Origin of the sequence: Xylanibacter oryzae DSM 17970, assembly GCF_000585355.1 — a bacterium.
Taxonomy (GTDB): Bacteria; Bacteroidota; Bacteroidia; order Bacteroidales; family Bacteroidaceae; genus Prevotella; species Prevotella oryzae.
This window is the reverse complement of record NZ_KK073873.1, coordinates 57,672-115,342: the sequence shown is the minus strand read 5'-3', so window position 1 is coordinate 115,342 and position 57,671 is coordinate 57,672. Positions and strand designations below refer to the sequence as shown.

The 57,671-nt window shown below is 35.7% G+C and carries 45 protein-coding genes and 1 tRNA gene (2 of these 46 cut by a window edge); 34 read left to right on the top strand and 12 right to left on the bottom strand.

Translation table 11 applies throughout. The annotated features are described in order from the left end of the window. The 7 genes from XYLOR_RS00440 to XYLOR_RS00410 all read right to left on the bottom strand — a co-directional run. Positions 1-1,353: the 5' portion of a peptidase domain-containing ABC transporter gene (locus XYLOR_RS00440; protein WP_036875995.1), read on the bottom strand. The gene continues 828 nt to the left of window position 1, outside the view; the window shows 1,353 of its 2,181 coding nt (coding positions 1-1,353); its start codon is at positions 1,351-1,353; its stop codon lies beyond the left edge, outside the window. 8 nt (positions 1,354-1,361) lie between these two features. Beyond that, on the bottom strand, positions 1,362-1,859 hold the full coding sequence (locus tag XYLOR_RS00435; protein WP_036875992.1) for a peroxiredoxin family protein: 498 nt from the start codon (positions 1,857-1,859) through the stop codon (positions 1,362-1,364). A gap of 63 nt (positions 1,860-1,922) precedes the next feature. Further along, on the bottom strand, positions 1,923-2,105 hold the full coding sequence (locus XYLOR_RS00430; RefSeq protein ID WP_036875989.1) for a hypothetical protein: 183 nt from the start codon (positions 2,103-2,105) through the stop codon (positions 1,923-1,925). Between the two features lie 9 nt (positions 2,106-2,114). Continuing rightward, positions 2,115-2,804, bottom strand: coding sequence for a hypothetical protein (locus XYLOR_RS00425; protein ID WP_154655635.1), 690 nt, complete (start codon positions 2,802-2,804; stop codon positions 2,115-2,117). Positions 2,805-2,812: 8 nt separating this feature from the next. Then, entirely contained in the window at positions 2,813-3,430 is a 618-nt protein-coding gene (locus XYLOR_RS00420; RefSeq protein WP_036875985.1) for a hypothetical protein, read from the bottom strand. Next, positions 3,427-3,930 (bottom strand): hypothetical protein, encoded by a 504-nt coding sequence (locus XYLOR_RS00415; protein ID WP_154655634.1) that lies wholly within the window; start codon positions 3,928-3,930, stop codon positions 3,427-3,429. Before XYLOR_RS00415 ends, XYLOR_RS00420 begins: the two co-directional genes overlap by 4 nt. Before the next feature lie 433 nt (positions 3,931-4,363). Next, a tRNA-Gln gene (locus XYLOR_RS00410) sits at positions 4,364-4,434 on the bottom strand. Positions 4,435-4,605: 171 nt separating this feature from the next. Between XYLOR_RS00410 and rsfS the strand changes: the two genes are divergently transcribed. The 3 genes from rsfS to XYLOR_RS00395 are packed head-to-tail and all read left to right on the top strand — an operon-like array spanning position 4,606 to position 7,964. Next, positions 4,606-4,965 carry a ribosome silencing factor gene (rsfS, locus tag XYLOR_RS00405; RefSeq protein ID WP_036875980.1) on the top strand — a complete coding sequence of 120 codons (360 nt, stop codon included), beginning with the start codon at positions 4,606-4,608 and terminating at the stop codon, positions 4,963-4,965. A gap of 12 nt (positions 4,966-4,977) precedes the next feature. After that, positions 4,978-7,068 carry an ATP-dependent zinc metalloprotease FtsH gene (ftsH, locus tag XYLOR_RS00400; RefSeq protein ID WP_036875977.1) on the top strand — a complete coding sequence of 697 codons (2,091 nt, stop codon included), beginning with the start codon at positions 4,978-4,980 and terminating at the stop codon, positions 7,066-7,068. Between the two features lie 47 nt (positions 7,069-7,115). Next, complete coding sequence (locus XYLOR_RS00395) at positions 7,116-7,964, top strand: phosphatidate cytidylyltransferase (protein WP_036875974.1); 849 nt, start codon at positions 7,116-7,118, stop codon at positions 7,962-7,964. Positions 7,965-8,043: 79 nt separating this feature from the next. Here XYLOR_RS00395 and lpxB read toward each other — a convergent pair whose 3' ends face one another. Both lpxB and surE read right to left on the bottom strand, forming a co-directional pair. After that, complete coding sequence (gene lpxB, locus XYLOR_RS00390) at positions 8,044-9,183, bottom strand: lipid-A-disaccharide synthase (protein WP_036875971.1); 1,140 nt, start codon at positions 9,181-9,183, stop codon at positions 8,044-8,046. Positions 9,184-9,193: 10 nt separating this feature from the next. Next, complete coding sequence (surE, locus tag XYLOR_RS00385; RefSeq protein WP_036875969.1) at positions 9,194-9,961, bottom strand: 5'/3'-nucleotidase SurE; 768 nt, start codon at positions 9,959-9,961, stop codon at positions 9,194-9,196. Positions 9,962-10,080: 119 nt separating this feature from the next. Between surE and XYLOR_RS00380 the strand changes: the two genes are divergently transcribed. The 8 genes from XYLOR_RS00380 (at position 10,081) to XYLOR_RS00345 (ending at position 23,052) form a co-directional block, all read left to right on the top strand. Next, positions 10,081-10,845: a ParA family protein gene (locus XYLOR_RS00380; RefSeq protein ID WP_036875966.1), complete on the top strand. Its 765-nt coding sequence runs from the start codon at positions 10,081-10,083 to the stop codon at positions 10,843-10,845. A 1-nt stretch (position 10,846) separates the two neighbouring features. Next, positions 10,847-11,746 carry a ParB/RepB/Spo0J family partition protein gene (locus tag XYLOR_RS00375; protein ID WP_036875963.1) on the top strand — a complete coding sequence of 300 codons (900 nt, stop codon included), beginning with the start codon at positions 10,847-10,849 and terminating at the stop codon, positions 11,744-11,746. Positions 11,747-11,877: 131 nt separating this feature from the next. Then, the gene (locus XYLOR_RS00370) at positions 11,878-12,513 is read left to right on the top strand and encodes a DUF5683 domain-containing protein (protein ID WP_374057292.1); all 636 of its coding nucleotides are present in this window, start codon (positions 11,878-11,880) and stop codon (positions 12,511-12,513) included. Between the two features lie 27 nt (positions 12,514-12,540). Beyond that, positions 12,541-13,893, top strand: coding sequence for a lytic transglycosylase domain-containing protein (locus tag XYLOR_RS00365; RefSeq protein WP_036875956.1), 1,353 nt, complete (start codon positions 12,541-12,543; stop codon positions 13,891-13,893). A gap of 129 nt (positions 13,894-14,022) precedes the next feature. Next, positions 14,023-16,302 (top strand): RelA/SpoT family protein, encoded by a 2,280-nt coding sequence (locus XYLOR_RS00360; protein ID WP_036875954.1) that lies wholly within the window; start codon positions 14,023-14,025, stop codon positions 16,300-16,302. Positions 16,303-16,335: 33 nt separating this feature from the next. Continuing rightward, positions 16,336-17,322 (top strand): pectinesterase family protein, encoded by a 987-nt coding sequence (locus XYLOR_RS00355; protein ID WP_036875952.1) that lies wholly within the window; start codon positions 16,336-16,338, stop codon positions 17,320-17,322. A 274-nt stretch (positions 17,323-17,596) separates the two neighbouring features. Further along, on the top strand, positions 17,597-20,905 hold the full coding sequence (locus tag XYLOR_RS00350; RefSeq protein ID WP_036875949.1) for a SusC/RagA family TonB-linked outer membrane protein: 3,309 nt from the start codon (positions 17,597-17,599) through the stop codon (positions 20,903-20,905). A gap of 23 nt (positions 20,906-20,928) precedes the next feature. Beyond that, on the top strand, positions 20,929-23,052 hold the full coding sequence (locus XYLOR_RS00345) for a RagB/SusD family nutrient uptake outer membrane protein (protein WP_036875947.1): 2,124 nt from the start codon (positions 20,929-20,931) through the stop codon (positions 23,050-23,052). Positions 23,053-23,231: 179 nt separating this feature from the next. Here XYLOR_RS00345 and XYLOR_RS00340 read toward each other — a convergent pair whose 3' ends face one another. Beyond that, entirely contained in the window at positions 23,232-23,606 is a 375-nt protein-coding gene (locus XYLOR_RS00340) for a MerR family transcriptional regulator (RefSeq protein WP_374057281.1), read from the bottom strand. Between the two features lie 85 nt (positions 23,607-23,691). Between XYLOR_RS00340 and alaS the strand changes: the two genes are divergently transcribed. Beyond that, positions 23,692-26,313 (top strand): alanine--tRNA ligase, encoded by a 2,622-nt coding sequence (gene alaS / locus XYLOR_RS00335; RefSeq protein WP_036875943.1) that lies wholly within the window; start codon positions 23,692-23,694, stop codon positions 26,311-26,313. A 56-nt stretch (positions 26,314-26,369) separates the two neighbouring features. Here the strand turns inward: alaS and XYLOR_RS00330 are convergent, their stop codons facing one another. Further along, a complete protein-coding gene (locus XYLOR_RS00330; RefSeq protein ID WP_036875941.1) occupies positions 26,370-27,284 on the bottom strand; it encodes a DMT family transporter in 915 nt (304 codons plus the stop codon). Between the two features lie 94 nt (positions 27,285-27,378). On the opposite strand from XYLOR_RS00330, the gene XYLOR_RS00325 reads away from it, so the two are divergent. The 4 genes from XYLOR_RS00325 to cysK all read left to right on the top strand — a co-directional run bounded on the left by XYLOR_RS00325 (position 27,379) and on the right by cysK (position 31,647). Then, on the top strand, positions 27,379-28,215 hold the full coding sequence (locus tag XYLOR_RS00325; RefSeq protein ID WP_036875939.1) for an AAA family ATPase: 837 nt from the start codon (positions 27,379-27,381) through the stop codon (positions 28,213-28,215). Then, entirely contained in the window at positions 28,212-29,219 is a 1,008-nt protein-coding gene (locus XYLOR_RS00320; protein ID WP_036875934.1) for a DUF4435 domain-containing protein, read from the top strand. The genes XYLOR_RS00325 and XYLOR_RS00320 overlap by 4 nt, the downstream gene beginning before the upstream one ends. A gap of 163 nt (positions 29,220-29,382) precedes the next feature. Beyond that, on the top strand, positions 29,383-30,675 hold the full coding sequence (locus XYLOR_RS00315) for an O-acetylhomoserine aminocarboxypropyltransferase/cysteine synthase family protein (RefSeq protein ID WP_036875931.1): 1,293 nt from the start codon (positions 29,383-29,385) through the stop codon (positions 30,673-30,675). A 24-nt stretch (positions 30,676-30,699) separates the two neighbouring features. Next, a complete protein-coding gene (gene cysK / locus XYLOR_RS00310; protein ID WP_036875929.1) occupies positions 30,700-31,647 on the top strand; it encodes a cysteine synthase A in 948 nt (315 codons plus the stop codon). Positions 31,648-31,702: 55 nt separating this feature from the next. Here the strand turns inward: cysK and XYLOR_RS00305 are convergent, their stop codons facing one another. Continuing rightward, entirely contained in the window at positions 31,703-32,419 is a 717-nt protein-coding gene (locus tag XYLOR_RS00305; RefSeq protein ID WP_036875926.1) for a nucleoside-specific channel-forming Tsx family protein, read from the bottom strand. Positions 32,420-32,567: 148 nt separating this feature from the next. On the opposite strand from XYLOR_RS00305, the gene phoB reads away from it, so the two are divergent. The 18 genes from phoB to XYLOR_RS00215 all read left to right on the top strand — a co-directional run. Continuing rightward, on the top strand, positions 32,568-33,260 hold the full coding sequence (phoB, locus tag XYLOR_RS00300; RefSeq protein WP_036875924.1) for a two-component system response regulator PhoB: 693 nt from the start codon (positions 32,568-32,570) through the stop codon (positions 33,258-33,260). Between the two features lie 9 nt (positions 33,261-33,269). Further along, a complete protein-coding gene (locus tag XYLOR_RS00295) occupies positions 33,270-34,679 on the top strand; it encodes a sensor histidine kinase (RefSeq protein WP_036875921.1) in 1,410 nt (469 codons plus the stop codon). 5 nt (positions 34,680-34,684) lie between these two features. Further along, positions 34,685-35,245, top strand: a complete 561-nt coding sequence (locus XYLOR_RS00290) for a GNAT family N-acetyltransferase (RefSeq protein WP_036875917.1) — start codon at positions 34,685-34,687, stop codon at positions 35,243-35,245. Positions 35,246-35,368: 123 nt separating this feature from the next. Beyond that, positions 35,369-38,128, top strand: coding sequence for an ATP-binding protein (locus XYLOR_RS00285; protein WP_036875916.1), 2,760 nt, complete (start codon positions 35,369-35,371; stop codon positions 38,126-38,128). Beyond that, a complete protein-coding gene (locus tag XYLOR_RS13180) occupies positions 38,125-40,836 on the top strand; it encodes an ATP-binding protein (protein WP_051508801.1) in 2,712 nt (903 codons plus the stop codon). Before XYLOR_RS00285 ends, XYLOR_RS13180 begins: the two co-directional genes overlap by 4 nt. After that, the gene (locus tag XYLOR_RS00275) at positions 40,820-41,689 is read left to right on the top strand and encodes an AraC family transcriptional regulator (RefSeq protein WP_036875915.1); all 870 of its coding nucleotides are present in this window, start codon (positions 40,820-40,822) and stop codon (positions 41,687-41,689) included. Before XYLOR_RS13180 ends, XYLOR_RS00275 begins: the two co-directional genes overlap by 17 nt. 111 nt (positions 41,690-41,800) lie before the next feature. Beyond that, on the top strand, positions 41,801-43,300 hold the full coding sequence (rhaB, locus tag XYLOR_RS00270) for a rhamnulokinase (protein ID WP_036875912.1): 1,500 nt from the start codon (positions 41,801-41,803) through the stop codon (positions 43,298-43,300). 19 nt (positions 43,301-43,319) lie between these two features. After that, on the top strand, positions 43,320-44,576 hold the full coding sequence (locus tag XYLOR_RS00265; RefSeq protein WP_036880398.1) for an L-rhamnose isomerase: 1,257 nt from the start codon (positions 43,320-43,322) through the stop codon (positions 44,574-44,576). A gap of 12 nt (positions 44,577-44,588) precedes the next feature. Further along, entirely contained in the window at positions 44,589-45,608 is a 1,020-nt protein-coding gene (rhaT, locus tag XYLOR_RS00260; RefSeq protein WP_036875911.1) for an L-rhamnose/proton symporter RhaT, read from the top strand. A 902-nt stretch (positions 45,609-46,510) separates the two neighbouring features. Next, on the top strand, positions 46,511-47,761 hold the full coding sequence (locus XYLOR_RS00255; RefSeq protein WP_036875910.1) for an efflux RND transporter periplasmic adaptor subunit: 1,251 nt from the start codon (positions 46,511-46,513) through the stop codon (positions 47,759-47,761). 85 nt (positions 47,762-47,846) lie between these two features. Beyond that, on the top strand, positions 47,847-48,512 hold the full coding sequence (locus XYLOR_RS00250) for an ABC transporter ATP-binding protein (RefSeq protein ID WP_036875908.1): 666 nt from the start codon (positions 47,847-47,849) through the stop codon (positions 48,510-48,512). Between the two features lie 18 nt (positions 48,513-48,530). Then, positions 48,531-49,775 carry an ABC transporter permease gene (locus XYLOR_RS00245; protein WP_084608489.1) on the top strand — a complete coding sequence of 415 codons (1,245 nt, stop codon included), beginning with the start codon at positions 48,531-48,533 and terminating at the stop codon, positions 49,773-49,775. Between the two features lie 3 nt (positions 49,776-49,778). Then, positions 49,779-51,044 carry an FtsX-like permease family protein gene (locus tag XYLOR_RS00240; protein WP_036875906.1) on the top strand — a complete coding sequence of 422 codons (1,266 nt, stop codon included), beginning with the start codon at positions 49,779-49,781 and terminating at the stop codon, positions 51,042-51,044. Positions 51,045-51,066: 22 nt separating this feature from the next. Beyond that, positions 51,067-52,350, top strand: coding sequence for an ABC transporter permease (locus tag XYLOR_RS00235; RefSeq protein ID WP_036875905.1), 1,284 nt, complete (start codon positions 51,067-51,069; stop codon positions 52,348-52,350). 4 nt (positions 52,351-52,354) lie between these two features. After that, entirely contained in the window at positions 52,355-53,602 is a 1,248-nt protein-coding gene (locus XYLOR_RS00230; protein ID WP_036880390.1) for an ABC transporter permease, read from the top strand. Between the two features lie 16 nt (positions 53,603-53,618). Then, positions 53,619-55,094 carry a TolC family protein gene (locus XYLOR_RS00225; RefSeq protein WP_036875903.1) on the top strand — a complete coding sequence of 492 codons (1,476 nt, stop codon included), beginning with the start codon at positions 53,619-53,621 and terminating at the stop codon, positions 55,092-55,094. Between the two features lie 62 nt (positions 55,095-55,156). Next, a complete protein-coding gene (locus XYLOR_RS00220) occupies positions 55,157-56,557 on the top strand; it encodes a sigma-54-dependent transcriptional regulator (protein ID WP_036875901.1) in 1,401 nt (466 codons plus the stop codon). Next, on the top strand, positions 56,554-57,671 hold the 5' portion of the coding sequence (locus XYLOR_RS00215) for a sensor histidine kinase (protein WP_036875899.1). 193 nt of this gene lie beyond the right edge of the window; 1,118 of the gene's 1,311 nt are visible here — the first part of the coding sequence; it begins with the start codon at positions 56,554-56,556; the stop codon falls past the right edge of the window. Before XYLOR_RS00220 ends, XYLOR_RS00215 begins: the two co-directional genes overlap by 4 nt.

Genomic DNA, 57,671 nt, shown 5'->3' with positions numbered 1-57,671 from the left:
AACATCAACAGCATAGGCAACTATCTTTATTGAAGACTGTATTATCATTGTAACGATAGTAACTATTGCAAACAGTGCTCCCAAATGAATTCGGCCTATTATTACATAATAAGCGCCAAGCAATATTGCAATAAATGAAAAGAAATTACTAATAAGTCCTACAAACAATTCATAGTTGGCATTGGTATGTTTAAGTATTTTACTTGTTATCTGAACATTCTTATAAAGGCAAAGCAACCTTTTAAAAAATATTGTTTCCTTTTGAAAAGAACGAATGTTCATAATACCAGAAAATATATCTATAGAATATGTATCCAGTGTAGCATATTCTCTCATTAACGTTCCATTTTGTTCAGCTATTTTTGCACAATATCTATACGTCAAAAATACTAATAATGGTATACTGAGGAGCGTAACAAAAGCTATGCTCCAATCATACCAGAAGAGGACAAACATGGAAAAAGACATCATTAAGAGTTCAATCACTATAGTATTTACTAACTGTATTATAGAACTTTGAATTCTTTCCGCATAACCTAGTCTTGAGATGATGTCACCCGTTTTTACAGCTATGAAAAAGGAAATCGGCAACTGGAATATTTTATGTAACAAACTCTTTATTATTCTAATATTAAAAAATAGATTTTGAGTGATTATAAAGTTAGTATTTATATAAGACGCGATTTGTGATATAATAATAATAGCCATATAACAAATCAAATAAGACAATAAAATCTTAATATTTTTTTGTGGTAAGATTATATCTACAAGAGTCTGAAGAAATACTGCTGACACGACTCCAAGTAAAGAGGTAAAGATACTTAAAATAAATGTTATCATCAATAATCTAGAATCAGAATTAACTAATGGGATCAAATACTTTTTTATATAATTTTCTCTATGCTTTGCATTTTTCGAGCTACTCTTCTTATTTGATTCAAATAAAAGTAAAGCCTTAGATTTCCAAATACTATTTAACTTTTCTTTGGTATAGCACATTGGACCTAAAGCAGGGTCTATAACCAAGAAACGATTATGCTTAAATCCATATAGTACTATGAAATGGGTATACCCATCCGAATTAACGACATGTAAAACCGCTGGATTATTATTTTTTTCAATATCTTCTATACTACCAATATATCCCTCAGCATTTAGACCAATATATTTAGCTATTTTTTTCAATTCTGATAGATCATTCCCATGGAAATTGCCACCTCTCAAATTTATCAAATCAGTCGATTCAAAATCGATATTATAAAACTTTGCAATAGAACACAGGCAAGCTATTCCACAAGAATTTTCTGTTTCTTGCGGAGCATATAATTTTTTAAAATTAGAATTATTTTTCATAACACCAGTCAACGAATAAACATTTTCAATGTATTTATAGCAGCACCATTATGTGACATAATAATTTTCCCCTTTGTAGAAAACAAAAAGAGAGTCGGAAATCCTTTAACTTTGTATTTATCCATTAACTCACATTTTTCATCAGATACAATAAAAAAATCATTTAGTTTATTTTTACTTGCGAACTCTTTTAATACATCTGTAGTTTCAAATGAAACAAATATCAAATTATATCGATTTTCAAATTTGTATGCGTGATTTTCTATATATGAAATTTCATTCTGGCAATAATCACAATCTGAGTTTCCAAAAAACAGTAGCGTTTTCTTACTATATTTAATATATTTCTTTAATTCTCTGGCATTAATATCTTTTATTTTTGAATTCAAACATTTTTCATTAACTGATGAATAAAGATCATGTTGCCTGTGAACTAAAACATAGATCACAAGAGAAATAGTAAAAGTCAAAATAGAAAGAAATATCCCCACGTAAACTTTCCTCATATATTTTAAAATTTAATACGTTAAAGAGAGATAGACGTATGATTGTCCATCTCTCTCTCTTAATTACAAGTCCTTGCAATACCAAGCTTCTGCAGGTTGCCAAGGAGAATACGATTTTGTCCAGAACTGATAATATACAGTTCTACACCAACATTGATTTTCAGACCGTTTTTCACATTGGGTCTTTTTACCCCAAAACTTTCCACCAGAAAATTTTGAAAGTTTTTCATCTGAAATTTTTTTCATAAAAACAAATTAAGTTAATATATAGCCTGCAAAGACAGACACTATTCCGTATATAGTTAAACCAATAGTATAAATAATGGTTGTATCAATAACAGATTTTGAAAATTTGATTTGCATTCTTTGGCTTAAAGCCACTGATAGAAACAATATAAATATAATTTCCGTAATATTTATTTGCCGTAATATTGAATATTCCCAAATAGGAATATTAGATGCGTTAAATATAGACACGACAGACTGATATGCATACTCATCATCAATATTGTACTCATTGTAAGAAACGATATTAACAATTTTTAATATGACTGAAACCAAATAATTGACCGGAAAGACAAAGGAGCAGGCCATTACCAACCTAAAACTATCCTTAAGTTGTAATCTTAAGTTTATTATGTTGAAGCCTAAGAAAATGCATATTCCTATAAGCAAACAGGTCAATAAAACGTGGACTGGAATCCAAAGATAATTATATATGTCCATTCCTTTTTGAGCAGCAATTTCCTGTAATATTTTTTGGGGGGAACTTAATTTTCCAACTAAAATTTTATAATAATAAGAATTAGAATATAAGTAATTTAATTCAACGTACAATGCAACTATATAAATTATAACATTTATACAGAATAGAGGAATCAAATCTAATCTGAAAAGTCTCTCAAATATTTTATATATCTTAGTATTCCAAATGTTCATACTCATAAAATTAACTATTTTAAATACCATATAGAAGATAATCCAAATGAATTTTGCCACTTAGATGTAGCAACGTTTAAGTATCTTTTGAATTGGGGCTCTATATACCAAAAATTATTGATTTTAAACCTAAGATAAGCATAATAATTGCTATTATCATAATCATACGCCAATAGACTTCTTTTTTTAGAAGAATACGACCCACCAATACCTAATGAAAACCAATCACTTACCTTAAAATTCAATTTAGCATCAAATATGAATGCATTTTTGTTCATCAATAGTTTCCGGTAATTGCCTGTTAAAATTAGATTTCTACTTATATAATGGCCTATATTTTTATAAGGATCACAATTTACGAGATTTGTGGAGTCACGCATTTTTAGAGAAAAATCAGTTTGATGAAATTGCCAATTGTTAAAACATTGATTCCAAAGATAGTCTTCGCCATTCATATAAACAGGATCTTTAATCTGCTTATTTTGAAGCCATTCTTCATATTTCAAGTCTAACTTTTTATTATCCACGACCTCTTTTTCAATTTTTCTCAAGCCTATATGCATTTCATTTTGAGCTATACAATTGGATGCAATAACAAGTTCAAAGCCAATCAATATGAAAATCTTCTTCATTTGTAAGTCAATCTAAAATAAAATCCAAACTCATCAGGGAACATACTGTTGACTTTTTGCTTGTCTATTTTAAGCCAAACGACTTTATCACTATCCGGAGTTGAAACATTGAAATCCACCATCTGTTGAAGTTCATATTTTGTTTTACCAAAGGTAAGAGTATCAGTTGCTATGTACATAGCACTACTTGGAAATTGAACATTATATCTTTCTGAAGGCACAATAGTATAATACCATGTACCATTGATATGCAATATATCCTCATAGTCGAATGGACGCTCTTGTGTTGCTCCTCTCATATCGTTTATTTTGTTCTTAAAACCAACAAGTTTTGATATAGTCGCGCTGTCATTTACAAGATTTCCTCTTGAGTCCTGCAAACTAATATAGACAGACATTTTACTAATTTGTTTAATATAGTAATGATCTTCATCCTTGTTACATGCCACAAGAACTGTGGTTGCCATAGAAAGGCAGAATAGCTTAAAAATGTATTTCATCTTTAATTTAATATATTTCTATCTATATGACTTAGATATTAATAAAAACCCCTATAGAAGAAAACACTTTTTTGAAAAATAATTTCATTTTTTGTTTTCATGTATATCACATCACTCATTTCTTTATAGGTTTTTAATACACAAAAGTATATGTTTATTATCTGTTTTAATCCATGCTATAAGATCCAAAATTATTCATACCTTATTTATAAAGAACAAACTAATTATAAATATAAATAGCATTGTGTGGCAAAGATAGTAAAAATATATTAAAATTAGTCACATTTTCCTCAAAAGTCTTTATTTTAAGAACTGAACAAATTGTATAGACTCTACATGTACAATTTTATAAAGAAGTTCTAGCTCGCAAATGCTGAGCATGTTGGGAAATAAAAAAAGCTAGATTGTTAATAAACAATTTAGCTCTTTTTTGTTGGGATACCCGGACTCGAACCAGGAACGACAGGACCAGAATCTGCTGTGTTACCATTACACCATATCCCAAAATGCATTTGCAATGCCTCATTTTTAGAATTGCGATGCAAAGGTAATGCTTTTTTCCGAAATGGCAAACGTTAATCACACTTTTTTTCTAAAAAAAATCAAAATAACTCACCATTTTAGTGTTTTTCCGATTATTCAATGTACCTTTGTAGCAATATATAATTTAAATGAATGGACGATACAAAAAATTTAGTTAAAACCATAACAAAAGGTATACAGGAAAAGAAAGGTTGCAATATTGTTATTGCTGATCTAACTCAAATTGAGGATACTATATGCCGTTATCTAGTTATCTGTCAGGGCAATTCAAGCTCACAGGTTGAAGCTATAACAGAATCTGTTGGTGATTATGTACGCATAAATTCAGGTGAGAAACCAACACATGTTGTAGGACTTGGAAGTTCACAATGGGTAGCTATGGACTATAGTGATGTACTAGTTCACGTATTTTTGCCTGATACAAGAGAATTCTATGATCTTGAACACCTATGGGCTGATGCGAAACTTACAAAGATTCCTAATTTAGACTAATACAGTAATAATATGGAAACAAAAAATAATCCTAAGATGAATATGCCACGGTTCAATATGAGCTGGATATATTTATTAATACTTGTTGTACTTGCTTTTTTGTTTTTCACAAACAATAGTTCTGACAATAGTGCCAGCACAGAAGCATCATATCACAACTTCAAGGTATATGTAATGAAAGGATGGGCTGATAAAGTTGTTGCCAATAAAGATGAAAGTACATTAAAGATGTATGTAAAGGCTGAAAATGTACGTGACGTTTTCGGTCAAGGCTCAAACTCTGTAGGCAAACATCCATATGTTACAGTAGAATTCGGATCAGTAGACCAATTGGAGCCTTTCATGAATTATGCCCAAAAAGCAGGAAAGTTTAATGGTGACTTTAGCTATAACAATGCTAAAAGTAATGAGCTCATAAATATTCTTATACAGCTATCCCCTATTCTGATAATTGTTATAATTTGGTTATTCCTTGCACGACGTATGGGTAATGGAGGTGGCTCTGGTACAGGGGGCATTTTCAACGTAGGTAAAAGCAAGGCAAAAATGTATGAAAAGGGCATAGAACTGAATATTACATTTAAGGATGTTGCCGGGCAAGTTGGTGCAAAGCAAGAGGTTCAAGAGATTGTAGAATTTCTAAAGAACCCTAATAAATATACCGTTTTGGGAGGTAAGATTCCAAAGGGAGCTCTTCTTATTGGCCCTCCTGGAACAGGAAAGACATTACTTGCAAAAGCTGTAGCCGGAGAAGCCAGTGTACCATTTTTCTCAATGAGCGGATCTGACTTCGTAGAGATGTTCGTTGGTGTAGGTGCCAGTCGTGTACGTGATTTGTTTCGTCAAGCTAAAGAAAAAGCGCCATGTATAATATTTATTGACGAGATCGACGCTATTGGACGTGCTCGCAGCAAGAACCCTTCTATGGGTGGTAATGACGAGCGTGAGAACACACTGAATGCCCTCCTTACAGAAATGGATGGCTTCGGAACAAATAGTGGTGTAATAATACTTGCTGCTACAAACCGCGCAGACATGCTAGACAGTGCATTGCTTCGTGCCGGTCGTTTCGACAGACAGATTCATGTAGATCTGCCTGATTTGAATGAGCGTAAGGCTATATTTATGGTCCATCTTAGACCGGTTAAAATAAATGAGACTGTTGATGTAGATATGTTGGCAAGACAGACACCTGGATTCTCAGGAGCAGACATTGCTAATGTATGTAATGAGGCTGCTCTTATTGCAGCAAGACATGATAGGGAAACTGTTGGAAAGCAAGACTTTCTCGATGCTGTAGACAGAATAATTGGTGGTCTCGAGAAGAAAACAAAGATTATGACTGCTGCGGAAAAGAAATCTATAGCCCTTCATGAAGCCGGTCATGCTACAATATCATGGTTCCTTGAGCACGCGAATCCTCTAGTTAAGGTATCTATCGTACCTCGTGGAAGAGCACTTGGAGCAGCATGGTATATGCCTGAAGAAAGACAGATTACTACAAAAGAGGAAATGTTGGACGAAATGTGCGCAACACTTGGAGGTCGTGCGGCAGAGGAGCTGTTTACAGGACATATCTCGACAGGAGCAATGAATGATCTGGAAAGAGTTACAAAGAGTGCCTATGGAATGATCGCATATGCCGGAATGGGAGATAAATTACCTAACATATGCTATTATAATAATAATGAGTATAATTTCCAGCGTCCATATTCTGAGACAACTGCTAAAATAATGGATGATGAGGTGCTTAAAATGATAAATGAGGAATACAAACGCGCCAAACAGATCCTTACTGAACATAAAGACGGACATAATCAACTGGCTCAATTGCTTATTGAGAGAGAGGTTATTTTTGCAGAAGATGTTGAAAAAATATTTGGAAAGCGGCCTTGGATTAGTCGGTCAGAAGAAATTATGGACGAAGAAAACAAAGCTACTATCAAGAAACTAGAAGAGCAGAAGACTCAGAAGTCACTTGAAAACAAAGACACTGACAACATCGAAGAGAAAAAAGATGAAGTAGGTGAACAACAAACAGAGCAAACTGCTGAACAGCAGATTGATAAAAAGGAAGATAATTCTTCAAAAGAAGACAACTAAAACAAAATGGGCAGACTTACGTCTGCCCATTAAACAACTATAAGAATATGAAAAACTTAATTGTCAGAACAATTACGGGAATATTATTCGTTGCAATAATTGTAGTAAGCTTCCTAAACGCATATGCAATGACATTACTTTTTGCATTGATTACCGGCTTGACGGTATGGGAATTCTGCGGACTAGTAAATACTCAGGAAGGCGTACAGACTAATCGGTTTATCTGTACTGTTGCTGGGGTATATTTTTTCTTCTCAATAAGTGGATATTGTAGTGGATTAACACCATCAACAGTATTCATTCCATATTTATTATCAATAATTTATCTATTGATAAGTGAATTATATACTAAGAATGCAAACCCAATAAATGATTGGGCATATACAATGCTTAGTCAGATGTATGTAGCTTTACCGTTATCGCTAATAAATGTTCTAGCTTTCCGCAGTACTCCGGAAGGTTCTGTTTACACATATCTCATTCCACTAAGTGTTTTTGTTTTTTTATGGTGTAACGACACTGGAGCATATTGTAGCGGATCTCTACTTGGCAAACATAAACTATTTCCTAGAATATCTCCCGGAAAATCTTGGGAAGGTAGCATAGGAGGAGCAATACTTGTATTGATAGTTGGTGCAATAATAGGATACTTCACTGATATGTATGGCGTAAATGACTTAAGATTATCTATACCTGAATGGATGGGACTTGGACTTGTAATAGTAGTATTCGGAACTTGGGGAGACCTTGTTGAATCACTTTTTAAAAGGACATTGGAAATAAAGGATAGTGGCTCTATCCTGCCGGGTCATGGAGGAATGCTTGACAGATTTGACTCTTCACTTATTGCTATACCGGCAGCTGTGATATATCTATATACACTTACTTTGATATAAAAAAAACGATATAAAATACAATAAAAATGCTCCCTGTTCTTTGTAGAAAGGGAGCATTTTTTATTAAGGTATTAATTATTTAACTATGATTTTTAAGTGATTCAATGATTGCAGTTGCTGCTCTCTTTGAAGAATCCTCATTACCTAGAATTTTGAATATCTCCTTATATTCAGAGAGCATACGATCTCGTAAAGCACCACCTGGCAATATTAACTGCAATTCCTTTTTAATATTCTCCAATGTAAATGTATCAGCTACTAACTCTTTAACAACCTCCTTATTTGCAATAAGGTTAACAAGCGATATATATTTCACCTTTATAAGATGGCGACGCACAAAACTAGCCACCTTCGGTATAGGAGTTTCATAACAAACGACTTGAGGTACATTAAATAAAGCGGTCTCTAGCGTAGCGGTACCACTTGTAACCAAAGCAGCCTCTGAATTAGCCAACAAAGAATAAGTATCATTATAAATGACCTTTACATCTTTATTATCAATGAAATTCAAATAATAATCAGAATCTATTGCAGGTGCCCCTGCCAAAACTACTTGATAATCCTTAAAATGCAATGCGACTTTCATCATAGCAGGAAGATTATCTTTTATTTCTTGTTTTCTACTGCCTGCAAGAAGGGCTATGATAGGCCTGCTATCAAGTTCCTGCCGTTTACAGAAATCTTCTTTTTGTTCTTTATATTTATTAATGAACGAATATACCTCTGATGCTGTAGGGTTACCAACATAATGAATAGGATATTTATGCTTTTCAAAGAAAGGAACCTCAAATGGCAATATAGAAAACAACTCAGCAACATCCCTTTTTATGTTTTTTATACGATGTTCCTTCCATGCCCATATTTTAGGAGATATATAATAATAGACCGGTATTTCTGAATTTGCTTTAATATACTTTGCTATATTAAGATTAAAGCCTGGATAATCTACCAAAATAACGACATCCGGATGCCATTTAATTATATCATGCTTACACAATTTCATATTATGGAAAATGGTACGTAAGTGCAGAAGAACTGGTATAAAACCCATATATGCCAAATCACGGTAATGCTTAACCATCGTACCACCTACCTCTGACATCAAATCCCCACCAAAAAAGCGGAATTCAGCATCACGATCAATCCCTTTTATAGCCCCCATTAGATGAGAAGCATGCAAATCTCCGCTAGCCTCACCTACTATTAAATAATATCTCATATAGTGCAAATTAGAACTTCCAATCTTTCATTTTGTCTATCATCTCATAACTAGTTACATCTATTGTAGTAGGTGTAATAGCTGCATATCCATGAGTTAATGCCCAATTGTCAGTGTCTTCTGAATCAGGCTCTTCATTTGTATATTCACCTACAAGCCAATAATAATCATATCCACGAGGATGATGCATGCGAACTACTTCATTTCCCCAGTTACCATGTGCCATTCGACAAACGCGTACACCTTTTATTTTGTCTACTACAGGGTAATTAACATTAAGGCATACACCATCAGGTAATTTATCTGCAAGTACCTTCTCGGTAATAATTTGAACAATATTACGCATAGGTTCAAAATCAGCATTATCATCATGATTACAAATTGAAAAAGCAACAGAAGGAATACGTTTAAGGCAACCCTCTATCGTTACGCCCATTGTACCTGAATAATGAGAATTTACTGATGCATTATCACCATGGTTTATTCCACCTATGATCATATCTGGCTTGCGGTCGCATAATTCACTTAAAGCTAATTTTACACAATCAACAGGTGTACCATTACAAGACCAGATTTCAACCCCATCCCACTTGCGGCGCAATTTCAACCTCAATGGTGTTGTTGATGAAAATGCAGACGAAAAACCTGAGCGGGCAGATTCAGGAGCTACGACTAGCAGTTCTGCAAACTGCGAAACCATATCAATGAGACATTTCAATCCTTTGGAATAATAACCGTCATCATTAGAAATCAATATTAAAGGTCTATTAATTTTCATAATTATCTGTATAATTTGAGTGCAAAAGTACGAAAAAAGGTTTAATTTATTCTTTTCTCGCGCAAAATATGTAACTTTGTAGCCAAATTATCTGTGAATAGATTGGTAAGACTTATAATATGGGAAAAATTATCGCATTAGCTAATCAAAAAGGCGGTGTAGGAAAGACTACAACTACTATCAATTTGGCAGCATCACTTGCCACATTAGAAAAGAATGTGTTGGTTGTCGACGCAGACCCTCAAGCAAACGCATCAAGTGGTTTGGGTGTTGACATAAAGGACGTGGACTGTTCCATATACGAATGTATCATTGACCATGCAGATGTGCGTGATGCCATATACACTACAGATATTGACGGTTTAGATATCATACCAAGTCATATAGACCTAGTAGGTGCTGAGATTGAAATGCTTAATTTGGAAAACCGCGAAAAGGTTATAAAGACACTATTAGAGCCAATAAAAAGCGAATACGATTATATTTTAATTGACTGTTCTCCTTCATTAGGTCTTATTACGGTCAACTCACTCACAGCTGCCGATTCAGTTATAATCCCAGTACAATGTGAATATTTTGCACTTGAAGGAATTAGTAAATTACTGAATACTATCAAGATAATCAAAAGTAAATTAAATCCAGGTTTAGAGATTGAAGGATTCTTATTGACTATGTACGACAGTCGTCTACGACTAGCTAATCAGATTTATGATGAGGTAAAACGTCATTTCCAAGAATTAGTATTTAAAACAGTTATTCAGCGTAATGTTAAGTTGAGTGAATCGCCGAGCCATGGCTTGCCTGTAATATTATATGACGCAGACTCAACGGGTTCAAAGAACCATTTAGCATTGGCTAAAGAAATTATCAACAAGAACAAATAAAATGGCTGTACACAAGAAATTCAACGCTTTAGGTCGTGGACTGGATGCCCTCATATCAACAGAAGGCGTACGCACTCAAGGTTCTTCTACAATAAATGAGATATCAATTGATCAAATTGAGGCAAATCCGAACCAGCCACGTAGAGAATTTGATGAAGAGGCGCTTCAAGAATTAGCTAATAGCATACGCGAAATCGGAATTATCCAACCTATCACCCTACGTCAGGTTGCTGAAAACCGTTTTCAAATAATTGCAGGCGAAAGAAGATGGAGAGCATCTCAAATAACAGGGCTAAAATCCATACCGGCATATATTCGTACTGCAAAAGACGAGAGCGTAATGGAGATGGCTCTTGTAGAGAATATCCAGCGTGAAGATCTGAATCCCGTTGAGATTGCCTTAGCTTATGAGCATCTACTTGAAGACAGTAGTATGACTCAAGAGCGAGTATCTGAGCGTGTAGGTAAAAGCCGCGCAGCAATAGCCAATTATCTTCGACTACTTAAGCTGCCAGCACAGGTTCAAATGGCCTTACAGAAAAAAGAAATTGACATGGGACATGCAAAAGCATTGCTTTCATTAGATAGTCCATCTTTACAGGTTAAGCTTTTCAATGAGATAAAAAAGTATGGATATACTGTTCGAAAGGTTGAGGAAATGGTACAAATGCTTAAAAATGGAGAAACATTAGAATCCGGTAATAAGAAGATTTCACAAAAGCAACAGATGCCTGAAGAATTCAACATGCTAAAAGACAAGCTGTCCAAATTTTTTAATACTAAGATACAGATGTCCTGCTCACCAAAAGGAAAAGGGAAAATCAGTATTTCTTTTTCTGATGAAGATGAACTGCTTCGTATTATGTCAATATTTGACAATCTAAAGGATAAGGAACAATAAAATTGAAATTTAAAATATCTACTCTTATACGTTTATGTATTGCCATTTGCTTTTTGCTAATAGCAAAAACTGAATGCATCCATGCACAAAGCGATAAAAAAGCTTTGAAAGCAACTAAAAGTACAATCGTTATGAGTGATTCTATCAACACAAAAAAGAGTGTAGCATCAGAAAGCAAATCAAAGTTGGCATATGAAGACAGTGCTAAATTTTCAAAACGCGATACTTTAAATATTAAAAGCTCAAAAAGAGATTGGGCAACATGGAGACCTAGTCCACAGCGTGCACTTTGGCTTGCCATCGTTTTACCAGGGGCCGGACAAATATATAATAGAAAATATTGGAAACTGCCTATTATTTATGGTGGTTTTATTGGATGTATTTATGCCATGAAATGGAATAATCAGATGTATAAAGATTATTCACAGGCATATCTGGACATTATGGATAACGATCCGACAACTCAAAGTTACAATACATTTTTACATTTGGGCACAACTATCACGAGCGAAAACCTCGAAAGATATAAGAGTCTCTTTAAAAGTCGTAAAGACTACTATAGACGTTATAGAGATTTAAGTTTCTTTTGCCTGATAGGAGTTTATGCATTATCTGTTATTGATGCTTATGTTGATGCAGAATTGTCTGTATTCGATATTTCGAAAGATCTCAGTATGAAAATAAGACCCACAACAATAAATAATCAGCAATCAAGGAATCCTTTAAATTCAACAGCTATAGGATTACAATGCTGCCTAAACTTTTAATTAAAATATACTGTTTATAGAAAAAATATGAAGAAGAAAATTATATTACTCGCTATCGCGATTTTTTTTATCGGGAATTGTGTTGTCAAGGCTCAAGATAATAATAACAACCAAATTACAGTAACCGACAAGAAAGGAAAGACAGAAGTCATTGAACTTCCTGAAGCTATGACAATAAGTAGCGACAGCCTGATGAATCTCTTCAACTCTAAAAAATATTTAGCTGCAGATACGAACTGTAACATGCAGGATGTTAATCCTGTCTTTTCAAAAGAAGTATATATTAAAAGACTAAGTAGGATACCATCAATTATAGAGATGCCTTATAATGATGTAGTACAAAAGTTCATAGATAGATACAGTGGCAAATTACGTCGTTCTGTAGCATATATGCTTGGCGCACAGAATTTTTATATGCCAATTTTTGAACAAGCCTTAGAAACTTATGGTCTACCTTTAGAACTTAAATATCTACCTGTAATAGAATCAGCGCTAAATCCTAATGCTATATCACGTGTAGGTGCAACAGGACTTTGGCAATTTATGATTAAGACAAGCAAGCGATACGATCTTAAAGTAAACACATTAGTAGACGAACGCAGAGATCCTATAAAAGCGTCATATGCTGCCGCTCACTATTTAAGTGATTTATACAAAGAATATGGAGACTGGAATCTTGTAATTGCTGCTTATAACTGCGGACCTGATCAAATAAGTAAAGCAATGAGAAGGTCTAATGGTGAAAAAGACTATTGGAAAATATATCCATATCTTCCTAAAGAGACAAGAGGATACGTACCTGCTTTTATTGCAGCAAACTACATTATGACATACTATTGCGACCATAACATATGTCCTCTTAAATCAGAACTTCCTGAAAAGTCAGATACTGTTATTGTCAGTAAAAATATTAATTTGGCACAGATATCAGCAGTTTGTGGTATAAGTATGGATGAATTAAGAACACTTAACCCACAATATCGTAGAGATATAGTGGATGGAGCTACTGAGCCATCAACAATACGAATGCCTGAATCAATAATAAATAAATTTATTGACAATGAAGATTCTGTTTATAACTATAAGTCGAAAGATATACAAGAAAAGCGCACTGAGGTTGACGTAAAGGATGAGGTTCCTGCTTCATATAATAGCCACAGGTACAGCTATAGTAGACATTCAAATAATAATTCTGATTTTAGACGAAGGAAAAGTAAAAGTCATAAAAAATCACATGTGAATAAGAGTGTCACAATTAAGGAGGGCCAGACATTATCTGAAATAGCAGAAAAGCACCATACGACAGTGAAAAAGCTGAGAAAACTTAATGGCATTTCAGGCACGAATATACGCTCTGGTAAAAAGATAAAGGTGAAATAATAAAATAAAGGTAATATCACAAATTTTCAAGAAAAGTTTGTGATATTATCATTTTTTAGTTGTACTTTTGCAAGTATAAGCATTTTTGCATATTGCAACAATACTGTTAAACAAACCAACTAGAAAAGTATGGACGACCAGATACGGAAAGAGACAGAAAGAGAAAAATTAGACGACAAAATGATAGATGATGCCTTCAAGCATCTACTTGATACCTATTTAGAGTCGCGCCACCGTAAAAAAGTGGATATAATTACAAAAGCTTTTAATTTTGCACGCCAAGCTCACAAAGGCGTGCGACGTCTTTCCGGTGAGCCATATATTATGCATCCAATTGCTGTAGCACAAATTGCATGCAAAGAAATTGGTTTGGGATCTACAAGTATCTGCTCTGCTCTTTTGCATGACGTTGTAGAAGATACAGACTACACTATTGAAGACATTGAGAATATTTTCGGGCCTAAAATAGCACAGATTGTTGACGGCCTAACTAAAATATCAGGTGGTATCTTTGGTGAACAGGCTTCGGCACAAGCAGAGAACTTCAAAAAGTTATTGCTTACAATGAGTGATGACATACGTGTTATCCTTATAAAGATTTGTGATAGGCTTCATAACATGAGGACTTTAGCTAGTCAACCGGCTAACAAGCAATACAAGATAGCAGGAGAAACTCTATACATTTATGCGCCACTCGCCAATCGACTTGGATTAAACAAGATTAAGACAGAACTAGAAAATTTAAGTTTCAAATTTGAGCACCCAGATGATTATAAAAAGATAGAAGACAAGCTAAAATCTACCAAATTGTCACGTGAATCATTATTTGATGATTTCACTGCACCTATAAGAGAAGAACTCGATAATTTATCTATAAAATACGAAATCAAAGCTCGCATAAAAAGCCCTTATTCTATTTGGAATAAAATGCAGAATAAACACGTGACTTTTGATGAAATATACGACATTCTAGCTGTACGAATCATATATACCCCGGAAAAACGAGAAGATGAAGTAAACGAATGCTTCAAAATATACGTAGCAATAAACAAGATCTATAAGTCACATCCAGACCGCTTACGCGACTGGGTAAATCATCCTAAAGCCAATGGTTATCAAGCTCTGCATGTAACATTAATGAGTAAACGAGGAAGATGGATAGAGGTCCAGATTCGCTCTGATCGCATGGATGAAATAGCTGAACAGGGATTTGCTGCTCATTGGAAATACAAAGAAGGAGGTGAAATCACAGAAGATGAAGGAGAACTTAACGATTGGCTAAGGACAATAAAAGAGATTCTTGATGATCCCCAACCTGATGCTATGGATTTTTTAGATGCTATAAAACTGAATCTGTTTGCATCTGAAATATTTGTTTTTACACCTAAAGGAGAAATTAAGACTATGCCTGCCGGATGTACAGCATTGGATTTTGCTTTTTCAATACATACATTTCTTGGTAGCCATTGTATAGGTGCTAAAGTTAATCACAAACTAGTTCCTCTAAGTCATAAACTAAAAAGTGGTGATCAAGTCGAAATCTTAACTTCTAAATCACAACACGTACAAAAATCATGGATAAACTTTGTATCAACGGCTAAGGCAAAAGCTAAAATACAGGCAATACTTAGAAGAGATAGTCGTGAGGTACAACACCAAGGTGAAGAAATCTTAAATGAATTTATGGCGAAAAACGAAATAGAAGTTACATCGCATGTTCTTGATACATTACGTAGATTTCATGACCTAAATGATACAGAAGAACTATTTTTAGCTTTAGGTGATAAAACAATAATACTAGATAGTAAAGACATAGACGAAATACAGGGAAAGAAAAAAAGTAACACGTCTGCTGGGTGGAGAAGATATGTACCATTTTTAGCAAGAGAGAAGAAAAGAGCTGAAGAAGAAGACGAAATATCAAAACAACAGATTCTCGTTGTAGGTGAAAATTTCAATCGCAAAAGACCAATATATATAAATGAAGAATCTATTGGTACATTTATATTTCCTAATTGTTGCCATCCAATACCTGGTGATGACGTATTAGGATATATCAACAATAAAAATCAAATTGAAATACATAAGCGCGCTTGTCCTGTTGCCACAAAACTTAAAAGCAGCTTTGGTAATCGTCTCCTTGATGCAAGATGGGAAATGCATAAAAAACTATTTTTTGATGCAACAATCGAAATAAAAGGAATAGACAGAATAGGGTTACTAAATGAGGTAACAAAAATAATTTCAGAGCAAATGAATGTCAACATACACAAATTAACCATATCATGCAATGAAGGTATATTTGACGGTTCACTTGAATTGAAAGTTCATGACCGTGATGATGTAAAAACTATTATAGATAACCTTAAAAAGATAGATAATTTGAAAGAGATATCACAAATTATGTAAACGACAAAATCAAACTACTAAAAATTAAATCCCATGAAACAAGTTTTACTATTAACAGTTTTTCTTTTATCATTTGGAATAAAAGCGAGTTCTGCAAATAAATACGATAATCCGGATACACTTATTATAGCAAGAGATGGAACAGGACAATTCCGCACCATTGATGAAGCATTAGAAGTCTGTCGTGCCTTCATGGACTACCATAAAGTGATATACGTTAAGAAAGGTACATACAAGGAAAAACTTATAGTACCTCAATGGCTTAATAATATAGAAATTGTAGGTGAAGACAAAGATAACACTGTTATTACTTACGATGACCATGCTAACATAGTTATTCCCGGTACAGACAAGAAGATGGGAACTTTCCGCACATATACAATAAAAGTGGAAGGTAATGATATAACATTCAAAAACATAACGATTGAGAATAATGCCGCAAGACTAGGACAAGCTGTTGCACTCCATACAGAAGGAGACAGGTTGGTTTTCATAAACTGCCGTTTTCTTGGAAACCAAGACACAATATACACTGGTACGGCAGGTACTCGCCTATACTTCAAAGACTGTTATATAGAAGGTACAACTGATTTCATATTTGGTCCATCCACTGCATGGTTTGAGAATTGCGACATATTTAGTAAAATCAATTCTTATATCACTGCTGCATCAACCCCTGCCGACATACAATATGGATATATTTTCAACCATTGTAAACTACACGCAGCTGAAGGTGTAGACAAAGTATACTTGGGACGTCCTTGGAGGCCTTACGCATATACCTTATTTATGAATTGCAACATGGGTAAGCATATACGTCAAGAGGGATGGTTCAATTGGAGCAATCCTGATAATGAAAAGACCGCTAGATATTTTGAATACAATAACAATGGTGAAGGTGCAAAAACATCAACAAGAGTTCAATGGAGCCACCAATTAACGAGAAAAGACGCCGATAAGATAACGCTACAAAATGTATTCAAAATAAATAGTAACTGGATACCTCGTAAACAGGACTAAAAAGTCATAGTTTTGCCTTTAATAAAAGGTAATCTATCTAATATACAAACTATTTAAACATAAAAAATAATTATATTTTTGTCATATAACAGATATTATTGATATGGCAAAAATTTACACAGTCATGTTTTTTATAATTGGATTTTTTTTACTATAAAAAGCATTTTGTTTAAAAAATATTTTTTTATTAAAAATAAAATATATAAATTTGCCTCCATATCTTAAATCTAATTGAAAGATAATCTATACTAATGTTTAACTAAAACAAACTTTTATGTACAAATTAAGAAGAATCTCACTAACACTATTATTGAGTATGCTTTGTTTGGTAACTTTTGCTCAAAAGAATCTCACTGGTTCTGTAAAAGACTCAAACGGCGATCCCATGATAGGTGTTACTGTGAAAGTTAAGGGCACGTCATTTGGCGCAGCTACAGACTTGAATGGTAATTTCACATTACAGAATGTAAAGAATGACGCACAACTCGTTTTCTCATACATCGGATGTGCAACTCAAACCGTTTCGACAAACGGCAGAACAAATATTACTGTAGTAATGAAAGATGATTCAAAGTCTTTGGATGATGTTGTAGTTATTGGTTACGGAACAATGAAAAAGCGCGATTTAACAGGTTCCGTTGCATCTGTAAACAGTGATAAACTAACAGCCATCCCTGTCGCAGATGTTTCTCAAGCATTACAAGGAAAGCTTCCTGGCGTGTCAGTAACATCACAAGATGGCCGTCCTGGGGCTAACGTATCTATACGCGTCAGAGGAGGTGGTTCTATCACACAAAGTAACGACCCTCTTTTCATCGTAGACGGTGTTCCTACAAGCAGCATTTCTGAAATACCAGCTGAACAAATCGAAAGTATTGATGTATTAAAAGATGCATCATCTACAGCAATCTATGGTGCACGTGGTGCCAATGGTGTGATACTTGTCACAACAAAAGGAGCTAAGGAAGGTAAAGTTAGAGTTTCGTATAGCGGTTACATGCAAATCAATAAAGCAGCAAAGACCCTAAAAGGTCAAGATGCTCAAGACTATGTTGAGGATTTATGGAGTTATGGTGCTGCGATGCAAACAGTATCTGGATCTTATGGTGACGCAGTTGCAAAATGTTTTGGCTTAGGAAGTGCATATGGAAATCATTTTAATGACTATGCTAATGTAAATGGGCACAACTGGACAGATGACTTGTTGAGGACAACAACATCATGGAACCACAACATATCTATATCAGGAGGTACTGATAAAACACAAATGGTCTTTAATGCCGGTTACCTTAATGATAAGGGTATTAAAGATAAATCAGGTTTCAGCCGTTGGAACATTGACTTAAAACTGAAACAGAAACTACTAAAGAATCTTACCTTTGACGCTGATGTTCGCTATCATGAAGTAGAAGTTCAAGGCTCTGATGGAATGGTAAATAGCCGCGGTTCAGCATTATCATATGCTTATGCATTCTGTCCAATCGAAAAGTTCTTTGGAGATGGTGACTATAATACAGGATTCGGAAATGGCGGTGGTAATCTTATGGACCCAGCAAAAAGTCCATTAGCTGTTTCAAATGATATAACAAGTATTAATGATAGACAGGCCCTACATGGTACCTTCGATTTGACATGGGAAATCATTAAAGGTTTGACATATAAAACGGAATTAGGTGTAGGCCGGAACTGGAGTAAATCCAAATATTGGGATGGAGGACTTGTCTCAGACTGGACAAAAGGTTATTCGTATGCAAAATTGGGAACAGGAGACGGATGGCGTTTATCTTTCACCAACACATTAAATTATCAAGTTCAAGGTTTAAGTAAAGCTCACAATTTATCTGTTCTACTTGGTAGTGAACTATTGGCTTCAAAGTCAGATTCACAAACGATGGTCGGAGCAAACTATCCAATAACTTTCGATATGAATCAAGCCTTTGGCATGATTGGTATGTATGCAAAAAATGACCCTTATACATACTTCAATAATTCAGTAGGCATACCAAACAAAACAAAATCATGGTTCGGACGTGCCAACTATGCTTACTTAGACAGATATCTCATTACTGCAACCCTCCGTGCAGATGGTTCTTCTAAATTTGCGCCTAATAAGCAATGGGGCTATTTTCCTGCTGCTGCTTTCGCATGGCGAATAATTGATGAGCCGTTTATGAAATCAACTACAGAATGGCTAAGCAATTTAAAACTGCGTCTCTCATATGGTGAAGCTGGATCTGATAATATCAATTCAAGCTTATGGCAGGAGACTTATGATATGCAAGAAGTTATAACAAATGGACAAAGTGGATTACAATTCTCTTCTACCGGTCTAAAATCAAATCCAAATCTAAAATGGGAAACAACAGTTTCACGAAATATTGGAGTAGACTTTGGTCTTTTCAATAATCGATTATCTGGTAGTGTAGATTTCTATTGGAACTATACAAAAGATTTGCTCATGAAAGTGCCTATTGATGCCTCAACTGGATATTCTTACCAATATCAGAATGTAGGAAGAACATCAAATAAAGGTATCGAGCTTGGGCTTAATTATGATATTATAAATACTAAAGACTTCTCTCTTAACATATCAGGTACATACAATTATAATAAAAATAATATTGATGAACTTGCCGATGGTGTAACTACAGGTTATTCATCTAAATGGGCTTCTAGTGCCACACAGCCACTATATGATTATGCATTCAGAGTAGGATCTCCTGTTGGATTAATTCGCGGTTATAAGTGCGATGGCTTCTATACAACTAATGACTTTAACTATGATGCAGCAACAAAGACTTATACATTAAAAGACAATGTGCCTGATGAAGGAACATTTATGGGAACCTACAATGGTCGTAAGAATTTTCTTGTTAAGAAAACGACAAAAGATTCGAATGGGGCGGCCACTACTACAGACGCAAATGCTTTTCCCGGAGCAGTCAAAATCCATGATGAAAATGGAGATGGCAAAATTGATGAAAATGATATAACAGACTTAGGAAAAGTTACACCTGCGCATACAGGAGGATTCAATATTGCGGCTAGATATAAGAACGTTGACTTTGGAGCTACATTTACATATGCATTCGGCGGACATGTATATAATGCTACTGCGCTTTCTTCTTTATATGGAAACAAAGACAATTCGTTTGGCTGTAATAGACTTGACATAGCAAATAAATGCTATAAAATCTATTCAGTAGAAAATGGTGAATTACATCCGTTGACTACACCAGAAGAGCTTAACGCTGCTAATGCAGGAGCAGAATATTGGTTGCCATATTATGAGAACGGTGTAACATTATCAACATTTGTTGAAAGATCTGATTACTTGCGTCTAAATACACTCACAATAGGTTACACATTGCCAAAATCACTCACATCTAAAATTGGAATTCAGCGTTGTCGAATATACGCAACAGCAAGCAACGTATTCTGCATTACAGGTTATTCAGGCCTTGACCCTGAAGTAAATACAAAAGAAGACATGAACAGTTCTGAATATCCTACAATTGGACTAGATTTCGGTTCTTATCCACGCTCTCGTTCATTCACATTTGGTCTGAATCTTGACTTTTAGTTAAACCTTTAAAAAATACAGAAATGAAAAATATATTTAAATATACTATATTAGGTGTCAGCATTATAGGTATGACAACATCCTGTAGTGATTATCTGAATACATCATCCCCATCAACAGCCACGCCAGATTTCGTATACTCTAATCCTAGAACAGCTAAATTAGCACTTGACAATGCATATGAGTTATGGAGAGCAAGTGGTTCTGTTCACTCTAACGGAGTATTTTATGATGTTGTAATTGGTGGTTCTGATTCTGAGCGACATCCAGAAGCATGGGACGCGCAAGCTGCCAGACAAATTCCTGAAAATTTATATCCAGGAGGAACTTCTTCATATAATATAGATATTGATGGAAACTTTAAGACGGCATATAATAATTTGTATTCCATCATATCTACTTGTAATACACTTATTGGCCAATTTGAGGCTACAGATACATATAAAGAATATATGAATTCTGGGTCAGCAAGTGTAATGTCCGACCTTTACGGTCAGGCTGTGGCTTTAAGATCAACTTGTTATATGGAACTATGCCGTTTCTTTGGCGATGTACCCTACACTACCGTTACAGGCCAAAAAGCAAATGGACTAACACCACGCGATTCTATATACGAATGCGTACTAAACGACCTGCAGCGTGTTGAACCATACATGTATTATGTAACATCAACAACAAAAAACACAATGAGTCGTAATTATGTAGATGGCCTTATAGGAAGAATATGCCTATATGCTGGTGGTTACGCAACAAGACGCACTGATCTTGGTAATGATTTCTATAAGGATATAGAAGGAAAAACCATAACTTTCAACAATATTTCTACATCAGCAACAACAAAAAGTGCTTATGGAAGAAGATCTGACTGGGCAAAATTCTATACTATTGCAGCTAAATATTTACAAGACTGTGTAGATAACCATGGTGCCGCATCATTATGTACTACAGATCCAAGATCTGGTGTATGTTCAGGAAATCCATACCAATATGTATTTCAACAGACAATGATGGACGACGCTTCTTCTGAGACATACTCCTCTGAGAGTATCTACGAAATTGTCGAAACACAAGGAGTACAGACAGAACGACCATATGCTTTTGGACGTCCTTCAAGTGGTGGTTCAAGTAATGGATATCCTTGTAAAAGTTATGGTCAAAGTCGTTTTAACCCTATTTACTATTATGGAGATTTCGACCCTAATGATATGCGGCGGGATGTAACATGTACTGTAACTGGCAGTACAGGAAAAAGTGTTGAAAAACTTATATCATTTAAACCTGGCAGTAAATCTGACGGCGGTGGTATAGTATTGAACAAATGGGATGATAACAGAATGGATAAACCATATGTTACAAAGCAACGTTTGTCTGGTATCAATGATCCATACATGCGCTTCTCAGAGATATTATTAATGCTAGCCGAAGTTTATGCAGAGGATGGTACTACAGTACAAAACACTTCTTTAGCTAACACATACCTTGCTCAAGTCCACAACCGTGCATTTAAGACACCAACACTAAGCAATGTCAGTCAATTCATAACAGATTGCGGAGGTCTAAAAAAGGCCATTTTACAAGAGCGTAAGTTGGAATTCGGAGGAGAAGGAATGCGCCGTTATGATTTAATCCGTACCGGAATGTTACAAGACGCGAATACAGATTTCCATGCAAAGACGTCAGCTATGCTTAATGGACTTAGTACTCAAGGATATTACACATTCCCTAATGGTAATCAAATTTCAAATTATATATGGATAAAAGATGTTGATGCTAAGAGCCTTAAAGGTTATAGGCTTACCGGTCAATGTACAGACACAACAGATCCTATTCTATTCCCTGGATGGAGAGGACAAAATAATAATTGGGAAGCATACGGCTTTACAGGAACTGCAACTAATTTAGCTATTAAGGGTCTATTTAACTATATAGATCCTGCAGGTTCAGAAGCTAAAGCCCTTGAAGCAAGTGGATACAAAAAAACTGAATGGGGAAAAACATTATTAACTTATCAAGTAGATTATAATACTTATATATTAAGCGGATGCGTAGCAAATACACCTCCTATTTATCTCGTTCCATTATCTTCAGAGACCTGTTCTACGGCTGGCGTCACTAACGGCTATGGGTTCTCTTCTAATGCGCAATAAATAAACAAATAAAATCAAAGACTGTTTTCTTTATTATGAAAACAGTCTTTTTTTATTTTAAATATAGAATAAAGTTAATTACAATTCTGTGGTAATTTCATTAAATAAAATGCTCAAAATATCTATATAAAAATAAAATTTAAGGAAGAGCAAATAAAAAAAATTACAATTACCAAATACTATGTAAGGTATTCAAGTTGCTTTTTTACTTCTATCAGTTCATCTCTTACACATGCAAGTTTTTCTAAGACTTCAGCCCTTTTGTCTACACCTTCTCTGTTTGCATTAAGCATCTTCTTAGCCGCTGATATTTTAAAACCACGAACCTTAACAAGATTATAAACAACCTTAAGATGCTCTATATCTTTCTCTACATATCTACGTATATTAGTTCCCTTTATTGTCTGAGGCTTTAAAGTAGGGATCTCATTTTCCCAAAACCTTATTAAACTGGCATTAACACCCAGCATATCAGCAACTTCACTTATAGAATAGTACAACTTACGTGATTTTGATATATTTCCTTCCATGATAACACCTTTTTTATCAATCATTTATTAAATTATTTGCAAAAATAATGAAAACGCAGTATCTTTGCAACACTTTTAGAAGAAATTTAAAATAAAAGACGAAAATAATATGATGACAGCTAATGAAATCCGTGACTCTTTCAAGAAGTTTTTCGAGTCTAAAGGACACCTCATCGTACCATCAGCCCCTATGGTTATTAAGGACGATCCAACGTTGATGTTCACTAATGCAGGTATGAACCAGTTTAAGGATATTATCCTTGGCACACGCGAACCTAAATCACGACGAGCCACAGACTCTCAAAAATGTCTACGCGTTAGCGGAAAACATAATGATCTAGAAGAAGTTGGACATGATACTTATCACCACACCATGTTTGAGATGCTTGGAAATTGGAGCTTTGGTGATTATTTCAAAAAAGGTGCTCTTGATTATGCATGGGAATATCTTGTAGATGTTCTTCATCTTGATCCAAATAACCTCTATGCTACAGTCTTTGAGGGTTCTGCAGAAGAAGGACTTCCACGTGATGATGAAGCCGCATCTATATGGGCTAAACATCTACCTGCTGATCATATTATAAACGGTAACAAACATGATAACTTCTGGGAAATGGGTGAGACAGGTCCTTGTGGTCCTTGCTCTGAGATTCATCTTGATTCTCGTACAGAAGAAGAAAAAGCAAAGACTCCTGGTAGCGAATTAGTAAACAAAGATGATCCACAGGTTATAGAAATATGGAATATTGTCTTCATGCAATATAATCGAAAGGCTGACAGTACTCTCGAACCGTTGCCAATGCACGTCATAGATACAGGTATGGGATTTGAACGTCTAGTGCGTGCTCTCCAAGGCAAACATTCTAATTATGACACAGATGTATTTCAGCCAATAATAAAAGAGATTGGACGTATTTCTAACAAAGAATATGGCAAAGAAGAAAAGACGGATGTGGCTATGCGTGTAGTAGCAGATCACCTACGTGCGGTAGCTTTTTCTATTGCTGACGGTCAGTTGCCTAGTAATGCAAAGGCTGGTTATGTAATCCGCCGTATACTTCGCCGTGCCGTCCGTTATGCATACACATTCTTAGATCAGAAAGAGGCATTCCTTTACAAACTTCTACCTGTACTTATTCATGAAATGGGTGACGCTTACCCGGAGTTACCTGCTCAGCGTGAACTTATCGGCAGAGTAATGAAAGAAGAGGAAGATTCATTCCTTAGAACTCTTGAAAAAGGTATAAATCTTCTGTCTGAAGCAATGGCAACATTGAAAAAGGAAGGCAAGAAAGAACTTGATGGTATACAAGCTTTCCGTATGTTTGACACTTACGGTTTTCCTCTCGATCTTACAGAACTTATCTGTCGTGAAAATGGCTATACTGTCGATGAAAAGCAGTTTAACGAGGAAATGCAGAAACAGAAAGAACGCGCTCGCAATGCTGCTCAGGTAGAAAATAGCGATTGGGTAGAAATAAAAGCTGGCGAGCAACAGTTTGTAGGTTATGATTTCACTGAGCACGAATGCAACATTCTTCGTTATCGTAAAGTAACACAAAAGAAAAATACATTCTTCGAAATAGTACTAGACTTCACTCCTTTCTATGGTGAAATGGGAGGACAAGTTGGAGATTGTGGCGTAATATGCAGTGAAAATGAGACTATTGAAATCATTGATACGAAACGTGAAAATGGGCAGTCTATACATATTGTTAAAAAACTTCCGGTGGACCCGAAAGCAGACTTTATGGCTTGCGTTGACATCGACAAGCGTGACGGAAGTGCAGCCAATCACACAGCTACTCACCTACTCGACTATGCATTAAAACAAGTATTAGGCGACCATGTAGAGCAAAAGGGATCTTATGTATCGGCTGATACACTTCGTTTTGACTTCTCTCACTTCCAGAAAGTAACAGACGAAGAAATACGCGAGGTAGAACGACTCGTTAATGATATGATTCGTCAAGATTTACCTTTAGATGAACATCGTGATACTCCTATAGACGAAGCTAAAAAACTTGGTGCAGTTGCTCTATTCGGTGAAAAATATGGAGACAAGGTACGTGTAGTACGTTTCGGACCAAGTTGTGAGTTCTGTGGTGGTATACATGCAAAGTCTACCGGGCGCATCGGGATGTTAAAAATCATATCTGAAAGCAGCGTTGCTGCTGGAATCCGCCGTATTGAGGCAAAAACAGGTAAAGAATGTGAAGAGATGATGTACACTCTAGAAGATGGCATACGCGCAATCCGTGGAATGTTCAATAATGCCAAAGATCTAAGAGGTGTAATAGAGAAGTATATTGAAGAACACGACTCAATGAAGAAAGATATTGAGAAGTTCCAAGCTCAAACTGTAGAGCGTGCAAAAGAAAAATTAATAGCACAAGCCAAAGATGTAAATGGAGTGAAGGTTATCACAGCAGTTCTGCCTCTAGACGCTGCCGCAACCAAGGACCTTGTATTCAAGATACGCCAGTCTGTGCAGGAGAATCTGCTATGCGTTATCGGAACAGAATCGGCAGGTAAGCCAATGCTTAGTGTTATGCTAAGCGAAGATATGGTTAAGAACCATAATCTTAATGCAGGACAGATGGTTCGTGAAGCTGCCAAATTAATATTAGGTGGTGGAGGAGGACAACCGCATTATGCTACCGCAGGAGGTAAAAATGTAGATGGACTTTCTTCTGCTGTTGATAAAGTCATTGAATTAGCAAAACTTTAAAATAGGTACAAAAAAGGACCTGAAAGATATACTAAAAGCTTTCAGGTCCTTTTATATTATTTGCCATTAACAATATCAGCCCTGCTTTTTGATTTATTTACGAGCCAAACACCAGCGAAAACAAAAATAACAGAGAAAGCTTGTCCTAACTTAAAGACCCCTATTCCTAGTAGTATACTTACCGTTACAGATACCATCGGTTGAACATAATTATATGCACTTACAACTGTAGGTCGTAACGTTTTCTGACCTACCATTGTAAGTATATAGCTAATATACGTTCCAAACAAAACTACATATCCTGTTTCGATCCAAGTCTTCACTGGTACGACACTCCACGATATCGAAGCGACATGATGGAATGAAAAAGGGACTATAATAAAAACGGCAGAAGTAAACATCCATTTATTTATCGTAAACACGGAATATCTCTTTACTAAATGGTTGAAAAGAGTTAGGTAAAGTGCAAAAGACAATTGAGCAAGCATGCACAACAAATCTCCTCGTATATCACCAACCTTATCACTTGTAGCTGAAGCGCTTGTAAGTATAAGAGCTACAGCACCTATACAACCTAAAAATACACCTAATACTTTCTTACTGGTAATAGGTTCATGAAGTATTATTGCTGCCAATATCATAGTAAAGATAGGCATAGACGTAACTACGATACTTGCATTTACAGGAGACGTAATACTAAGTCCAATAGTATAACAGCATTGGTTACAAACAAGACCAAAAATACCAGCGAAAAATAACATAAAAAGGTCATGACGGGATATTTTTTCATGCTTTACAAATAATGATGAAAACCAAAACAATAATGCCCCTCCTATTACTCTGAATGTTACCATGTCTATCCCTGTAATTCCATGAGTCATAGCATCCTTACCAAGTGGAGCCATAAGTCCCCAAAATATACAGGCTAGCAACATTGAAAGGTGAGCTATAAGTTGTCTTTTGTTATCCATTTTTATGTTTTTATTATTATTTATGGTGCAAAGTTAGTAATTTATAATTTTATTTTTTATTTTTGCGAATAAATAATATATAAAATACAATATTATGCAGAAATACGCTGACTATATCAAAAGAATTGAGATTGATTCACTATGGAGTGGTCACAAACATATTGTATGGGATCTTGACAAAAAAGTCAATATTTTAAGCGGTATTAACGGTGAAGGCAAAAGTACAATTCTCAACAAGGTTGAAAAAGGCTTATCTCCTGGTGGAGAATTCGCTAGTCACGCACTTAGGGGGGTACATCTTACTGTATCACCAGCAGAAGCAACATGGATTCGATTCGATGTCATTAAAAGTTTCGATAGGCCACTTATGTATGCTGAAATTGCTAACAAAATTGAGGAGAATGGTGTAAATACTGATTTGGATTGGCAAATTTATCAATTACAGAGACGTTATCTTGACTATCAAGTAAATATAGGTAACCGTATAATATCTACTTTACAGAGTTGTGCAGCAGATGCGGCAGCTAAAGCACAAAAAATTTCTGAACCAAAAATAAAATTTCAAAACTTGATTGATGAACTATTCGCAAGTACAAGAAAGACACTTATAAGAACAAAAAATGAAATCCGTTTTTTACAGACAGAAGAAGAACTTACTCCATACCAATTGTCTAGTGGTGAAAAACAAATGCTGGCAATACTACTCACCGTCCTTATCGAAGATAACCAACATTACATTTTGTTTATGGATGAACCTGAAGTTAGTTTGCATATTGAATGGCAAGAGCGTCTAATTGATATGATATTGGAATTGAACCCTAATGTCCAGATTATACTTACGACACACTCACCTGCAGTTATTGTAAATGGTTGGACAGATAGTGTCACAGAGGTTTCTGATATCACAGACCAAGTAGAAGGTAAAAAATGAGTTATAGACTGAAGGATAATCTTAATTCGCGTTACTTCGAAGCCGCCAACAAAATGACTCCGAAGAATGCGAGACGTCGTATCATCGCTTATGTTGAAAGTTATGATGATGTATACTTTTGGCGTACAGTATTGAGTGGATTTGAAAACGACAAGCGGTATTTTGAGGTTATGTTACCATCACGTGTAAACCTCACGAAAGGTAAGAAATCTGTTCTTATGAATTTTATTGGAGAACGCATTGGCGAAGATATGATAGCATGTGTAGATGCAGACTACGACTATCTTATGCAAGGTATCACGCCTATATCAAAGAAAATATTAGATAGCCCTTATGTGTTCCATACTTATGTATATGCGATAGAAAATTATCAATGCTACGCTCCTAGCCTACATGATGTATGTGTGATGGTAACTCTCAACGATCACGCAGTATTTGACTTTGTAGAATTCATGAAACAGTACTCAGAGGCATGCTATCCTCTTTTCGTATGGAGCATAATGATACATAGAGAAGACTTTTACCATGAATTTACTATTACAGATTTCTGTAAGGTTGTAGAACTTGGTGGGTTTAATATGCACTATCCTGAGAATACTATATTAAATATTCGTAACAAGACAAGCAAAAAGCTGAAACAACTTCAACATACTTATCCTGAGCTTAACGATAAATATGATAAAATGGATGAAGAGATAAGGCTGTTAGGAGTTACTCCTGAAACCACATATCTATATATACAGGGGCACCATATATTCGATAATGTAGTATCGCCTATATTAAGTTATGTTTGTGAATATCTTCGTCGTGAAAGAGAAAATGATATATATAATAATGCTTTGCACAACACCCAAATGCATAATGAACTTTCGTGCTATGAACACAGCCTTGAAGATATAGCAGCTATGTTAAAGAAAAATTCCGGATATATAAACTCACTACCTTTTAAGAAATTAAAACAAGATGTATCACACTATCTTGGAGAAGAAAATGATAATAACTAATGGTTCTAGTACTTTTTTAAACTAAATACCATAAATATGGTATAATAAATGACCCAATTGTGCTATTTTATTGTACTTATAATCATTGTATCTTTGCATCATAATTATGAAATCAATAAGAATATAATGCATAAAGAATATAATAATTAAAAACGATAAGATTATGAGTAACAAAAAATTCCATTTTGAAACACTACAACTACATGTAGGTCAAGAACAAGCTGATCCAGCCACCGACTCACGTGCAGTGCCAATTTATCAAACAACATCATATGTTTTTAGGAATTCAAAACATGCTGCAGATCGTTTCGGTTTGAGAGACGAAGGTAACATATATGGGCGACTAACTAACTCGACACAGAGTGTATTCGAAAATCGTGTTGCTGCTCTTGAAGGCGGTGTAGCAGGATTAGCTGTTGCATCTGGAGCAGCTGCAATAACTTACTCATTGCAAAATATTGCACGCAACGGTGACCACATAATAGCTGCCAATAATTTATATGGTGGTACTTTCAATCTATTGGAACATACGCTTAGTACACAGGGAGTTGAGACTACTATAGTAGACCCATCTAATTTCGAAGAAATAGAATCCGCTTTCAAACAAAACACAAAAGCAATCATAATAGAAACGTTCGGCAATCCAAACGCAAGCGTCACAGATATAGACAAAATATCAACTATCGCTCACAAACATAACACAATAGTAATTGTAGATAACACTTTCGGAACTCCGTATCTAATTCGTCCAATCGAACATGGCGCAGATATTGTTGTACACTCTGCTACTAAATTTATAGGTGGACACGGAAGTAGTCTTGGTGGTGTAATTGTTGATGGTGGCCATTTTGACTGGAAAGCTAATGCCGAAAAATATCCATCATTAGCGAAACCAGACCCCAGTTATCATGGAGCAATATTTGCAGACGTAGCTGGAGCTGCAGCATTTGTAACTCGTATACGTGCAGTCATACTGAGAGATACAGGCGCTACTATATCTCCTTTCAATGCATGGATATTACTTCAAGGTCTTGAAACACTTAGTCTACGTGTAGAGCGTCATGCTTACAACACAAAAAAAGTGGTTGAATACCTTGCAAAGAACCCTAAAGTACTAAAAGTGAACCATCCTTCGCTTCCTAATCACCCAGATCATGCTCTATACGAGAAGTTGTTCCCGAATGGAGGTGGCTCTATCTTTACATTCGAAATAAAAGGTGGAGAAAAAGAAGCATGGGATTTTATTGATCATCTGCAGATATTTTCTCTATTAGCTAATGTAGCAGATGTGAAGAGTCTTGTAATACATCCGGCAACAACGACCCATAGTCAATTAAGTAAAGAAGAACTTAAGAAACAAGGTATTTATGAAAACACAATCCGTTTAAGTATCGGTACAGAACATATTGATGATATAATAGATGACCTGCAACAAGCATTTGACGCAGTAAAATAGTAAATAAAATAAAAACAGAATATTATGGCAAAGATCGCAAAGCAATTGACTGAACTCATCGGTAACACACCGTTATTAGAGTTAAATAAGTTTTCAGTTTTAAAAGGTCTAAAGAATCCTATCATAGCAAAGATTGAGTTTTTCAATCCAGGTGGAAGTGTAAAAGACAGAATAGCTCTTGCAATGATTGAAGATGCAGAAAAAACAGGCAAGCTAAAACCTGGAGCTACAATTATTGAACCAACTAGTGGCAATACTGGTGTAGGACTAGCTCTTGTATCAGCTGTTAAAGGTTACAAACTTATTCTTACTATGCCTGAAACAATGAGCGTTGAGCGAAGAAATCTTGTTAAAGCATATGGTGCAGAAGTACGTCTCACAAAGGGAAGTGAGGGTATGCCTGGAGCGATAAAAGCTGCCGAAGAATTGAGAGATTCTATTCCAGGGGCAATCATACTGCAACAGTTTGAAAATCCAGCTAATCCTAAGAGACATTACGAGACTACAGGAAAAGAAATATGGAATCAGACAGACGGTAACGTAGACATTTTCATTGCAGGAGTTGGTACAGGTGGAACTATATCAGGTATCGGAAAGCGTCTTAAAGAAGAGAATCCTAATATTAAAATAATTGCTGTAGAACCTGCGTCATCGCCAGTCCTTAGTGGTGGTAAAAGCGGACCTCACAAGATACAAGGTATAGGTGCAGGATTCGTACCTAAAACTTATGATGCAACAACAATAGATGAAATATTCGAAGTTGAAAATGATGATGCTATACGCACAGGCCGTCAACTAGCTCAATCAGAAGGACTGTTGGTCGGAATATCTTCAGGCGCTGCTGCTTTTGCTGCCGCAGAGATTGCTAAAAGGAAAGAGAATACAAATAAAAAAATTGTAGTATTACTTCCCGACACAGGAGAACGATACTTATCTACCGTGCTTTACGCATTCGAAGAGTATCCTCTATAATAAACAAGAATCCTCGCTATACTATTATTGCGAGGATTCTTGTTTTAATATTATTTTATTTGAAAGTCCATTTCACTGCAGCTGTAGGAATGCAATACCATCCATCTCGCCCAGCAAAGTCTTTCGATACTTCTACCTCAGAACCAAAACTAAGATTAAAATCTTTGTCTACTCCCTTAACCTTATTTAGATTAAACCAAATTTGTGGTTCACTAATAAATATTGAATGGCTATGTGTATTGCTTTCACGCCAAAAATCAGCAAAGCCATCAAAACGTAATAATCCTTTAGCAAAATTAAGATACCAGACTGTTGTCAACTGAAAGTTATTAGGGCTAGTATTTTTCTGTATATACTTATACATAGCCTGAAAAGATATACCTGCATTATAGTCAGGTGAATTATAATTATATGCCGTACCAAGCAAATAAGCGTTGTTAACATAATATCCAACTCCATTACCACCATTATATTCTACATGAAATGCAAAAGGAGATTTGCCAATAGCAAATTCATGAGAAAGCTCCCAATAAGAAGATGCCACTCCACTATTATTATAGTCCATATCAACAAAGAAATAAGTAGAACCATGCCACTTATCTGTTATATAATCCTCAACAGTAGATGTCCAAAGTGGTCTTTCCATATTTTTATTCAACGCACTATACATATGTCTACCAAAATCTCTGTGCAATTGTATATTTAACTGAGCCTTTGAACTAAATGCAAAAAAAGATAATAAAGCGACTAAAATCAATGATTTTCTATTCATAATAATTGTATTTTTTGTTAATTTTCGGCAAAGTTAATAAAAAAGAATAACATTTATATTAGTGCGTAATAAAAATGTAACATATTTGATATACAAGTTTAAATTTTATGCTTTATCTTTGCAGTTATAATAAACACGAAACACAATTATGGCTGAAAATGATTACCGTATATTAGTAGTTGACGATGAAGAGGATCTCTGTGAGATTCTTAAGTTCAACCTTGAGACAGAAGGTTATGCTGTAGAAACGGCTAATTCTGCAGAAGAAGTATTAACTTTAGATTTATCATCTTACAATTTGTTAATGCTTGATGTTATGATGGGACAAATGTCTGGTTTTGCATTAGCCCGCAAATTAAAACAAAATGAGAACACAAAAGATATCCCTATAATATTTCTTACAGCAAGAGACACTGAGAATGACACCGTAACAGGCTTTAACTTAGGTGCAGATGACTATATATCAAAACCATTCTCAATACGAGAAGTCCTGGTAAGAATACGAGCTGTGCTAAGAAGAACAATTGGGCAAAGCGAAGAAGAAGGTCATAATATGATCAAATATCAAGAACTTATACTTAATCTAGATAATAAGACCCTCTCAATTGAAGGAAATGATGTTCCTGTAACTAAAACTGAATTTGAAATATTACGAACTCTTCTTGAAGACAAAGGTCGTGTATTCTCAAGACAACAACTTATAGATCGTATATGGCCAAATGACGTTCTGGTTTTAGATCGCACAGTAGATGTAAATATTACGCGACTCAGAAAGAAAGTTGGTCCTTACTCAAAATGTATCGTTACAAGATTAGGGTTTGGTTATTATTTTGATGCATAACATTAAGACATGGAGCGTATATCAGTAGGTCACAAGTTATACTTATCTGTATTACCACTTTTTCTTCTATTTGCAGTTCTATTTATCGTATTTCAGCAATATAGAGAAAGGGCATTTAAGATATCTACCCTAAATATGGAATTGCAAAATTACAATTATAGGTTGGAGGATGTATTGCATTATAATGGTAACCATAACGAAAATACTATTAATAAATTCGTTCAAAGAAATCATATGCATGGATTGCGTGTAACATTAATAGACCAACGCGGAAAAGTTTTTTATGACAACATACGCAAAGACTATTCAAATATACAGAATCACAGTAATCGACAAGAAATAAGACAAGCTCTTGCTAATGGAACTGGCTATGATATAAACCGCAATAGTATGACGCTTAAAGGAGACTTTTTTTATTCTGCGACATATTTTCCACAAGATAAATTTATTATACGATCAGCACTTCCATACAATAACAATCTATCAAAATCGCTACAAGCCGATCAACATTATATATGGTTCACCCTTATCGTAGTAATTACCCTAACGTTAATATTATACAGATTTGTACAACGACTAGGTAGAAATGTTACAAAATTAAGGATATTCGCATCAAGAGCAGAACACAATGAATCAATTGACACAGAGGATCTTGTTGAATTTTCTGCAGATGAATTGGGCGAAATAGCTGAAAAAATAATAAAGATTTACAAACAGCTTCAAAAAACAAAGGAAGAACAAACAATATTAAAACGACAATTGACTCAAAATATAGCTCATGAACTAAAAACTCCTGTAGCTAGTATAGAGGGGTATCTTGAAACTATTCTTGACAATCCAAAGATCACCTCAGAGACAAAACAGCAGTTCCTAGAAAGATGTTATTCTCAAAGTAAACGGTTAAGTAGTCTACTGCATGACATATCCACACTAAATAGATTAGACGATGCACCACACATGATAGATTTTGAACCTGTTAATATAAGTAACATCGTTGAAAATATAAAGAAAGATACGGCTATAGAAATAGCAAAAAGGAATATGACCTTTTCTTACGAACTTCCACAAGATTTGATTGTAAATGGCAATGCCTCACTTTTGTACAGTATTTTCAGGAACCTCACAGATAATGCAATTGCGTATGCTGGCGATGGTACAAAAATAAATATTACAGCAAAAGAAAACGGACCTTTTTGGGAGTTCAATTTTTATGACAATGGGATAGGCGTTGGTGCTGAGCACCTTAGTCGCTTATTTGAACGCTTCTACAGAATTGACAAAGGACGTAGCAGAAAAGCTGGAGGAACTGGGCTTGGGCTTGCTATTGTAAAAAATGCAGTAATAATTCACAAAGGTAATATCACTGCCAGTAACATGGAAAAAGGTGGATTAAAATTTACCTTCTCAATAAAAAAATAACATATATGATAATTACTACGGCCAAAAAGGACCAATCCAAAGATATTGCATCACTTATAATGAAAGCGATGAATTATGAATGCTGTAAAAATTTTGCCGGGTCTGATCATACATTAGATGATTTTAATAGAATGATGACAACACTTGTGGAACGTGAAGATTCCCAATACAGTTATCATAATACGATGGTAGCCATTGAGTCGAACAAGATTGTTGGAATTATAGTAAGCTATGATGGGGCTATGCTGCAAGAACTTCGCAAAGCCTTCATAGATGAAGCAAAAAAAGAATTTGGGCTTGACTACAGTGATATGGAAGATGAGACTCAGAAAGGAGAACTATACATAGATTCACTTGCTGTTGCTGAAGATTATCAGCATTTGGGAATAGCAACATCTCTCATTAAAGAGACTATAAAGAAGTCTAAAAGATTAAGAATCAAAAAGACGGGACTTCTTGTTGATATAGGAAACCCTAAAGCAGAAAAACTATATACAACTATTGGATTTAAATACGTAGATAATAAATGCTGGGGTGGTCATAATATGAAACATCTTCAATACTAATATTTTTATTAAAAGAGTTGCGCTTTTGTATAAAAATAAGTATATTTGTGCCCAAAATACTTTTTCATGCACAACCTGAACAGCGCCAAATATATCTTTTTTTGTATATTTTGTTCGTTTTTTTTGCCTATTGGGCTTTATGGGCAGGCTAGCAACTTGCCTGTTTACAATCATCAAGCTCACAAATATACGAAGAATAATCCTCTTGTAGTTGAAGGGTTATGGAGTTTATGGCCACTATCATATATCAATGAAGAAGGTTCTCCTACGGGTATAGATATAGATATCACGAAACATATACTTAACAAACTAAACATTCCTTACGTAATAAGACTAAAGTATAGAGAAGACGTTATAAACGACCTACATAGCGGGAAAGCACAGCTGTCATGGGGAACATCAACACAAGACAATAAAAAATCTTTTATATTCAGCGAACAAAGTATAACATATCTTGTACATGCAGTTGCATACAGAAAAGGAGAAACACATATAACAAATTTCGAAGAGCTTAAAAACGCCAAGGTAATAATTCATAACGGCAGCGGATCTCAAGATATCTTAAGAAAATACGGATGGACCAAGAATGCATTGACTTATGAGGACATGAAAAAGGCCATGTATGATTTAAGTAACAGGAATGCAGACTTTATTGTATGGAATTCTCTTGGACTTGAATATCTTAAAGGTAACTTACATTTTGACAGCATAGAAATAAGAAATATTCAAGGTATGCAGCCATCTGCATATAAATTTATGGGAACAGACTCTGCCTTAATAGCAAAATTGGATTCCGTTTTTGCTAAAGAGCATGCAGATGGTAATCTATCATATATATATGATAAATGGTTCTATAATAATTCAAAACACATTATTCCTAAATGGATAATATTTTCTATTAGTTTTATCGCTTTTATCTTTGTTATACTTCTCATTTTTAACTTCATATACAGAAAAAGGATCAACGACCAAAATAAACGAATAAGCCTTTTGGACGGAAGACTTGCTTTAGCTATTAAATCCGGTAACATAATGTTATGGATATACAATGTAAAAGAAAAAAAGTTTTTACGGATAGATAGCAAAGAGGATATAAAGAATGTAACAGAATTCGACAACTTTACTAAATTTATAAAAGAAAATAAATCAAACAATATGGAGCATAACTTTAATATGCTTATTGACGGTAAAAGAAGTAAATTTCAAGATATAGTTATAATAAGCCCTTCCTATGATTGTAAAATGAAAGTTTATCAAGTTGTTGCTAATGTCCTTGAAAGGAATAAATATGGTAAAGTAACTACTATCATTGGAACGAACAAAGACATTACAGAACACTATCAAAGAGAGGTTGAAGAAAAAGACATCATGTTGAAATACAAGACTATATTCAATTCAGCAATGGTTGCAATATCTTATATAAACAGTGATGGTGTCTATGTTGATGTAAATGAAAGATGGTGTCGATATTTTAATATAAAAAATAAAAAAGAGTTTTTAGACAGTCGCCCAACAATAAAAGAAATTTGGGGAAACAGATATGAATCATTAGAGAGCAAAAATAATTTTTGGGCTGCGACTGCTTTTAATTTACCAGCGGCAGAAGAAACCACATTAAGATATGCTCAGCAACAAAGAAATGTAATAATTGAAAATAGAATGGTAGCTATATATGACAATAATAGTAATTATACGGGATGCTCTTCTAGTTTTATAGACATTACAGATGACGTTAAGTCGTTTAGAGAAGTTGATAATTATGTGGAAAAGACCAGAAATGCAATGAATGATATTAAAATTTATGCTGATAACATAAACCATGTACTTAAAAGCTGTGGAATAAGAATATTCTGGTTGAGTAAAAATGAATATTCATTTAGAATAAGTAACGATGCTAATAACATAGGTAAAGAATTTAGGAAAGATGCATGGATGAATTATTTGACTAATGAAAGTAAAGCTAAAGCAGAAAGTATAATTAAAAAAATAAGAGATGGATTTAATGATATTTTTAGTATAAATATAGAAATATATAGACATAATAAGAATAGTCATTATAATTTTATCGGTTTGCCTGAATTTGAAAATAATGGAAATATTAAGAATTTCTTCGGACTTGCCATTAATATATCAGAATTGGCAGAAGCCCAAAACAATTTGGAAAAGAAAAAGAAAGAGGCTCAAAAAGCCGACGTTCTTAAAAGCGCTTTTCTTAAGAACATGAGCTTTGAGATAAGAACTCCACTACAGGCTGTAGTTGGATTTTCAGAATTGCTATCTGATGTTAAGAATAAAGAAGATGAATCATTCTTCGTTAATGAAATAAAAAGGAACTCAAATCTCCTTCTAAAGATTGTCAATGACGTATTGTTTTTAAGCAAACTAGATGCAGGAATGATTGATGTAAAAAAAGAAAAATGCGATATTTCAATACTTTTCAAACAAAGGTGCTATTTAGCCAAAAAAAAATTGGAAAACGCCAGACTGAATTTCATAGAAGACTGCGATTACAACAAATATTTATTAGAAATTGACTATAGACTTATAACAATCATAATTGATAATTTGTTAGACAACGCCATTAAATATACTAAAGATGGACATATTAGTGCTAAATACAAGTATGAAGAAGGATACCTGATTATCTTTATAGAAGATACAGGATGTGGTATCCCTGAAAAAATGATTGGTAAAATTTTTAATAAATTTGTAAAAACAAGCAATGATGAACGTGGGTCTGGTCTGGGACTTAGTTTCTGTAAAGTGATAGCAGAACTAATGGATGGGAATATACATATCGAAAGTAAAGAAAATTACGGTACCACTGCATGGGTAAGAATACCATGTAGGATTATTCCAATAAAAGAGATGGAAGTTGTATGACAAAAAGCGTTATCATAACTATTATAATATTACTGACATCTATTACAGGTATTTCAGCTAATTCATCCATAGAAGGCCTCCAAAGATTCACGAAAGAGCATCCTATGAAAGTTTTGTGCGACTGGAATTATCCACCTTACGAGTATATTGACGACAATGGACAAGCTGCAGGATTCAATATAGAAGTAACAGACCGCATTTTATCTTTATTAGCAATACCTCATAAGTTTATAATGCAAGAATCAGAAAAACAAGTGAAAATGTACAATCACCAAGATTTTGACTTAGCTATTGACGCAAAACGTTCAGGTTTTGGAGAAAGACTTTACTTTGGCAATATTCCTTTAGGGTATTATAGAATTTGTATATTGCACCTTAGAAACAATAAAATCACGAACAAAGATAAAGATATTACTAATAAATTATTATATACTCAGAAAGGTGATATATCTGAATACGTTTTTCGAAAAAAATTTACTTCATTACACTTAAAAGAAACTAACGATATTCACCTAGCTATGAGGGCTGTAATGCTAGGTAAGGCTGACGGCATAATATGGGTTAAAGAGCCTTCTAAATGGTTAATACACAAATATGGAATGAAAGATCTTGTTTTATCAGAGCTAAATTTGCCTATTCAAGCAATGTTCTTTGTCAGCAAAGACAGCAAGATCGTTAATATAATGGATGAACAGCTAGCTCACATGCAGCAGAATGGAGAAGTCGACTTCTTGCATGCTAAATGGTTTAAACATCAGACATACAAGAAAGACAATTCTGCAATTGTATCATTAGGAATACTAATACTGTCAATGTGTATAGTAATATCTTTAGTTTTTATTCATATTCAACGCAATAAGATAAAGGAGGCAAAGAAACATGCAAGAAATCTATTCAGGATGAGAGCTTTAGCACTAAAGATGGACAGATCAAATATTTTAATAATAAATCCAGATGAAATATACGCAAATAATAAATCATGGAGTATCAAGAGAATTCATCCTGATAATAATGAATTCATAAATAGACTGCACGAAATAGCTTTAGGCAAAAGAGAGACACTTGAAGAGGTTATAAAATATAATATAAGTTATACTACTAAACCACAATGGGAATATTATAGAATAACAGCAATTGCAGAGAAAAGGAAATCTAATAAGATTTCAAAGATTGTTATGACTTGGAAAGATATCACTAATGAAATAACTGAGAGAATACAATATAAAGAGATGTCTGATAAATATATAGCAATTCTAAATTCCGCACTTATCGGACTATCTTTTTACGACAAGGATGGTTTCCTGATAAACTCTAATAAACAAATGTGCAGAATTTTTAAAATAAAGAATCTGGAAGGATATATCGGTAAATATAATATTTTTGAAGGTGAGATAGGTAATTTGCTTAAAGATAAAGACAATAACATATTGCCTCTTTATGCATCATCAAATATAGTAATAAAAGAAAAAGGTCTTGACATCTATGTAGAATTACAAATAGAACCCGTAAAAGACAATGAAGGGAATACCATCTATATAATTGCGGCTATAAAAGATATATCATATGAAAGATATATATATATATCACTTACAGAGAATGCAAATAAGTATAAAAAAGCAGAGATTAGAATGAAAACATATTCGGATATGCTTAGGAATATCCTTGATATGAGTAATACACGAATATGGATATACGATCTAAAAGAACAAACGATTAAATATTCAAAGAATCTTAAACAATACGAGAAGTCAATAACACTTGAAGAATATATCGGTAAACTATCTGATAATAACAAAACAGAAATAACAAAAATATTAAATCAAGAAGACCGTGATAAACCAAAATCAATTAATATAATACAACACTTTAAGCAATGTTTCAACAAGGATGACATTTGGCTAGCTATAAATGGAGTACCAATATACAACTCTGATGGGGTTATTTCAGAATATCGCGGTACAATGCACGATGTTACAGAATTAATGCAAACACAAGACCGACTAAAAATTGAAACAGACAACGCAGAAAGAAGTGAAAAGATGAAGAGTATGTTTCTAGCAAACATGAGTCATGAAATAAGAACCCCACTAAATTCTATTGTAGGATTTTCTGATTTGCTTGAAGGACTAGAAAAGAAAGACAGAAATGATTTCTTACACATAATAAATAATAATTGTGATATGTTGCTTAGATTGATCAATGACATACTTGAACTAAGCGAAATGGATTCAAACACGCAAACACTTTCACCTTCGGATGTAGACTGGGTTGTTGCCTTTAACGATATATGCACATCTCTCAAACAAAGAGTAAAGAATCCTAAAGTCAATTATATAATAGAGAATCCATTCAAAAAGATGAGTCTTCACATTGATGCTGGCAGATTAAACCAAGTTATAACAAACTTCGTAACAAATGCTATTAAATATACAAAAAGTGGATATATAAAGGTAGGATATAAATATATAAATAATGGATTACACATATACTGCGAAGATACTGGTTCAGGTATACCTGATGACAAAAGAGAAAAAATTTTCGAGAGATTTGTGAAATTAAATGATTTTGTACAAGGAACAGGACTTGGACTCTCTATATGTAAGACTATCGCTGAACGCTATAATGGTAAGATAGGGGTTGATTCTACTGTTGGGAAAGGTTCTATATTTTGGATTTGGATACCATGTAATTATGCTAAAAAAGAGTAAATATTTAGTCGCAAACGAACGCGATATGCGTTGGGGACTGATAGTTGAAACTGTCGGTTATGAAGAGATCGCCCCTAATGAGAATTATCCTACTACTGGCCACGCAGACGGATATTATTTCAATGTAGATAAAGGTCGCATACTTAACGAATACCAAATGCTATACACAATAGAAGGTCAAGGTTATTTTATGTCAGATCATTTAAATCAACTTGTTACTCTCAAAGAAGGTGACATCCACTTGCTTTTTCCAGGCGAATGGCATTCTTATTATCCAGACAAAGACACTGGCTGGAAAAGCTATTGGATTGGATTCAAAGGGCAAAATATGGACGTACGACTAAAGGAAAACTTTTTATCGCCGGAAAGACCAATTTACCATGTTGGATATTCTGAAGAGTTAGTACAACTATACCGTTCTGCATATAATGCAGCAATAGAAGAAGCTGCTTATTCACAACAATTACTCGCTGGTATAGTAAACCATATGATAGGGCTAATGTACTCTCTTGAAAGAAATATAATACTCAACAAAAACCAGAGCCATGTTGATATGATAAAAAGAGCACAGTTACGTATACGTGAAGATGTAGAAAAATCTCTTACCATACAGCAACTGGCAGAAGAATTTGGTATAAGTTATTCCACATTTCGTAAGCTTTTTAAAGAATATACAGGTATTAGTCCTGCTTTGTACCAGCAAGATCTAAAACTGCAGCGTGCAAAGGAACTTCTTACATCTACAGACCTGTCTGTCAAAGAGATCGCATACCGCCTAAATTTCGAGACCCCTGATTATTTCTCTTCAAGATTCAAAATTAAAACAGGTAGGAGACCTAGCGAATTGCGATAAACACTCATAATCTCAAAACTTAAAGATTAAAAATCAAAAAACGTGGTTTGGATTGTTGGTGATACTTTATCTTTGCATTATTAAATTTTAATACAACCTGCACTACAAATCATGGGAAAAAATAAAAATTTCTTTGCCGTCGATCTAGGAGCAACTAGCGGCAGAACTATTATCGGCACATTAAGCGACGGACATTTTGAGTCCGAAGAACTTACACGTTTTGATAATAACCTCATTGAGACTGGAGGACATTTCTATTGGGACATATATGCCTTATACAATGAAATAATAAAAGGACTTAAACTTGCCGCTCAACGTAAAATTGACATTGGTAGCATTGGCATTGATACTTGGGGGGTAGACTTTGTATGCATCGGTCAAGACGGCCAAATAATGCGTAATCCTATTGCATATCGAGATCCTCATACTTTTGGCATGATGGAAAAGTACTTTGATGAAAGTCTAAACAAAAATGAAGTCTATAAAATAACAGGTATACAATTTATGAATTTCAACTCGTTATTCCAACTCTATGCTATGAGAAAAAATAACGATTCAGCTCTTGCTGCTGCCAACAAAATTCTATTTATACCTGATGCACTTAGTTATATGCTCACAGGTGAGGAAGTTTGCGAATATACAATAGCCTCAACCAGTCAAATGCTTGACCCAAAGACAAAAGATTTGGATAATAAAATACTAAGCACATTAGGACTTGACCGCAATAAATTTGGAAAGATAGTAAATCCAGGTACAATAATCGGCACTATTACAGAAGAGATTCAAAAGATTACAGGGCTTGGCGCAATACCAGTTGTAGCTGTAGCAGGACACGATACAGGTAGTGCTGTCGCTGCAGTTCCTGCCAAGAATGAGAATTTTGCATATCTAAGTAGCGGCACTTGGAGTCTTATGGGTATTGAGACTAAAGATGCTATTATTAATGACATAAGTTATGAACGTAATTTCACAAACGAAGGTGGTATTGAAGGTACTACACGTTTTCTTAAAAACATTTGTGGAATGTGGCTTTTGGAAAGATGTCGTAATGAATGGACAGATGCACCTAAAACTTATAAAGAATTAATAGATGAAGCAATGGCATCTACTTCATTCCAAAGCATTATAAATCCAGATGATGCTATGTTTGCCAACCCTTCTAACATGCAAAATGCTATCCAAGAATATTGTCGCCTTACCAATCAACATATTCCAACAAGTCATGGCGAATTATGCCGTTGCATCTTTGAGAGCCTTGCTTTAAGATACCGTCAAGTATTTGATTATCTTAAGGATATGGCATCATTCCCTATAAATGTACTACACATTATAGGCGGAGGTTCACTAAATGAGCACCTTGATCAATTTACATCAGACTCTCTTGGAGTTGAAGTCTTAGCAGGGCCACAAGAAGGAACCGCAATTGGCAATATTATGTTACAGGCAAAAGCTGCCGGAATGGTCAAAGACATTTGGGAAATGCGTAAGATTATTGCTGATAGTATAAAGATAAAACATTTTATGCCAAAAGACAAAGAAGAATGGGATGCTGCATACAAACAGTTCCTTGAAATTGTCGACAAAAAAGATAAAATACAAATCAAAAAATAATAATAAAAACCTAAGCAAAATGAAAGAACAATTAATCGTAAAAGCTTACGAAGTAGCTAAAGAACGCTATGCTGCTATTGGTGTTGACACCGACAAAGCGATAAAACAACTAGAGAATACACCTCTGTCACTACATTGCTGGCAAGCTGATGATGTTACAGGTTTTGAAAACCCTGACGGACAGCTTACAGGTGGAATACAAGCTACAGGAAACTATCCAGGCAAAGCTCGCAACATAGAAGAATTGCGTATGGATGTATTAAAAGCTAAATCTTTCATCGCGGGCAACCATCGTCTTAACCTACATGCTTCTTATGGAGAATTTGGAGGACAAAAAGTTGACCGCAACGAAGTTGAACCAAAACATTTCGCAGGATGGATGCAATGGGCAAAAGAAAATAACTTCAAATTAGATTTCAACTCTACATCATTTTCACATCCATTGAGTGGTAGTCTCTCTCTTGCTAATCCTGACGAAAGCATACGCAAGTTCTGGATTGAACATACAAAACGTTGCCGTGCTATCTCTGAAGAGATGGGAAAAGCACAGAACGACCCTTGCATAATGAATGTATGGATACATGATGGTAGCAAAGACCAGACTGTTGAAAAACTACGTTATCGCCAGTTGTTAGAGCAAAGTCTTGATGAAATATTTGCAAAGAAGTATGATAACATGAAAGACTGTATTGAGGCTAAATTGTTCGGTATTGGTCTTGAAAGTTATACAGTTGGTTCTTATGACTTCTATCTAGGTTATGGAGTTAAAAATCAGAAAATAGTAACTCTTGATACAGGACACTTTGTACCAACAGAGAGTGTTGCTGACAAAGTCAGTTCATTACTGCTGTTTGTACCAGAACTTATGCTTCACGTAAGCCGTCCTATCCGTTGGGACTCAGACCATGTAACTATCGTAAACGACGATACACTCGATCTTTTCAAAGAGATTGTACGTGCAGACGCACTTAATAGAGTACACATTGGTCTTGACTACTTTGACGCTTCAATCAATAGAATTGGTGCTTATGTTGTAGGATCTCGCGCTACACAGAAATGTCTGTTGCACGCACTTTTGGAACCAATCCCAACACTTCGCAAATACGAAGATAAGAACAAACTATTTGAACGTCTTGCACTGCTTGAAGAAGATAAATCTATGCCTTGGGGTGCAGTATACGACTACTTCTGCATGAAGAACGGTGTGCCTGTAGGCGAAGACTATATAAAGGAAATTGAGAAATACGAAGCTGACGTACTCAGCAAACGTGCTTAATAATATCACAAGATGGAAGTAATTATCGGTTTGATAATAATCGCCATCGGAAGTTTCTGCCAGTCCAGCTCTTATGTACCTATCAATAAGGTGAAAGAGTGGAGCTGGGAGAGCTTCTGGCTTACACAGGGAATCTTCGCATGGATAGTTTTCCCTTTATTGGGCGCTATGCTTGCTGTACCAGCAGGTAGCTCTCTTGGAGCCATACTCACTGTTGATACTGCCGCAACTGCTAAAGCTTTGTTCTACGGAATACTATGGGGTGTTGGCGGACTAACTTTCGGTTTGTCTATGCGCTATCTCGGTGTAGCTTTAGGACAGAGCATCTCTCTAGGTACATGTGCCGGATTCGGAACACTGTTTCCTGCTATCTTTGCAGGAACAGACCTGTTTCATGGCCAGGGACTGATACTACTCATCGGTGTGTGTATCACACTCGCAGGTATTGCCGTAATAGGATATGCCGGTAGTCTGCGTGCTAAAAACATGACCGATGAAGAGAAGAAAGCAGCCATCAAAGATTTTGCATTGACAAAGGGATTGCTCGTAGCACTGCTTGCCGGTGTTATGAGTGCATGTTTCGCCTTAGGTCTTGATGCAGGTAAGCCATTATCTGTTGCAGGTGTCAACCCTCTATTCGAGACGTTACCGGCAACATTCATGGTAACTCTCGGCGGATTCATTACCAACGCTGTATACTGCTTATACCAAAATGCAAAGAATAAGACATTTGGTGATTACCGCAAAAGTGGCGTATTGATCAATAACATAATGTTCTGTGCTCTTGCCGGCATACTTTGGTACTGTCAATTCTTCGGATTAGGACTTGGTAAGTCGTTCTTCGCTCCCGACAGTGTTATCATGGCTTTTTCCTGGTGCATACTTATGGCACTTAATGTGCTGTTCAGTAATGTATGGGGAATATTGCTCAAAGAATGGAAAGGGTGCAACACTAAGACAATTACTGTATTGACTTTAGGTCTGCTAATACTGATATTCTCTTTGGTATTTCCAAATCTTGATAAAATATAAAGAATATTGCACATAGATATAAGCCACGCTTATCTTAACTTTAGATATGCGTGGCTTTTTATTTTTTTCTACTCGCCTTCATTTAAAAGAAATGTTACTACGTCACTTTTAATCTGTTTATAAGAATTACTACAGTATTTTAAAAGGCACATTCATACATGAATTTTGTAATCCACTTATATTAATTGCTTTATAATATGAATGATGGTTTATTAGCATACATACTTATACATAAGTATATATTATTACCATAATGAAAGGTTTTATGTCAATAAAGACATAAAACAATTCAAAAGCTATGCTTTATAGTAACATTCTCTATGCTTTCGACATAAAAGTAGCCCTAATTTTTGTGCAAAAGCTATGCTTTTACCACTCTAAAGCATAGCTTTTGCAGCATTGGAGCTAAGCTTTGACAGTTTAAAAGCATAGCTCTGTGAATATGATTGAATTTATTATGACTATGACTGAATTCAGTATACATCTTTGTTGTTATACTTACTGGTTTACTATACAAATTATTGAAAGCCTTACTGAAACACTTTACATATACATAAAAACCTTCCTAATTAGCTTAACACAAAGAAAATATTTACGCATTGGCCCAAAATATGTTTCGTTGTTTGCAACGTTAAATAAAAATGCCATATATCAAAATAAAAACTATGTATGATGAATGTATTATTATGTACACTTAGTTGAAAGCTATGTAATTGGTAATAAATATTTTATTGAACATTTTATGTATGATGTTACAATATATGAAAGACTACTGTTTATGTCCGATAACGAACAAAGTGTTCATTATCGGACATAAGTGTTTTTAGCTAACTCTTTCATAATCAGCATTTTGTATTTATGGCATAGCTATTGTCTATCGTTTAGTAGTAAATAATATAATTATGGACAGAGAAATACCAAAAGAAGAAATCAAAAAGCGCCGAAATAAGAGAATAATCCGTGCGGCTGCAATTGTCTTTATCATTTTTACTTGCTTCATCATCGTAGAAAAATGGTTAGGGCAAAGTGTAAACCGTTCGGATTTGATTTTCTCTACAGTAGACCGTGGTACTATTGAGGTCAGTGTAAACGCAAGTGGAAAAGTTGTTCCTATCTTTGAAGAGATTATTAACTCTCCAATAAATTCAAGAATAATTGAAACTTATAAGAAGAGTGGAGATCCGGTAGATGCAGGAACACCAATTCTAAAACTTGATCTGCAATCAGCCGAAACCGATTATAAGAAAGGACAGGATGACGAGCAGATGAGAATATCCAAACTACAACAAATGAAAGTCGATCAGAACACAAAACTTACCGACTTAACTATGCAGATTCGTGTAGCACAAATGAAGTTAAGCAGAATGAGAGTGGAAATGCACAGCGAACGATATCTTGACAGTATTGGAGCTAGTACAAGAGACAACGTACATCAAAAAGAGATGAACTATAATGTTGCCCGCATTGAACTTGAACAACAGAAGAAACAGTTAATAAACGAGCGCCTTTCGTGTGCAGCAGAATATAAAGTACAAAAACTTGATTTAGATATGTTCATAAAGTCGCTTGGAGAGATAAGACGTACACTTGAAGATGCAAAGATACGTGCCCCGCGCAAGGCAATACTAACATACATAAACAATCAGATAGGATCTCAGATAACACAAGGACAACAAGTAGCTGTAATTTCAGATCTAAGCCATTTCAAGATAACCGGAGAAATTGCTGATTCTTATGGCGATAGAATATCTGTTGGAGGAAAAGCCATTGTAAAGATAGGTAATAAAACTATTAATGGAATTATCAGCAGCGTAACTCCTCTATCAAAAAATGGCGTTATAAACTTTACTGTTCAACTTAAGGATGATAAGAACAGTGTTCTTCGCTCCGGTCTGAATACCGATATATATGTCATCAACTCTGTTAAGAGTGATGTTATGCGAATAGCCAACAGCGCATACTATACAGGTCCCGGCGTCTACGATTTGTTTGTTGCCAATAGTAATGGAGAGATAGTAAAACGCAAAGTAAAATTAGGCGAAGCTGGATTTGACTATGTCGAAGTATTAAGTGGACTAAAGCCTGGCGATAAAGTAGTTGTAAGCGATATGAATGACTACAAAGATAAGAATAAATTGAAACTAAAGAACTGATATAGACGTACCATGGTAAAAATATATTCGTCAAGTATTGACACTGATTAAGCAAAATAAAAAATAAACAAGAATAAGAATAATTATGATTACATTAAAAGGTATTAACAAAATCTACCGTACTGACGAGATTGAGACGGTAGCTCTTGAGAATGTGAATCTCGAAGTAGAAAAGGGTGAGTTTCTATCTATAATGGGCCCATCAGGTTGTGGCAAGTCTACCCTGCTTAACATTATGGGATTGCTCGACTTACCTACAAGTGGAACAATAGAGATAGAAGGGATACAGACAGATGGTATGAAAGACAAAGCTCTGGCTGCCTTCCGTAATCAAAAACTAGGTTTCGTATTTCAGTCATTCCATCTTATCAACTCACTCAATGTAATTGATAATGTTGAGATGCCCCTTTTATACCGTAATGTTAGTGCAAAAGAGCGTAGACAAAAAGCAGAAGAAGTGTTGGAGAAAGTTGGACTGACTCACCGCATGCGCCACTTCCCCACCCAACTCAGCGGTGGTCAATGTCAGCGTGTAGCCATCGCACGTGCCATAATAGGTAATCCGGATATTATATTGGCTGATGAACCTACAGGTAATTTGGATTCAAAAATGGGTGCAGAAGTTATGGAACTGCTTCACAAATTGAATAAAGAAGACGGTAGAACTATTGTAATGGTAACTCATAATGAAGATCAGGCAAAACTCACAAGTCGGACTGTCAGATTCTTTGACGGGCGCCAAATTCAGTAGAATAAAGTACAGTAATTTATGAATACGATTATTAAACAAGCAAAAAACCATATTAGGCAACAACCGTTCTTCACGATATTGTCGATTTTAGGTACAGCCGTAAGTATAGCTTTCGCCATGCTTGTTGTGATAAACTACGACATACATATTGGAGACATTACCCCCGAAAGTAATCGAAGTAAAATGGTATATTCAGGTGATGGGTATTCTTTTAAGACAAAAGATCACAGCAATGCTAATCCTGGTATGAGTTATCGCACTGCTAAGATGATATTCAGCAATATAAAAGGTGCATCAATTGTAAGTTACCAGCGCAGTGGAACAAAGTTGTATTGCGGAACTAATAAGAATAAAGGCGAAAGTCATTTCTGTAAGTTTGTCGATCCTGAATTTTGGCAAATGTATGACTTTAAGTTTTTAGCAGGCAAGCCTTTTAATAAAGCAGATTTCCAGGCAAGAGCTAATGTTGTCGTAATAAACGAACATATAGCCAGAGAATTTTATGGTAGCGCCGAAAAATCAATAGGAAAGACATGTTTCTGTGATTTTTCACCGATGAAGATCATTGGAGTAGTAGATAACGTAAGCTCTTTTTTCAATTTTGCATATTCTGAATTATGGATGCCATTCGACCCTACAATAAAAGCATCAGACCCCCTGTATGGAGATGTAACAGCGATGGCTCTCTGCGCTCCAGGTGTTAGCACATCTGATTTGAATGACCAATTACATATTTCACTTAAGCGCTACAATAGTACACTTAACAATTACTCGTTCGAGTTAAAGGACATGTGCCCTATTACAAAATATCAGTTTTTTAAGGGCCATGTCAATACCACAGCTATATTATTCATTATAGCACTTATGTTATTAGTAGTTCCGGCTATAAATATCAGCGGACTGGTATCAAGTCAGATGCACCATCAGATGAGTGAACTAGCCATCCGCCGTTGCTATGGTGCCAGACGTTGGCAGCTTATCATGAGATTTATAAATGAAAATCTTATATTGACATTTATAGGATCAATATTAGGGGTTATTATGTCGTATGCTATGCTATTCATCATAAAAGGCTGGTTATTGTTCTCTGACACATCTCTTCTGAATTATGCAGATTGTAATATATCCACATCAATGATATTACGGCCTACGATACTACTTTGGGTAGTAGGTCTTGCTGTCCTTTTCAACTTTATAAGTGTTTTCATTCCCGTGTGGATAGCAACACGCCGCAATATAATTTCAACCTTAAAAGGAGAATAAGTTATGATAAAAAATATATTAACACAAATATGGAATCAACGTCGCACTAACAGTTGGTTGTTTGCCGAACTTGTCATTGTATTTGTCCTATTATGGTTTTGCGTAGATGTTCTATATGGTCTTGTCTTTGCCCGACTTCAATCTAAGGGATATGATCAAGAGCATGTATACAAGATAACGGTTAAAAGTAGAGAAGACCAATTTGTAAAGATGCAAGATGCCGACAGTGTTTCACATTTCTGGTGGAAACCTTTGTCAGAAGTAATAAAAAGTTTCAAGCAATATCCAGGTGTTGAATCTGTATGTACATCATTTGGTACTGATGCATATTCTAACAACATAATGTTCCAAGGTTATCACGTAGATGGTGATACATCAAATGTGCTTATATCCAATATACGTTATGTTGATGCAGAGTACATGCATACTTTCCGCATTCCGATGCTGCACAGTATACATAAGAATCTAAAAGACGAAGACTGGAATGCTATAAACGATGTAACCCCGGCCATAGTAAGTGCAGAATTAGCCGACAGTTTGTGGGGTACTACAAATGTGATAGGAAAGAGATTCTCAGATTATTATTCGCCAGATTTACATTATAGAGTTATTGCCGTAAGTGTTCCGCAAAAGAATTCTGACTATAATAGGTATGAACCTTATATAATGACACCATACCCCGAAAGAGTTTATAAAATGCAGGCGATACCATCAATCTATATACGTGTAAAAGCAGATGCTGACAATAACGACTTCTCTAATAGATTCATTAAGACCATGTCTGCCAGAATACATATAGCACCATTCTATATTTTTGATATAGAAAGTATGAAATACTATAAGCAGTTAGATGATGCCAGTCAGGGAGTTACCCAAGAGGTAAACAACACAATGCTGATGATGTCGTTTTTCGCATTCAATGTATTTTTAGGATTACTAGGAACCTTCTGGTTTCGTACTAATAGTCGCCGTGGAGAGATTGCAATAAGAATGGCCATGGGTAGCAGCAGAAAGCAAACAGCTGTTCATTTCTTGGCTGAAGGTGTATTATTATTGGCTATTGCATCTTTGCCTGCAGCCATTATTGATCTTAACATATGGAAGGCTGATCTGACAGTCACCATACACGCAGACGCCACCCTCTTTCGACTTATCATTACATTAATAATAACGTTCATGCTAATGGCTATAATCACACTAATAGGCATATGGATTCCTTCAAAAAGAGCTATGCATATACTACCGGCAGAAGCATTACACGAAGAATAAAACAATTACAAATTTGTAGACAATGAAGACAATAATCAAACAAACATACCAGCAGCTAAAAGAGCAGCCACTCATAAGTATTGTGAGTATTGCAGGAACAGCTCTATCGCTATTTCTGATCATGCTTGTTGTTATGATGCAACAAGTTAAGGTAGCACCATTTTCACCAGAAAGCAATCGTGATAGAATGCTACACGTGAAATTCGGATCTGTAAAGACAAAAGATGGAGAGAGTAATGGACCGATGTCTTTATATATGATAAACGCTGTATATAAGAAGATGAAAACGCCTGAGGCAGTTACTATCTATACTTTTTATTCTACACGTCAGCCACTATCTGCAAATGGAAAAAAATCATTTACAGCCGACGTCAAACTTACCGATGCAACTTTTTGGCATGTGTTCGATTTTGAATACATATACGGTAAGCCATACAATGAGGCTGATTTCAAGGCCGGGATATCTTTAGCCGTAATCAGTCGTTCAACAGCAAGACGACTATTCAATACTACAGGGAATGTAGTAGGAAGCACCTTTATGCTACAACATATACCATATAAAGTTGCAGCAGTTGTAAATGACGTTTCTACTCTTGCAACAATGTCATACTCACAAATATGGATACCATATACTACCGATCAAGAAATATGTAATAGTGTTTGGAATAACGTTATGGGTGAGTTCAGCACAACAATATTAATGCATTCTCCTAAGGATGAAGCAAAAGTACACGCTGAAGCCGTAGCTAATGTAAACAAGTTTAATCTCACAATAAAAGACAATGGAATAAAAATATTGAACCGCAATCGCCCTTATAATACAGAAAAGGGAGCAATCAGTTTCGGAGCAAATATAGAACCGGATGTCTCTGCAGCACATCGCACACAACTGATTGTGTTCCTTATCCTTCTAATTGTTCCAGCCATCAACTTGAGTAGCATGACACACAGTCGTCTGCGCCAACGCATATCAGAGATAGGTATACGTAGAGCCTTCGGTTGCACGCAATGGAGCATAGCCAGCCAAATAATCACCGAGAATATGATCGTAACACTATGCGCAGGAGCATTAGGATTGTTAATGAGTATAACTTGCGGATACTGTTTCAATGAATTACTCTTCACGCCTGAAGTTTCGTTTTCATACAACAATCCACCGATTGTGAACACCAGTATACTTATCCACATGTCCACATTTATTTATGCACTTGCATTCTGTTTCGTACTGAATCTTCTTAGCACTGGTATACCGGCATGGCAAGCATGCAAAACCTCAATTATTAATGACTTAAATGGAAGGAGATAAGACGATGAACAAAAAACTATTCAAACAGATACGCAACGAATGGCGTTTCAATATATGGATATTCGTAGAGCTACTGATTGTGAGTGTGGTTATGTGGTTCATAACCGACTACATGTACATACAAGTAAACAACTATATTGAGCCACATGGTTTTGATATATCACATTGTTACCTAATTAATATGGGCAAACTTACGCCTAACAGTCACGAATATAATCCTGCAGACACAACAGACAATGATGATCGTGCAGAACTTCTAAACCGTCTGCGACATCGGCCGGAGATAGAGGCTGTCAGTCTTTCTCAAAACTCTTATCCTTATGATGGGAGTAATAGCAGCTCAATCGTTCGTCATGACACAATAAAGGTAGGCAACTACGACTTTATATTACGCCGACTTGTTACGCCCGACTTTGTACGTGTTTTCCGCTATCAAGGTACGAACGGCGAAACGCCAGAGCAGTTGGCAGATCTTCTCAGTAAAGATAATATACTTTTATCTGACAATTTATTTAACAAACATAAAATGCCATCACTCAGACAACTCGTTGGCAAGGTATTCCATATTAGTGTTGATACAACAAAGAACTACATACTCGGCGCCTCTATCACCCCTGTAAGATATGATGATTTTGAAAGTAATAAATATTCATATACATGCGTTGCCAAACTAGGCAAGGAACACTACAAAGATATGAATGAGCTCTGTGTGAGAGTGCGTGATAATATGGACCACGACTTCATTGAAAATTTATGGCGCGATGCCGACAAACAACTACGGATTGGTAATCTGTATATCAGTGATATACAATCATTCAATAATATCCGTACCTCTTTTGAGAGGGGCAGCATGAATGATGTACGCAATTATACAACAGGAGGAGTATTCCTGATGTTAAACATATTTCTTGGCATCCTTGGTACATTTTGGTTCCGCACGCAGCAAAGACGAGGAGAAATTGCTCTGTTCAAGGCACTTGGAAGTACTAATCACGATGTTTTTCTTCGTCAAATATCCGAGGGACTGATTCTGCTATCCGTAGCTACTTTATTCGCAATAATAATAGACTTTAATCTTGCTTTTACAAATCTTAACACATCTCAGGATGGTACCTATCTTGCACCTATTCGCTTCATTATAACAGTAGTGATTTCTTATCTACTCACTGCACTAATGATAATAGTAGGAACATGGTTCCCTGCACGCAAGGCAATGTCTATTCAGCCTGCAGAAGCTTTACACGAAGAATAGAATAAGTATTTATGATATGAAAAAACTTATATTTCTAATTTCATTTTTTCTTATGCTGATGCAAACAAAGGCAAAGGCAATTGACAATAACATAAAGTTGACACTTCCCGAGGCCATAGCGATGGCTCGTACACAGAGTGTAGATGCAGTGGTAGCGCGTGGTGAATTAAAGTCGGCTTACTGGGCATACCGCACATACCAGGCCGATTTGCTCCCCGAACTATCATTCGATGGCACAGTACCACAATACAATAAGAGCTACAGTTCATATCAACAAGATGATGGATCTTATAAATTCATCCGAAATAACTGGTTTGGCATGAATGGTGCATTAAATGTTAATCAAAATATCTGGCTGACGGGTGGTTCTCTCTCACTTACCACCTCTTTAGATTATATAAAGGCGGACGGCATGAAAAACTTCATGTCTGTCCCCATCAGCCTTACTCTTAATCAACCGATATTCGGAGTAAACGACTCGAAATGGAAGCGTCGCATCGAACCTGTGAAATATCGTGAGGCTAAAGCCGCTTTCATAACAGCCACTGAGGAAGTTACGATGAAGACAATACAATACTTCTTCAATCTGCTACTTGCACATGAGAATGTTAGTATAGCACAACAGAATCTCAAGAATGCTACGCGACTATATGATATAGCCGAAGCAAGAAAAAAGATGGGACAGGTAAGCGAGAGTGATATGCTGCGACTAAAACTCTCGGCCCTCAATGCACAAAGTACATTGACAAGTAATGAGAGCTCGCTTAACAGTAATATGTTTCAGCTTAAAACATTTTTGAACATTAGCGACAGTACATTGGTAGACTTGGTAATACCCGAAAATATGCCTGGAATGACTATCCGTTATGCTGATGTACTGGACAAAGCACTAGAGAATAATTCATTTGCACTAAACATTCGTCGCCGACAGTTGGAGTCTGATTATGCAGTAGCCAAAGCAAAGGGCGATTTGAGAAGTATAAAACTTACAGCATCTGTGGGTTATAGTGGCATAGGCAACGACAAGCTCAGTTATGCGTATAATGCTCTTAAGAATAATACCATCGTTAGTGTAGGTTTCAGCATTCCTATACTTGACTGGGGCAAGCGCCGTGGTGAGGTAAAGGTGGCTGAGAGCAATCGCGAAATAACTGAGAGTAAAATTAGACAGGAGCAGCAGACTTTCAATCAAGACATATTCTTATTGGTGGAACATTTCAATAACCAAAGCAAGCAACTGAACATTGCCACCGAAGCCGACAGCATTGCTCAACGTAGGTACAAGACTAGTATAGAGACGTTTATGATAGGTAAAATAAATACCCTTGACCTGAATGATGCTCAGGTAAATAAAGACGAGTCACGTCAGAAAAACATATCTGAGCTTTTCTATTATTGGTATTATTACTATCAGTTGCGCAGTCTCACCCTATGGGATTTTGCAAAAAATAAAGGTATAGATGCCGACTTTGATGAAATAATTAAACGGTAAGAATAACCCAAATAAATATATTTCTACTTGGAAGTAATCAAATAAAGCAGTATTTTTGCAATATGATTCTAATTATCGATGATGATATTTCTATCCGCGCTTCTCTCTCGTTCATGTTGAAGCGTGCCGGCTACGAAGTTGTGGCTGTGGCTTCTCCTAAAGAGGCTATCTCAACAATTCGTGATACAGCGCCTCAACTGATATTGATGGATATGAACTTTTCGCTGTCTACATCTGGAGATGAAGGCATAACACTGCTGAAACAGGTGAAACTGTTCAGAGAAGATGTGCCTATAATTCTGATGACGGCATGGGGAAGCATAGACCTCGCTGTAAAGGGAATGCGTGCGGGTGCTTTCGACTTTATCACCAAGCCATGGAATAATGCTTCACTGCTGCAAAGGATAGAGACGGCGTTAGAATTAAACTCTATCGACGGGTCTAAAGATACAAACAGTTCACATAACATAGACACAATACGTCAGAATAAGAATAATGACTTTGACCGCTCGTTTATAATAGGAAACAGCGATGGACTGAATCAAGTTCTTGATGTGGTGAAACGTGTGGCTAAGACTAATGCCTCAGTACTTATTACAGGTGAGAGCGGAACTGGCAAGGAACTTATCGCCGAGGCTCTGCACCGCAATAGTATGCGCATGGATAAGAACTTTGTAAAAGTTAATCTCGGTGGAATATCCCAGTCGCTTTTCGAGAGTGAAATGTTCGGTCATAAGAAGGGTGCCTTCACTGATGCCTCGGCCGACCGTATAGGACGTTTCGAACTAGCAGACAAAGGCACTATATTCCTAGATGAGATTGGCGATTTGGATATAGGCAGTCAGGTAAAACTGTTGCGTGTACTGCAAGATCAAACATTCGAGCCCCTTGGCGACAGTCATGCTCATAAGGTGGATGTGCGTGTGGTATCTGCCACAAATGCCGATCTCACCAAACGTATAGCCGAGCATTCTTTCAGAGAAGATCTGTTCTACCGCATCAATCTTATCACAGTACATCTGCCGGCTCTCAGAGACAGACGTGAGGACATTCCCCTGCTGGCAAAACATTTTGCGTACAAACAATGCGAAGTAAATAATATACCGCAAGTGGAATTCTCGCAAGATGCCATGACTCTGCTATCCCGACTGCCATACAGTGGCAATATACGCGAACTTAAGAATATTGTGGAGCGAACTATCATTATATGCGCCAAGAAAATACTTACGGCCGGTGACTTTGAACCACAGATAAATAGTTGTTCTGCTGCCAACGCCACTGTAAATAGCAACACTGCTGTGCACAGCGATGGACTTACTCTGGATGACATAGAGAGGCGTACGATCGTTGCTTCACTTAAAAAGCATAAGAATAATCTAAGTCATGTGGCATTCGACTTGGGACTAAGCAGGGCTGCATTATACAGAAGACTCGAAAAATATGATATAGACTATAAAAAATGAGACTGCGGGGCTGGTTTATAATACTCATCATCCTGCTGTGTTCAGCACTTACACTACTGATAACACAGACTTTTATTACGCAAAAGATTCTGTTCTACGCCACAGAATTACTTGTAGCAGTTATCATTGCCTATCTCTTTTTCTTCTACCGCAAGGTCATCAACCCTATTCGCGTGATAGGTAATGGTGTGGAACTGCTTAATGAACAGGACTTCAGTAGCAGACTGCGCCATGTGAATCAGAAAGATGCAGACCGCATTGTTGATGTGTTTAATCGCATGATTAAACAATTGAAGGACGAACGCCTGCATGTCAGAGAGACCAACCAGTTTCTTGATTTGCTGATTAATGCATCACCTCTGGGTGTAGTTATTGTAGACTTTGACGAACGTTTATCATCCATGAATCCGGCTGCAGAGAAGTTTTTGGGAGTTTCAACAGAAGCAACAAAAGGAAAGAAAATCAATGAAATAGACAGTCCCCTATCTGCAAACCTATCGTCGTTGAGTAAAGATTCGTCAAGTACATTCCAACTCAACGACTCGCATATATACCGTTGCAGCCGTTTATCATTTATCGACAGAGGTTATGCTCATCCCTTCTTCCTTATAGAGAGTCTCACCGAAGAGGTTATGGATGCCGAGAAGAAAGCTTACGAAAAAGTTATACGCATGATTGCACACGAGGTCAACAACACTACTGCCGGTGTTACATCCACACTCGACTCTTTATGCGACATGCTGAAAGACACCCCCGACTCTACCGACATACGCGATGTGATGTCTGCCTGCATAGAGCGCTGCTACTCAATGAGCAATTTTATAACCCGATTTGCGGATGTGGTGAAGATTCCACAGCCTCAACTTATGGTCAATGACCTCAATCAACTGGCCGACAACTGCATTCAGACAATGGAGACAAAATGTGCGGAGAACAATATACGTATACATAAGGATTTTGCCGATACACAAGTACTTGTTACTGTTGATGCAGAACTAATAGAGCAAGTGATAGTTAATATCATAAAGAACGCTGCAGAGAGCATCGGAGAAGAAGGTGACATCTATTGCAAGACTTCATCCTCGCCCGCTATACTTGAGATTGCAGATACAGG

Bases quoted from the DNA above. Each gene is read 5' to 3' on its own strand.
- XYLOR_RS00435 (WP_036875992.1), bottom strand. From the start codon at position 1,859: ATGAGGAAAGTTTACGTGGGGATATTTCTTTCTATTTTGACTTTTACT.
- XYLOR_RS00430 (WP_036875989.1), bottom strand. From the start codon at position 2,105: ATGAAAAAAATTTCAGATGAAAAACTTTCAAAATTTTCTGGTGGAAAG.
- XYLOR_RS00425 (WP_154655635.1), bottom strand. From the start codon at position 2,804: ATGAGTATGAACATTTGGAATACTAAGATATATAAAATATTTGAGAGA.
- XYLOR_RS00420 (WP_036875985.1), bottom strand. From the start codon at position 3,430: ATGAAGAAGATTTTCATATTGATTGGCTTTGAACTTGTTATTGCATCC.
- XYLOR_RS00415 (WP_154655634.1), bottom strand. From the start codon at position 3,930: ATGAAATACATTTTTAAGCTATTCTGCCTTTCTATGGCAACCACAGTT.
- rsfS (WP_036875980.1), top strand. From the start codon at position 4,606: ATGGACGATACAAAAAATTTAGTTAAAACCATAACAAAAGGTATACAG.
- ftsH (WP_036875977.1), top strand. From the start codon at position 4,978: ATGGAAACAAAAAATAATCCTAAGATGAATATGCCACGGTTCAATATG.
- XYLOR_RS00395 (WP_036875974.1), top strand. From the start codon at position 7,116: ATGAAAAACTTAATTGTCAGAACAATTACGGGAATATTATTCGTTGCA.
- lpxB (WP_036875971.1), bottom strand. From the start codon at position 9,183: ATGAGATATTATTTAATAGTAGGTGAGGCTAGCGGAGATTTGCATGCT.
- surE (WP_036875969.1), bottom strand. From the start codon at position 9,961: ATGAAAATTAATAGACCTTTAATATTGATTTCTAATGATGACGGTTAT.
- XYLOR_RS00380 (WP_036875966.1), top strand. From the start codon at position 10,081: ATGGGAAAAATTATCGCATTAGCTAATCAAAAAGGCGGTGTAGGAAAG.
- XYLOR_RS00375 (WP_036875963.1), top strand. From the start codon at position 10,847: ATGGCTGTACACAAGAAATTCAACGCTTTAGGTCGTGGACTGGATGCC.
- XYLOR_RS00370 (WP_374057292.1), top strand. From the start codon at position 11,878: ATGAGTGATTCTATCAACACAAAAAAGAGTGTAGCATCAGAAAGCAAA.
- XYLOR_RS00365 (WP_036875956.1), top strand. From the start codon at position 12,541: ATGAAGAAGAAAATTATATTACTCGCTATCGCGATTTTTTTTATCGGG.
- XYLOR_RS00360 (WP_036875954.1), top strand. From the start codon at position 14,023: ATGGACGACCAGATACGGAAAGAGACAGAAAGAGAAAAATTAGACGAC.
- XYLOR_RS00355 (WP_036875952.1), top strand. From the start codon at position 16,336: ATGAAACAAGTTTTACTATTAACAGTTTTTCTTTTATCATTTGGAATA.
- XYLOR_RS00350 (WP_036875949.1), top strand. From the start codon at position 17,597: ATGTACAAATTAAGAAGAATCTCACTAACACTATTATTGAGTATGCTT.
- XYLOR_RS00345 (WP_036875947.1), top strand. From the start codon at position 20,929: ATGAAAAATATATTTAAATATACTATATTAGGTGTCAGCATTATAGGT.
- XYLOR_RS00340 (WP_374057281.1), bottom strand. From the start codon at position 23,606: ATGATTGATAAAAAAGGTGTTATCATGGAAGGAAATATATCAAAATCA.
- alaS (WP_036875943.1), top strand. From the start codon at position 23,692: ATGATGACAGCTAATGAAATCCGTGACTCTTTCAAGAAGTTTTTCGAG.
- XYLOR_RS00330 (WP_036875941.1), bottom strand. From the start codon at position 27,284: ATGGATAACAAAAGACAACTTATAGCTCACCTTTCAATGTTGCTAGCC.
- XYLOR_RS00325 (WP_036875939.1), top strand. From the start codon at position 27,379: ATGCAGAAATACGCTGACTATATCAAAAGAATTGAGATTGATTCACTA.
- XYLOR_RS00320 (WP_036875934.1), top strand. From the start codon at position 28,212: ATGAGTTATAGACTGAAGGATAATCTTAATTCGCGTTACTTCGAAGCC.
- XYLOR_RS00315 (WP_036875931.1), top strand. From the start codon at position 29,383: ATGAGTAACAAAAAATTCCATTTTGAAACACTACAACTACATGTAGGT.
- cysK (WP_036875929.1), top strand. From the start codon at position 30,700: ATGGCAAAGATCGCAAAGCAATTGACTGAACTCATCGGTAACACACCG.
- XYLOR_RS00305 (WP_036875926.1), bottom strand. From the start codon at position 32,419: ATGAATAGAAAATCATTGATTTTAGTCGCTTTATTATCTTTTTTTGCA.
- phoB (WP_036875924.1), top strand. From the start codon at position 32,568: ATGGCTGAAAATGATTACCGTATATTAGTAGTTGACGATGAAGAGGAT.
- XYLOR_RS00295 (WP_036875921.1), top strand. From the start codon at position 33,270: ATGGAGCGTATATCAGTAGGTCACAAGTTATACTTATCTGTATTACCA.
- XYLOR_RS00290 (WP_036875917.1), top strand. From the start codon at position 34,685: ATGATAATTACTACGGCCAAAAAGGACCAATCCAAAGATATTGCATCA.
- XYLOR_RS13180 (WP_051508801.1), top strand. From the start codon at position 38,125: ATGACAAAAAGCGTTATCATAACTATTATAATATTACTGACATCTATT.
- XYLOR_RS00275 (WP_036875915.1), top strand. From the start codon at position 40,820: ATGCTAAAAAAGAGTAAATATTTAGTCGCAAACGAACGCGATATGCGT.
- rhaB (WP_036875912.1), top strand. From the start codon at position 41,801: ATGGGAAAAAATAAAAATTTCTTTGCCGTCGATCTAGGAGCAACTAGC.
- XYLOR_RS00265 (WP_036880398.1), top strand. From the start codon at position 43,320: ATGAAAGAACAATTAATCGTAAAAGCTTACGAAGTAGCTAAAGAACGC.
- rhaT (WP_036875911.1), top strand. From the start codon at position 44,589: ATGGAAGTAATTATCGGTTTGATAATAATCGCCATCGGAAGTTTCTGC.
- XYLOR_RS00255 (WP_036875910.1), top strand. From the start codon at position 46,511: ATGGACAGAGAAATACCAAAAGAAGAAATCAAAAAGCGCCGAAATAAG.
- XYLOR_RS00250 (WP_036875908.1), top strand. From the start codon at position 47,847: ATGATTACATTAAAAGGTATTAACAAAATCTACCGTACTGACGAGATT.
- XYLOR_RS00245 (WP_084608489.1), top strand. From the start codon at position 48,531: ATGAATACGATTATTAAACAAGCAAAAAACCATATTAGGCAACAACCG.
- XYLOR_RS00240 (WP_036875906.1), top strand. From the start codon at position 49,779: ATGATAAAAAATATATTAACACAAATATGGAATCAACGTCGCACTAAC.
- XYLOR_RS00235 (WP_036875905.1), top strand. From the start codon at position 51,067: ATGAAGACAATAATCAAACAAACATACCAGCAGCTAAAAGAGCAGCCA.
- XYLOR_RS00230 (WP_036880390.1), top strand. From the start codon at position 52,355: ATGAACAAAAAACTATTCAAACAGATACGCAACGAATGGCGTTTCAAT.
- XYLOR_RS00225 (WP_036875903.1), top strand. From the start codon at position 53,619: ATGAAAAAACTTATATTTCTAATTTCATTTTTTCTTATGCTGATGCAA.
- XYLOR_RS00220 (WP_036875901.1), top strand. From the start codon at position 55,157: ATGATTCTAATTATCGATGATGATATTTCTATCCGCGCTTCTCTCTCG.